Raw genomic sequence first — 57105 nt, 5'->3', positions numbered from 1 at the left:
TTCAGGATTTACATCATCTTCGATCACCACTTTGTCATCATAAAAGATCCTGTTCCGGCTGACCAGATAACTGTCGTAAATCAGCACTTCCCGCTGGATTTCTGTTACATTATCCTGCGATATCATATTCAGAAGATCCGGCAGCTGGTTTTCAATGATTTTTCTGGCTTCCGTCCTGATTTCCTTTTTATCGGCCAGTGTAAGTTCCGGCCCCTGGGCGTAAATAACCGCGTAGGAAATGGTGACGAGTAACATCGTGCAGATATAGCGCATAGTTTGCAGTATTAAAGGTGAATGCTAGAATCGCGGCAGCATGGTGATCTCCACCCTGCGGTTCATTTTCTTGTTCTCTTCCGAATCGTTTCTTTTCGCCGGAAATTTCCCACCGACACCGGTATAGGAGATGCGCTTTTCGGATACGCTCTTGGTCATCAGGTAATTTCTGATAACCCGCGCCCTGAATTCAGACAAAGCGACATTCAGTTTTGGGTTTCCCACATTATCGGTATGACCTACAATGCGTATTTTTTGTTTTTCTGCGGCTTTGAGTCTGGCTGCCAGCGCATCAAGCTTATTCTTTTCTTCGGGTATAAGAATGTAATCACTCTGTCTGAAATACACCGTAACCGTTTCGTAGGCATTGAATTGACCCGTGTCTGATTTAGTTTCCGGCTTAGCCAAATCAACCTTTGGAACGGGCTTGGTTATCGGCGGCGCTTTTCGCTCAAAATTGGCCACTTCAACAAAATTTAACCCTTTTTTTAATGAGACCTGTTCTGCGTGTATCATTAGGCCATTCGCTCTGAACAGTTGCAGGCTATAACTTTCGTCGTTGAGCAAAGCGTACCAGGCATTATCGCGGTATTTAGACAACTTCGACTCTTTACCATTCATAGGTGTAACACTGGCGACTTTTATTTCGCTTTGACCCGATAAATACAAAGCCAGCATATTGATTTGCGGCGAAAGCTGTATATCATATCTGGTGTGCTTTCCATCAATCTTTTCCAGAATCAGGTTTCCACTGTAATTTTGATAACCCGGCGCCTCGATAGTAAAGCCAACAATGTCTGCTTCTGTAAATTTTAGCTCCAATTCAGGGTTCACCGGCGTGATTTCCCTGCAATCGGTTTTGTCTTTCCTCGTATAATTAAAGCATATCGATGCACGGTCAATTTTGTTTCCGCTGATCGCATCCGAAATCCGGAATGTCTTCATAACAAACTTTGCTGCGGATGTCGAGTCTTTCAATGTGTAATGTTCTTGTTCACTTTGCATATACGGGCTATTCAAAGCCTGCTTATCCAATGGTATGAGTGGAAACCGGATAAAGAATACGGGGCTTTTGCTCGCCTGGCGAATGATATTTACCGGCGTACTGGCAGACCTGAAACCAGCTTTTTCTACGAAGAGCATCTGGCAATCTTTGGGTAAATCAAAATTAAATTGCCCTTTTTCATCACCCTGACAAAGGAATTTACGCTTGTTATCCAGCATGGTGTAAAATGATACGCCCGGGATATTGGCCCCTGTATGGATGTCTACTGCCAATCCTGAGACATGTAAAATGTTGACACCCGCCTTTACTCCCGGAACAGAGCATGCGATCCAAATTAGAAATTGAATAAGCCTGGCCATAAGATCAAAAAATTTATTCGTCAGCCACTACACCTATATTTCCCAGCAAAACATTCCAGTTGGCCTGATCCCGGCCGTCAACCTGCTTTCGATAAGAATCAAGCTTTACCTTGACACTCTTCTTGGTCACGTCACTGTAAAGCACATTTTGTCCGCTCTCGCCGTATCCTGTGAAAGTCTGGCTGCCCACGATAGTCCCGTAATAATTGCCGTCTTCCGCCTGTTTGAGCTCGCTGACATATTCGATCTGGCTCCATTTGATTTCAACATTTCCATAAGGAAGCATTTTCAGGCGTTTCAAATACATTTCAAGTGGAAGCTTGGTGACACCTTTCCGATTCTTCGATGAGACTTCTATCTGGGTGTCCGGCACGAAAAGCTGCAACGCATTCTTGATCGCCAGATCGCGTTCATTCATTGTAAATTCCTTATTTACAATTGTTTGTAAATAGTCACTGAACTGCGCGACCTGACCTAATGACTTCTCGCGATAATCTTTATATTCTTTGTCTGATAGTTCTGGCTTACCATTGGTCAGCTTCGGGGCTGCGGTCACAACCGGTTTACCGGCCGTGGTTACAACGGGTTTCAACGCTGCTTTTGCTATTTTTTGGACTTTGACAGAAGCTGCTGTCAGCAAGTTTTCCACTTCTTCAATGTCCCTGAGTAATTTGTGCTCGCCGTTGTGATAGATGATCGCAATGAGCTCTTTCATGTTTAGCGATGCCGCTTTTCCGTCAGGAGTGAGATAATTAACAGCCTCATTTTCCATTCTGATTGTTCCTTCTATGGCATCAACGGGTGTTGATTTGATCATTACATCACGGATTGGTCCCGGCGAATTGTAAAATCTTTCGAGGGATTTCCGGGAAATTTCGGGGTCCGGGCTCAGATCTTTTATGACCAGATAAAGCCCCTGTGCATTAAACGCAACGACAACATTCTCCCTGTCGATCCCCCGTGTAACAGCGCTACTGCCTTTTAACTCGATGAATTTCACCTCCTTATGATTGGCTTCCACCAGCCGGTGAGAAAACGCGCTTCCGTTTCTGAAATAAAACTTCTCTTGTGCAAGCAACTGTACGGCGCTTAGTACAAAGCAAATTACAGCTGCTATGGTAAAGGAGGGTTTACGTATAAAAGTGCTCATGCCCGGTTATTTGGAAAAATGAAACAGAACCCCGCCATTGATCATAATGGCGTGATTATGGGCGCCAGTCTCACCAATTTTGTAATCCTCATTATTGCTCAAACTATGATAGTATCTGGCATTGATGTAAAAGGAATAAAAGCTCGTTTCCAGCAATGTTGCGCCAATTCCCCCGGTAACACCATATCCGAAAGCTTTACCTGAGCAGGACGAGCAATTTCTGGTGTGGGTACTTTTCCCATCCGGGTAATCCACATTCAGGCTCCCGGCCCCTGCCTGGAATGCACCAAACCCTCCTAACATTCCACCAAGCCTAGTCTTTCCGAATTTTTTAGAAAACACCAGGTTCAAGGGAAGCAATACTTGCGATTGCATGCCCTGTATCGCATTCACGCCATCGCCAACAGCCGGGGGAATCTGCACATCGAATTTTATTTGGGTGTATAGCGCTTCAAGCTGGATACCTACTGATTTTTTATGATAGCCGAGTGTTAACCCAGCGCCGTAAGCAAGGCGCCGGTTTGTAGCAAGAGTGGGTGCTTCTACCGGATTACTGGATCCGGCAGTTGCATTTATCCCCCAGAAAGCACCGTCATTTTCCCAGAACATTGTCGTGATGGTCTTGCGCTTCACGAGCAGGTCCGTGGGCTTGAGTGGCTTGGCGGCCGGGGTTAGTACAATGGGATTTATTTCCTCTTTCTCACCATTGTTCCATTCAATTCTCCAGATGTCTTTTCTGGAAATAATGTAAATCTGGTTGTTGGTCACCTTGGGGTCCTTGTAACGGATTTCCGTTTTATTGACTTCCATCACAACTACATTGTCAATGGCAGTCTTATCCAATTTTAGGATCCTGTCTGTTCTCCCGGGTATTTTTTGCGCTTGCGCCGGAATACACAATACTGCCATTACTACAATGGCAACGAGCCTTTGGTAAAAATTTGACATGGAAGTGAGCGGTTAGTCCCAGCGTTGCCGGGCTGTTTGACGAATCAAAATTAGATCGCCGGCTAACGGTGGACAATACGTCAACTGACGTATTTTTTGCTGAAAAGGTGGTTTTACGGTGTAATAACTGGGAGAAATCACCCGCCGAAACCGTGATTTCCCCGTAGAATATGTAGTAGGGTTACTGCATTTTTGTAATGTTATCAAGAATATGAACTATGTCTACTCGATTATTCCATACACCAGCAGGTCCTTCTCTCGACCCTTTCAAGTCGGACGTCGTAGGAAGGGAAGTAACAATGCGCTTTCGTGATTTTTCCAGGTCTGATAACAGCAGGATCCGGAAACAAACGACCATGCATTTTCAGCTCAAACGTCAGCGGGAGCAAATTGCCCGCGACTTACACGACGGCATAGGTTCACAGCTGACACATATCATTTCACGCCTTGATCTGCTCGCCTATAGTCACAAGGAGGTGGCATGCCAGCTCACTGCGTTACGTGATTTCACATGCGAAACTGTGGAACAACTCAGAGAGACAATTTGGGTGCTTCATCAGGCAGAACTCACCTATGGACAGCTTACAGAACGCATGCGCGGCTTGTTAACCCGTATTTCCTGTGACATGGATTGTCCCAAAATGAAAATCACAGCTTATGGCGAGAGTACGGCGATACTTGCACCGCAGCTAGCATCTTCGCTATTCAGGATTATGCAGGAGGGGGTAAATAATGCGATCAAATACGCTGATTCGAGTAATATTTCGATATGCCTGGCCACCGATGACCGAAGCCTGACCTTACTGATCAGTGATGACGGTAAGGGATTTGATGTTGAAAAAATTGCATTGGGTTACGGTTTACTCAACATCAAAAGAAGAGCCGAGGAGCTGGACGGAAGTTTTAGCGTCAGCTCATCGGCAGACGGCACCGATATTCTAGTTGAATTTCCACTTTAAGATAAGCATTCCATTTTTTACATTTTAACAATTGCCTTATGCCACGGATCAGTGTTGGTTTAGTTGAAGATAATCCGACTATCGCAGCGGATATCTGGGAAAAATTATCCCTTAGTGAAGACATTCAAATGGTGCTCCGGGCTGTCAATGGCAAGGATCTTTTTAAACAATTGAACAGGGTCCCGACGCCGGAAGTCTTCCTGATGGACATTGAAATGGCAGAAATGGATGGCATTTCAGCTACCCGGCTCTTGAAACAAAAATATCCCGCTGCAAAAATCCTTATCCTGACCATGTTCGATGATGAGGTGAAGTTGTTTGAGGCCATAAAAGCAGGCGCTTCCGGCTATTTGCTCAAAGATGAAAAACCGTACAAGATCATCAATGCGATCACCGAAATCCTGGAAGGCGGTGCGCCCATGTCTCCATTGATGGCTTCCAAAGCCCTCGACCTGCTCAGGCACGGATCAAATGACATTCATATTAAGTCTGTCTCCAAAAGTGCGGAATTGACACTCCGTGAAAGTGAAATTCTTGAATGGATCGTGAGGGGATTGCATGTGCGGCAGATCAGCGAAAAGCTTTTCGTATCCGACAAAACAATCCGGAAGCACTTGGAACATATCTACCAAAAATTGCAGGTTAAAAGCAGTCGTGAGGCAGTGGCCAAAGTAATAGGCCGCACGGTTTGAGATAGTTATTCAAATGGTATTCCCAGCATATGCCGCACCCTAACTTTTTGCCCTGCTGTGCGGCCCGGTGTCCAGTGGGGCATTGCCTTCACAAGCCGCACGGCTTCTTCGTCACAACCCAATCCGAGTCCCTTCAAGATTTGTATATTATAAATCGTTCCATCGGAATTAACGACAAAGGATAGCCTTACGATTCCTGAGATGAACGACCGCTCGGCCGTTTCCGGCATTCTTAAAGTTGGCTGCAATCCATTGGTTCATAGCCTCCTGGCCACCTGGAAATGAAGGCGGCTGCTCCACTACATGATAGACAGCATTGGCATCAAGTGACTTTTTTGCTGTCTTAGGAATTCCTTTAAGCTTCGGCTTTTCGGTTACCGGTTTTTCAAGTATGGCAACCGGTTTTGCAGGTACCTGTTTCAAAGGTGAAATGTCCGGTTTCCGGGCAACCGTATCCTTCCCTGGTCCGGCCGGTTTGGGGTAAGTGTCCTTGGTAAAATAGATAGCAGATGCTGTGATTGTAGCGACCAGAAAGACAGAACCTGCGATAATGACGCGTTTTCGCAAATTCGGCTGCTGGACCGTTAAAGGTTCCTCAGGAAATTTTTCTTTAATAACCGGTGCAGGAGCTGGCTTTACCGGCTCAGCTTTCAAAACCTGCGTTTTTTCTTCCATAGGATTGAAAGAGGACGACTTTTTCTTCTCAGGAGCAATCAAGACGGTCTCCTCGTTGGCGACGTCATTTGCTTTTGAAGGTCTCATCCAACTATAAATCTCGTCTGTTGACCGGGCCCTGGATTGCGGGTTAACCACAATGCATTTGTCTACAATACGTCTGTAATTTTCCGGCAAGTCCTTCAGATCCGGGATAAAATCAAGTGCAATTACCCGCTTCATATATTCAATGCGTCCCGATTCCGTAGCGATACTGATATCATCCGATCTAAATGGCAGTTTCTTGCCGTTGAACCAAATATAGATCAGCAGAATGGCAAAGCTCCATAAATCAGCATTCGGGCGTAATTCCAGCGCTTCCCACTGTTCCGGAGCTGCATAAGCATAGGTGCCTGCCCCTGTCAGGTTAGTTACGTAAGATTTATCCTCCGCTTTCGCTTGTCTGCTTATGCCAAAATCAGTGATTAAGGGAATAAAAAAACCGCGTCTTTCTACCACGAGAATGTTCGAAGGTTTCAGATCACTGTGAATGATCAATGGTTTCAGCTTATGCAAATAAGCAATGCCATCAAGCAAGCCTTCAATCAGTTTGTGCTTTTGAGAAGTGGTTAAGGTGTGTTTATTCAAAAGTTGGCTTAGATTTCCGAACTCATAATGCTTCATCAGTGCAATATCGTGTGTACCCAATCCCGGTAATTTAATTCGCTGACAATCCATATAACGGGCAATGTTAGGATGTTCGAGATGCTTCACCCGCTCATATTCTCTAAGCAAACTAAATTCCTCCATACCCGGCTGAATACCAGACATTTTTAATGCAATAAATTCATTGCGAACATTGTCCCAGGCCTTAAAGATCTTTCCGAAACCGCCTTCCCCCAGCAGATCATTGTCAGGATCATAATCGAAACGCGCAGAATATTCAGATGCTGTCATTTTGTGCATTGTTTACCGATTTCACCCGAACCAGATAAGCAGAGAAATTATCGTTTGTTCTTCCCATACATTCTGCTTTTATCCTTCCCATGATGGTCGAAACAGCATCCTGATTGTCGCTGTTGACCCGCAAATGATATTCAAGCAATTCATCGTAAACTTGTTCCAAAACCCCATCTGTGCAAAGGAAAAAGTAATCGCCAGCCTGCACGTCCCCGATGAATTTAATTTCCGGCGGATCATGTCGGGCAGCGCCAATCACTTTTGTGATCATGTTTTTTTTGGGATGTTCCCTGGCTTGCTCTTCGGTAAGCACACCCGACGCAACCAATTCATTAACCCATTTGTGGTCCTTTGTACGATAAATGATCTTGCCATTTCTTACATGATAAATCCGGCTATCCCCCAAATGCGCAAGCGCTGCGCCCTTTTCGTCCAGGTAAAGCATGGTCATTGTTGAAGCCATTCCTGTGGTTTCAGGATTTTCATTTCCCAAATCTTCAAACGCCAGCCGGGTTTGCGTTAATGCATCTGCGATGTATTCCCCGTTAATAGGCTGTCCGGGACAAGAAGTGAAATATCTGCTGAGCGTGTAGCAAGCCAATGAACTTGCCAGCTCTCCTTTATTTTCGCCTCCAACGCCATCACAAACCAGGAAGAGTGAATCATCGGCCGTGGCCGTTCCCGGGAATGGGTGTATGCAGTCCTCATTGTTGGATCGTTCTCCTTTTTCTGTGAAGCCTGCGGGGATATGGATTGCTATTTTCATAAATGTTTTTACTTAATGATCACTGTGGGGGCATATTCGGTTTCCTGTACAATGCGGGAAGCATCCTGGGCACTGGTGGATGTGATAAGCGTTTTGATCACTACTTTCGTTTTGCCCATTTGAATCGTGTCCCCGTCATTGAGATAAACCATATCCTTGGGTTTAAGCGGTGTTGGGATGGCATTTACAAAAGTGCCGTTGGTGCTCATCTGCTCAGCTGTTCCGCTGGTAAGTTTTACATCCGAAATAAAAAAATCGTAGCCGCCGCTGCGGCTTGGCTTCACTTCGAGTATGCAGTGGTTTCTTCCCATAAAAGTGTCGCCAGTTTCAATCATAATGTCACAGGGACGGCTAACGCTCTTTCTCCCAATAACCTGTTTGCCTACACGCAGCGGGTAAGTCTGCTGTTCAGCGTTTTCATCGTGTACAACCAGCCATCCCAGTTCTTTACCACCGGCTGGCGCCGCGGCAGGCCGCTCGGGTGCAAAGGGTTGAAAAGCTTTCGCTTGACCAGCTTGCGATGCGGAAGGAGCCTGACCACCGCCCGGCACAACAGGATTCGGATAGCCGCAACTCGTACATTTATAGATGGGCGTAGTCGCAGCATTGGATATAGTAAGTTTGGAATGACATTTTCGGCAGGTGATTTCCATAGTGTAAGCGTTTAAAAGGGGAATGTTATGAAAGTCAGGAGTAGGCATTGTAATCATCCGCTTCCGGCTCTTCCAAATTCAGGCCGCTATATTCATCCTGCTGATCTTTCTCTGAGGAATCAGCATCATCCGGGTCAGTGCCATAAGTAAACTCCATGATAGTATCAGGAAAAAAATCAGCATTTTCCAAATCCTGCACGTTCATTTCTTCCAATGGCTCCATTTCCATGGTAGTCATCATTTTATTGTCCGAATGGTAAACAAAACCCAACTCTATTTGTCCATCATTATCTTGATCAAGACCCACCAGCGGCCCATGTTCGTCGGAAAGAAATGTAAGGGCATCTATGGTGTTATCCATGTTGCTATCCACACTCACAAGATAGCGGCCATTCTCCTCCTGGATGGAGACAGGGACAGGAGTTGCGACTTCACGGGATTCCGAGTTGTTGTAAAACCCCATATCAGGTTCGATGGCTATTTCTTCGAGATCTTCCACATCCGCAGTACTCATCGCAAACGGCTGAATTTCAGAAGCAAAGGTTTTGCCGCTACCCGCCTCGTAATCGTAACGCGTATCCAAAATGCCATCACCATCCGTATCCATCATCACCATGGGTGCCTGGCCCTGAATGCGGGCCATGAGGATTTCAGTTTGCCCGTCTCCGTTTTTATCAATCCCCATCCAGGTGATGCTCCCCCGCTCCGCCACAATGACACTTTGAAACGTGTCTGTATTTTGATTTTCATAAACCGGTATTTCTTCCGCAGGCTCGATAATGGGTTGTGCCGCGTTAAGCCAGCGCTCCTGTTTTTTGTCTGAAATGCCATCCCATTCTTTATCTGTAAATGTGCTGTAATATGTATTTTTCCAAGCAAATAATCCTGCTGGGCCAACTTCCTCCCTTGCCTTATTGAACGCCGCAATGAACGTCAGGTCGTCTGTCACAGTTGTTGCAACTTCCGGATGGTCCGGAATTTCAGCTAACGGATGCGGGTCGCTTTTTTCTGCCGGATGGAGTGCTGCGGATGCTGCCGGTTCGTGCTTTTTTGGTGCAGCATGCGCGGGAGCCGGAGAAGGCGGTGCAAGCGGCATGATGGAAGGCGGGCCTGGCTTTTCAGCTTCTTCTACGATTCCAAAATCCAGCTTAGGGGCTGTGAGGTCTTTGGCAGGAGCAGCGGCTTTTTCCGGCAAACTTTCATCTGATAGACTTACAGATAACGATTGCCCCCAGTCCTATTGCCAACGCCCCGCCCGCAGCAAGTATCATTTTTTCTTCTTGGCTTAGTTTCTTCATTTCCGGCTTTTTGGGCAATGGATTGAGCGGAATAAGCGGTTTGATTTCCGCTTGTTCCGCCCGTGGTTCCTGGGACGCATTCACTAGGTTTTTTACCCAAACCTGTGTTTTTTCAAAATCAAGATTGTTCATAATTTCTCCGATCAGTAATTAAGTTTTAGGGGATCAACGGTTTTTTGCAGGCGCGACAATTTTTTGTTTTTTCAAGAAGTTCAAATGGCTGCTGGATAAAAGTGTGGCAATGCGGGCATACATAATGTATTTTAAACCAATCTTCCAGCCCACTGAAGGCCTTTCTTTCTTTACTCAATTTTTTAGAGCTCATCAATGCCCCGATTGCGAAACCCAGAGAAATAACACCACCCGCATAACCCAGGACTTTAAAGTCACCCGGTAAAGCCTGCGCCATGGAGCCTATAAGCGCACCCATTGGAAAACCGAGGCCCTGTACCCGGGAATTGACAGATTCCTGCGCCTGGATCTCCGCAATACGCGCTTTCTTTTCGCGATATTCATCATTTACTCTTTTTAGGTTCGATGCAATTTCCCTTAACAATTCATCCATTGCTGGTTCTTCTTCTATCGGTAGGGGAGTCGGCCTGACAGGCTCAATAGCGCGAGGCGACTTTTCTCCAAGAATTATCTCCCAGGATAGTGGCGTTTGTCCGAGCTTAATTTGGCTGGACGGACTTACTTCTTTCCGGTAAATGCGCGTGCCGTCCACAAAAGTGCCATTGGCCGAACCCATATCCTGAATTTCCCAGGTGTTGGTAACAGGTGTTATCAATGTAAGTGTTGCATGTGTGCCGCTTACATCGTGGCTGTTAAGAACGATCGTGTTCCCGGGTTTGCGGCCAATCGTAATTCTCCTGGCTTGGGGATTCATAACATGCAACTGGTTAATGTTCTGTGATAGTCAAAAAAGTCTACGAAGCGCCTTTAAATGACCATTGCAAGTAGCAAAATGCCCCTATTTTAAAAAATACGTCATTTGCCGTATTTCGCAGGGCGCCGATCCTGCCTAACATTGCATCGTTGATTATTACCAAACACGACAGGAACAATGCTCACCACCAACCTCTCCGACGAACTGATCAGGGCCCTGCAAGTGGCCCAGGCCACAGCCCGCGACAACCGACATGCTACGTTCTCACCAGCACATTTGGTTGTGGGCTTGCTGCATAATGATGTGGGGCTGGGAGGCTTGCTGGCCAGTTGGGATGCCGACATTCAGTTTATCCGCGATTGGGCAGGTTACCGCATTGAGAAATATCCAAAATCGGCGCGCGTTACTGAAGAACCGGGTGGCGATGAAAAAGTGATGAAGACCATGGAGGTTGCCGATGTGGTGCGACTGAAACTCGGCGATCACGAAATTAGACCATTCGCGGTGCTAATAGCCATCAGCAGACCGGATGTGGCATTCAGCCTGAATGAGTTGAAGGCGTTCCCGTTCAATGAATTGTTTTTATTGAACAAGGCATTGGAACAGTCTAGCCAGGAAGAAACGAGTGAAAACGGTGTAAACATTGCCACGTCTCAACCGGTAACTGGCACCAATGCCGGCGCAGCTAAAGCCATTGCCCGTTTTTGTATAGATAAAATTGCATTAGCCAAGGCAGGAAAGCTGGATCCGATCGTCGGCAGGGAAAGGGAAACCCGGATGATGGTGGAGACATTAGGGCGAAGGACCAAACCCAATGTAATCATTGTGGGTGAGCCCGGCGTTGGAAAAACAGCCTTGGTTGAAGGGCTTACGCACCAGATTGTCAGTGGCAATATTCCGGGACATTTACAGAATGCAGCTCTTTTTCAGCTGGATATGGGCGCATTAATAGCCGGGGCGTCATACAAAGGCGAAGTGGAGGACCGGCTGAAAAACATTATAGCCGAGATCAAACAATTTCCCAGGGCGCTGCTTTTTATCGATGAAATCCATGTCCTGCTGGATCCGCAAGGCGGAGTGAGCGGATTAGCAAATCTATTAAAACCCGAGCTCGCCAGAGGTGAATTGACCGTAATTGGCGCCACTACGCTCGACGAATACAGAAAATACATGGAGCGCGACGAAGCATTTAGCCGGCGTTTTGAAATCGTAAAAGTGGAAGAGCCGGATGACGTCCGTGCGTGGAGAATGATTGAAAAAGTGGTCCCGCATTTCGAAAAACATCACGGATTATTTTTGGATCACGACGCTGTAAAAGAAGCGGTTACGTTGTCCAGAAGATACATTAAAGATCGTCGCCTGCCCGATGCAGCCCTTGATCTGATAGACCGCACATTGGCGGCAAGAAAACTCATGTCCGAGACAACGCAGGTTGAAATTGATTTGCTCAAAAAGGAGTTTCAGGCACTGATTACCAATGCTGACAACAATGCGATGGATGTTCAAATGGAAGATTTACGATGGTTTGAACAACAGCTCCACGACCGAATCAGTCCGGTTCTCCTGGGTCAGATTGAGGAATTGAATGATATCAAGAGTATTGATAATCCTGCATTGGCAAGCGAAATGCTTTCAGGTTTGTTGAAAAAAATTACATTCCAGGGGCAACAAAAAAAGGAGCTTGTTGACAAAACAGACATTGCGGCCGTTGTTGCCTACAAAACGGGCATTCCGTTGGGAAAGATCCAGGCCAATGAGCAAGATAAACTCTTACAGCTCGAAAACCATTTACGAAAAAGGGTGGTAGGCCAGGATACAGCCATTGAAATTATTTCAAATGCGATCCGGCAAAATCGCTCTGGTGTGGGAGAAACTGGTAAACCTGCTTCATTTTTTCTGCTTGGCCCTACCGGAACCGGCAAAACCGAATTAGCGAAAGCCGTCTCTGAGCTGCTTTTCAATGATGAAAAAGCCCTGATTCGGTTCGATATGTCCGAATATGCCGAAGAACACACCGTTTCGTTACTGAAAGGATCGCCTCCGGGATATGTTGGTTACGAAGAAGGCGGTCTGCTGGTCACAAGAATCAGGCAACAACCTTTCGCAGTCGTGCTTTTTGACGAGGTTGAAAAAGCGCATCCAAAGGTTTATGATATATTTCTCCAAATACTGGATGAGGGAAGATTGCACGACACACTGGACCGTGAAGGTGATTTTACCAATGCGATTTTGCTTTTCACTTCCAATATCGGCTCGCAGTTTATTGTGAAGGAGTTCAATGAGGGGAGGATACCAACGCAATCTGACCTGATCACCAATATGGAAGGCTATTTCCGCCCTGAGTTTTTAGGACGCCTGACCGGACTGACGCCATTTCGCCCGATTACGGAAGAAACAATTCAACGGATTTTCAATTTCCAGCTGCGGCCACTCCGCAAAAGCCTGGATAAGCTGGGCATCTGCTTATCCATTGAGGAAAGTGCTGAAAAAGCATTGGCTCTCGAAGGATACAACCCACAGTTCGGCGCACGCCCTATCCGGGCGGTTATCAGCAACCGGCTCAGACAGCCGTTGTCACAAATGATCATTTCCGGGCAGATAGGAAAAGATGGTAACGTAACGCTCCGGCTCGACGGAGATAATGCTTTCGTCTGGGATGTTGCCTGACAACAGTTGCGTATACGAATGCTCGTTACAACAATTTTTTAATAAAATTTTTGAAAACCATTTAACTAAAACATCATGGCAGGTCAGTTTGACTTTATTCGTCCGGGAGGCAATGTAGATCCGGATGCTAACAAAGGATATGAAAAAATCGAAGCGCTTCCGCCTTCCCGCACGCTCTATGTTTCAGCTTTCAACAACAGTCCGCAAAAGGAAAAGGTAACCGGTTTGGAAACCATGGAGTCTGTTTTCGAGCATTTCAAGCCCGAAGTGGACGCGGAATTTGAAGACGAAAACGGCGCGTCGGTTTCAGAAACAATCTCTTTCACGCAGATGAAAGATTTTTCTCCGGAGGGGATGTTAGAACAAAGCAACTTTCTAAAAGCAGGTTTCAGAAAAGGAATATAATTACGACCGTTTTTATAAAAATCTTAAAAACAACCGTCAGCTTCAGAAAGCATTGGCCGATCCAGAAACGCGCATCGCCTATCTCAATGCGCTGCAATCGATGATCCAAGAACTGAAAGAAAGTATTTAAACCCAAAGCAGCCCGTCAGGCTAAGGCTATCAATCATGACTAAACTACAAGAAGAAACCCAGAAAGTTGGGGAGGAAGCGGTATACCGTGATCCCACCGAAACCACGGCAGTCGCGGCTGCACCGCTAACTTTTCAGGACAGCATTGAGTTGCTGAAATCACTAGGCGGCTTCAAATTTATTGAAACCTCTGTCGAAGGTGTCCGGGACATGAACCCGCAAAAAGCAGGTGCAAAGGCCAATTATTTATCGGATGATGAAACATTGGATGAACGCCGTCAGTTGCTTAGCCGATTGGAACTTTGGGCCGATCTGATCAATGAAAGCGCTAGTGTGGATCAGATGCAGTCCAAAGCGCGAGCCGGACAGGAGCGTAACGAGAACTTGTTAAAACAAAATCAGGCAAAGATCCTCGAACAAACCAAGGAGCTCGAAGTCTCCTATCAAGGCTTGGCAACATTCATGCTGAATACCGAGCAGCGTGCCATTCCAAAACTTACCATTGTAAATGCGTCACTGGATCAAACAGCCGATATCAAAGACCGTGAAGTGCTCGATACGATCGACGAAGAGCTGCACAACAATTACCAGGTTTACGATTTGAGCGATAATTATTCGCTGATGGTAATCCCGGGATATATGGGCAAAAATACTGTGATCGACAGTTATGCCCGTGTTGCCAGCAAGCATAAAGTAATGATGATCACCGACTACGAGGATTTTACCGATGCCAAAACGGCCATTTCAGCATTTGAAAAAAACAAATTGGCAGATGCAAGTAACCACAAAGCAAACCTGCTAATGGCTTGCAACTGGCTGGTGGGACGCAAAGCGTATACAGAGCAAGGTGAGGAAGAAGCATTATACATTCCACCGTCAACCGCGCTGGCGGGCCGGATGCATTCCGTACTCATGTCGCAGCCGGTTGCCGGTGCCACTTACGGCATGTTAATGGGAGCAGACGGCACCCGTTTCAACATCGACCGCAATCAGGCGGGCGATATGAACCGCCTGGGCCTGATCCCAATGCTGTCTGCCTATGGAAAAGTGCAGGCGTTTTCAGACAGGACCATGTTTAATGGCGACAATGTAGGTCTGCAAACTTACTCCGTAGTGCGTGTTTTTGACTGGATCAACAAAGTGCTGGTCGATTTTCTGGACCGTTATGCGTTTCAGAACTGGACTTATGATACGGATGATAATTTGCAGATCCAGATCTCGAAATTTTTGAACAGCATTACAGGCTCGAAAAAGCTGATTAAAGATTATACGGTCAAAGGCATTAAACGCGATCCGAACGATATCAAGAACATCTTGCTCGATATTTCAATCACTCCGCATTTCTCTGCAAGAAGCTTTTTGGTAAGCTTGTCAGGCATGGACGGTAGCGAAGACTGGACTACCGAAATCAAATAAAGATTTAACACAATTCATTTTTCAACTTTTAACAATTAACTAGACATGGCTTTTGAAGCAACAGTATCTATCGACGGTGGCACTTCCCGTAAACTCCATCATTGTTCTTATTCGGTATCCCAGAGTGCAGATTATGTGACCGGAAAAACAACCTCAGAAGTGTTCGCAGGCAATGTTTCCCTGGTAGTGGAGGGGATTAAAGAGTCAGAATTCTGGAAATTGGCAATCCATCCTACAAAAAGAAGCAAGGGCAAAGTGATTTTCAAGGATCCTGCGGATATCAACAAAGATTTCAAAACAATCGAATTCGAGGAAGGCGCCGTAGTAGGGTACAGCGAATCCATGGACGCAGGTTCGTCGGGAACAATGACAGAGAACATCACGATTTCCTGTAAGAAGCTGACTGTGGATGGGGTGGCTTTTGAGAAGAAGTGGTAGTAGGATTTAAATATTTGACACGTGGTAGGTCTGATAATCAAATTTGCGAATCAGACCTGCGCATATAACATAGCTATTTAACTAAGACTCATGACTGCTCTGGAAATTAAGGCTAAATACGACAAGTTAATTACGCAACAACTCATCATAGCGGACGGCCTCAAATCAATGGAGGAAATAGAGAAGGAACTGAATTCAAATATTTCTGCGGCTCAATTTTGGGGAAATTTTGCTGTAACGCTTCAAGCTGTGCTTGTTCCACTAAACATAATCCTAAACGCATTTGAGGTGAAAGCAGCGCTATCATTGTATCAAATTACTGTCAAGACATTGTTTACAATTTATCAGCATTATGACATCCTCACAAGCGGCAGACCACAACAAATTCTGGAAATCCTGAAAAAATCGATCATTCGAGAAATTGAAAAAAAAGGTTTGACAGAGCTTGTTCCTGTTGCAAATATCTTTATTGGACTCGCTCAGGATACAATAACACTTCATGAAACTGCAAGCTCGGTTTTGGAGGGATCTTCCGAACAGCATAGGCTGCGAATTCAACGCAGCAAAGAGATCAATAAAGCGAAAACCGAATTGCTCAGACTACAAATTGAGTCGGACAGTATCAGGGCAAGTCTCCAAAAGGTAAAAAAGTAATTCAATTTCAGTTTCATTATCATTACCTTTTGATAAGATCATGTTGACAACAGGCCCAAACATAAGATACAACATAGCTGCACACGAACTGACATCCATTTTGGCTGTTGACTCAAAAACGGCGCTAGATGTATGTGATGGACTTAATGATGTAATGGAGCAATTCGAAATTAATCTTACTTCCACTCGAAGAAATGTATTTATATCTCAAATTGCCCTAGAGTCAGGCAACTTTAGGTTTACGCGCGAAGCAAGTGGTAGTCGGTATACCGCCAAAAGACTAAGGGAGTTATCTGCACCGGACAGCACTGGCAAACGCCAGGTTATGTGCTATGGTAAAATGAAATTCGATTTAAAGGGAGGATATGCAGGACTTATTAAGTCGGACAAAGGATTTCCATGTCTTGACGATCAACGCGAATTTGAAATATTTGACACCCTGTCACATAGGGATCAGATGAATATATTTTATGCCTACAAACCTGGACTTGGAAATACAGAAGAAGACGATGGTTGGAGATTTCTGGGTCGAGGTCTTTTACAGCTTACCGGTAGGGACAACTACACGAGATTCAACAGATTTCTGAGAAGGAAATCTGGAATGAGAGAATATAATGTGCTTTCAAATCCCGAGCTTCTGGAAGATGGAAAGCTCATGTTTTGGTCAGCCGGATGGTTTTGGAAAGATAAAAAGTTGAATAGAGTGATCGATAAGGGAGGAAAGAATTTAATTAGTACTGTATCATCATTAATCAACGGAGGTAATATCGCCCTTAGACACCGGATCAAATATTTCATCCAACTCGAGGAAGGCTTGGCAAGTGAAAACAACTCTTCCTCCGCAATAGTCACACTTTATCATGGGAGTATAAAGCACTACTCGGAAATATCAAAGACCGGTTTTCGGTTGGATAAACAAGATCCCATATGGGTGTCAAAAGAGTAGCACCTGCAGCGAAGAACGCCATTAATCCAGAGCGTATAAAGCTAGAAACCAATACCGAAGACGAACCCAATTTTGGAATTATAGAATCCAGAGTTCCTTCCGGAGAATATGAAGAGATCCTAAAATGCAATGAACGACTTTACAAAGGATTTTTTGGGGCAAATCTGCAATCTTCGGAAATAGTTCTCCGAACCATTGAGCAAAAACGTCTTTTTAATAGGTACATAAAACGTTTCTAGTAGTTGAATTGAATTTAACGTTTCAAAACACAAAAATGGCTACTAAGGAGAATAGCATTGAGACTTCAAAAGTTAAAATGACAATTGGGAATATGAGCATTGATGAATTTATTGATCTAACGCTCGATCAACCTTTCGATAATCATCACAATTTAATAATATCACTTAGATTGGATTATGTTGAACAGCTTTTTGGCAAACATACAGCAACAACTACGGTTACATTAAAAGAGGTTTGCGAAAAGTGGGTAAGCCAGAAAATTTCATTCAGAATAAGGAGAGGACCTGTTACGGCAAGAGGAGAGTTTACTCCCAAATCTGAAAAGACCTTCATCGGAATCGTCACGGCAATACAGTTGAATAAGAAGGACGCAGTAAATAATACAGTTGTACTTTCCGCAATGAGCCCGACCATTCTTCTGAATACCGGTACAAATACAAAGTCTTTTGAAAACCAAGACTTAAAGTTCAATTTTGAAGCATTTGATTCAGCCTCTTATCGCCTTTGGAGGGAATTATCAATTAAAACCAGCCCACGAAAAAAAAATATCCTACATTTCCCAATACCAAGAAGATACGTACAATTTTATTTATCGTCTCGCCGAATCCTTCGGTGAATGGTGCTACTATGATGGAGAAAAGTTTATTTTCGGGAAAAAAGGTCGAAATGCTTAAAGAAGAAGTGGTTCTTGAATATGGTAGTAATTTAAAGCAAATCGATTTCAAAGCCCAATTGGTGCCTCTAACCCATGAAGGCCGGTATTTCCATTACCTTTCAAAAGATAGAAAATCTTTCCGGGCGAAATCAGATGCTGAACAAATAGAGGGATTGGGAGAAGATGCGAAAGTTCTATACAATCTATCCAAACATACTTTTGCGAACGAAAATACAGATTTATCCTTTCATGGAAATGAAACACTGGATTCGCTAAAAATGTCGGTAAGGCTGCGGAAGAATGAGGCATCTAACCACTTGGCGACTTTGCGAGGTTTGAGCACGGAGCTTGGTATATCCTTAGGAGGTAAGACAAAGATAATAGACGATGTTGAAGAGAACGGAATTTTGAAAAGGACTGACTTTTACGGATCCTTTGTGGTTACCAATGTCAGGCACTATGTTGATTCCCGTGGCTATTACAGCAATTCATTTGAAGGAGTGCCCCAAGACGCTTCCTATCCGCCGGTCGACTACCGCTTGTTATACCCCAAGGCCGAGTCGCAGCCTGCGAAGGTTGTGGATACAGACGACCCTGAAAAGATGGGCCGCGTGAAAGTGCAGTTTTACTGGCAGAAAGAAGGCGAGACAACGCCGTGGATCCGGGTGGCTTCGCTGATGAGTGGTGATAAGAACGGGATTTATTTCACGCCGGAAAAAGATGAAGTTGTTTTTGTTGATTTTGAATTTGGAAATCCGGATCTGCCCTTTGTCCGCGGTTCCATGTATCATGGAAATGTGAAGCCCGGAGACAAGCTTTTTGAGCCCCAGAACAATTATAAGGGTATTATTACCCGGGGAGGAAATCACATTATCATTGACGACACCAGCGGAAAAGAAGAAATCAGGATTTATAATAAGGACAACAAAAATGAGCTGGTGCTTTCGATGAACGGCAACCCACATGTGTCTGTAAAAAGCAAGGGGAAGATCACGCTGGAAGCAGAGGAGATCGAAATGAAAGCCAAAACAATCCGAATGAAGGCTGACCAGAACTGGAAGTGCTGAGGGTAACCAGGTGCAAATTGAAGGCAACGAAGTAAATGTGGAAGGGAAATCGCAAACGTCGGTGAAAGGGGGTCAACTTGCCCTGCAAGGCGAAGGACAGGCATTCTGAAGGCGAAGATGGTCAATATAAACTAGCCGATGCAAACTTTTTACTCACTACCGGTTGATTTTGGCGCTTTAATGCGCAATGAACGCTCGCAGAAGAGTAATCTGCGCGAATCGATCAGGAGTTACATTTACCTTGTTCTGGTCACAAAACGTGGAGAGTGGCGTTACGATGATCAATTTCAATGCCTGCTGTGGGAAAAGGATTTTGAACAAACCGATAACCTGAACCATTGGCTCGACGATGTGAAGGAAGATATTCGGAGATCGGTCCATCAATACGAAACGAGGCTCCGGATATACAATGTGGATGTGGAGAAAGATGAAATCCAGGAGAAAAACAGGGAGGATAAGGTGACCCGGATCCGCAACCGCATTAATATCAAAATCCGGGGAACGATCATCAGCACTGATGAAAATTTTGAAGAAAAATTTCTAATGTTCTTTGGGCCGATCACAGTAGTGTGAAAGGGTTAGCCGTTAAAAATTAGAACAATATGTCACTTATCCAAACCAGACAATCTATCAAACTTCGCCTGCAGTCTGAGGCTGCGAAGCAGTGGGGAATGGATGAAGCCGACCTGAAAAACGGTGCGTTCGATCCGCTTGTGGATTTGCTTTTCGGAGCCTTCTCGGTGGAGATGGAGAAGATTTGGCAGGAAATGGAGGCTTCGCGCGGCCGGATCGTCAAGAGAATGGTCGAGACGGTTTTACCGGAAGTGGTGACTGGGATTGTGCCTGCACACACTGTGATCAAGCTCGGCGACGATGGCACTAAAAGAAGCATCGCTATGACAGACCAGTTTAGTAGTTCGGGAAGTGAGGGAACCACATTTTGTCCTGCGGAAAACTACACACTGGAAGGTGCAAATGTCAGGATAATGGCATCAGGGAGCCATATTGACCTGATCACAGGGGAATGCTCCCGACAAAGGATAGTCCAATTACAGGCCGGAAAGCAAATAACAGCAAATACGTGCTGGCTGGGCGTTGAACTTCCAAAAGACGCTGCACCCGAAACGCTGCGGTTGTTTTTTAACTGGCCATCTATGGGGGACCAAATCAAAAACATTCCTTATGTGTCATCAATAGTTTTTTTTCATCAGGATGGTCAGACAAAAACGATAGTACCGCTTGCTTTTCAAACCGGAATAGTTGCCAATCAGTCAAAATTGGGAACATATCAAAACGAAGCGCAGAATGTTCATGCCTACTACCGGCAACATTTTATCACGCTGGATCCCTTGCCATCCGGTCTCAAATCCATTGTAAGAAATTATCCCGCTGAATGGGAAGCATTGTTGGACGACCAGGCCAAAGGGTTGTTTTCGGAGCAATTGGTTTGGTTCAAATTGGTTTGTCCGGCTTCCATTTCGCAGGATGCACTCGATAACATGCTCGTACTGACAAACTGCATCCCTGTAATAAACCGAAAACGGGTGCACCAGCGCGGAAGATTGCAAGCACTGTTCAATGTGTATGCGCTGAAAGATGAAAACGGGTTCCTGGGGATCGATCAGGTACTGAACGGTGATGGCGAAGAGCTGAAATCCGCAAGTAGCAACGGCCAAGCGAACAATACATATACGCTTCGTCGCCGCAATGTGGCCCGTTTTGATAAACGGGATGCTTTTGAAACGCTGTCGGATTTATCCGCAAAAATGCGGGATGATCTTGCGGCATTTGATGCGCTTGATAATTCGATCCTCTCCGGCCATCTGGAACAGATCAACCGCAGCATTCTGAAGATGAACGAGCATTTGGCGTCCTTTGAATACGAGTTGCCTCAGATTTATCTGACAGCCAATACCAGGTCCGCTGGTAACATTCTGGATATTTATTTCTGGACCTCGCGTGGGAGTGCCGGAAATGGTTTGCCGGCGCTGACGAATTTAAACGCGGAGCCTGCCAATAGTCACAAATTTGAAAATGTTTACCTCGTGTTGCCTAGTATAGGCGGTGAAAATGCGCTGGACGAGACGGCCATGCGAAATGCGTTCCGCGAAGCTATGCTGACGCGGGGAAAAGCGGTGACGATCGAAGATTTCCGAACCATTACGCGAAACCTTCCAGGATTATTTGCAAGCGAAGTACAGGTCCGTAAAAAGCTTGACATGGGAGAGCCATTGAAAGAAGGCGTACGCAAAATCATTGAAGTAATGATCACGCCGGATGCAGGACGTAATCTGGCAGAAGATTATTGGATAAGGCAGGCCAGCCTCGTTAAGAATATTTTGACGCAACGTTCAACGGGCGTTATTCCACTCTTTGTTTCAGTAAAAGGATATAACTGGAAGGTATAATGGACAGTGTTAGTTTTTCAGAAATGCTGAGGCAAATGCCTGTCGACCTTCGGTCTGAGGTGGTTACAAGAGAACTTATCGATGCTGGCTTTTCAGATCCTGATCGGACGTTTATTGTGCCTCGTGAGGCGTTCAAGCGATCTTATTCCAGGGAAGTGAGCGTGCTGGAAGATGAATTTGAAACCGTCGAAGAAACTAAAAAAGCAATCCGGATTATCGCCGCGAAAGAGGGCATGGTGGATATGATTCCATCGGGGTTGTTTTACCAGCCAAGTGCCGGCCGCGAAAGATCCGAGCAGGTTATGCTGGAAGATGCAGAGACGCAGGCAACGGGTTTCGGTCAGGCGCAACATTTTTTGTTCCCATTTGATGTGGAGGCTGGAAGGGTTCGCGTCGAATTTGAAAGGTTTGAAAATCAATTGGCCGCAAATGCGGACTTCGCTTTTGACGATCAGATTTTCGAATTGCTCTGGCCAAATCTAGATCTCGAATTGGATGTATATCAGAAGTCAGCATTACTGGATCTGGGATTTCGGTTAGGCCATATCGCAGGCGACTTGGGTCAAGTTGCAGCTGAAATTGAAAAAATCCTGCAAGTTCCTGTGCGTATCAGGCAAGCGGAAAAGCAGGAAAAAGAAGAACCTCCCGCATTGATGCCGCTTGGAAAAAGTATCCTGGGTATGAGCTGGGCACCGTTTGAAGGTTTCGCAGACACAGAAAACATCCTTCTGGAAATCGGGCCTTTAAACTACACCGAAATGCCGCATTTCAGACATCACGAGCCGGAAGGAAAGAATTACAGGCTGCTTAAATTTCTTTGTGATATGTTGCTGCCGGTTGAGATTTCATGGCAAATCGTGCTTGTTCCGGGTAAGCCTGCATTTGTAATAGGCAAAAAAAATGAACTGTGTATATTGAGCTATTCCACCATATTAGGCTAATGAACAAACTGTTATGCATCTCACATTATCTTCCATCTTACCTGCTTTAACCGCGTTCGGCGCAGGCCTTGTTACAATATGCCTTTTGTTTTATGTTGGTAAAAAGCCAAAAGGAATTGTACGTCTCGTGATCTGGATTTTTTGGACCATGCTGCTTTTTTCAGTCGTTGCATTTGCAAGCACGCGCGTGGAAGCATTTACCGGTCGGTTTGCCATTTTATCTTGCGGTGCATTTTTGCTGGGATTACTTTATCTCATCCTGGCACCGCTGACGCTGGATTGGTGGAAGAGAACAAATCTGTATGATGTTTTTTTTCTAAACCTGACGCTATTGTGTTTTGGGATTTCCGGCAGCTTACTAATCTATCAATTGACTATTGCGGAAGAGAAAACAACATTGTTAATGCAGGCAACATTCGTTTTTGCGCTTCCGGCGCTGGCGCTTAAGGCGTACGATTATTGGATGTTGATCCCTTCTAAAAAATATAAATCCTGGATATATCCGGTGCATGAGCCGGTTCCCAGATTATTACCGGTGGACACGATCAAGGTAAGCATGAATTTCACGCCTGTGCCGGGCTCTGCGCAGGGACCTTTTGAAGGATATGAGGTGGAATATCCTTCGAATGTATCATTAGGAGACCTTTTTCACTATTTTATTTCCTTTCACAACAAGCACCGCGAATACCGCAAAAAGCCAATCCAGTTCATGACCGATGATCATCGACCTCTTGAATGGGTCATGTTTAAGTATACGCACGGCAAGAAGAAAATTTACCTTAACACCGATAAATCGCTTATTGAAAACAAGGTAGGGCCTAATGAAATGATCTATGCAGCCAGTCTAAAGAGATAAATATGAAACTTCCAGGTATAAAATATCAATTTGTAAACTGGCGCGATGGAATGAAAATCACCCAGCAGCACCTTACGGCAAGCGACTATGCCGTTAGGGATGCGATTCGTGACAGCAGCGCCCTTCATCTCAATGGGCATAACTATGGTCTGTTGGCAAGTGAAAACGGTTCGGGAGCGGGGTTGCAAATAAGCGTCATGGGCGACACCATCAGCCTCCTAGGTTGCCGCGCGATCACACCTGGCGGGATCAGGGTGGAGTGGGAAGCGAATGAAGACACAGAAGCTGCCAGCCTTTCGCTGCTAGATTATAAAAACCGTTTGGGTGGCGGCGGATTATTTTATGTTGTGTTAAGAATCTCACTTTCTGGCCAGGTGGAAAATGGCGATTACGACACCGATGAAGTGCCGCTGCGTAGACCATTTATGGCTCTAAAACCCATGTTGGAACTATTGCCGGTGTACGAGACCCTCGCCGATGCATTCAGTATTCCGGTTTTTAGGGTGCGTTTTGAAGGACAGCTTTTTGTGCCGGATTACGATTACATTCCGCCGACGACCGGTGTTTTCGGTGAAAATTTGCTCTGGTATTATGAAACCTGCGGCAAGCAGATCCATAGTTTGCAGCAGACCAGCATCCAGATCATGCGGAAGATCAATGGAATGCAATCTCAGTCGCCCGTGGCCCGCGACGTTTTTCAACTAGCTCAATGCATGGTGCAAACCGGCTTACAGGTAATTGACGAGTATAAATTAATTTCCAGAGAAATGCCGCCGGTTTACTTCATCCATGGGCTGGTTCGGTATGCGAGGGGAATCAGGACGACCCTAGACTGCCTTTCAGAAAACAGTTCTGCGAGGCTCTACCAATATCTCCGAAACAATGTCGGCGGGACGACCAAATTCAACATGCATGTTCCCGAGGTTTCGAAGTCGTTGATGGATTCTATGATCGATAGTGTTTTGACACACCAATACGATCATAATGATTGCAACCTGTTGCTGGACAGCATCAAAGGCTTCCTCGATTTTCTTGAATTTGTATTGCAAAGCCTGCTGGCATTACCCTATGTCGATGCAGCGAAATGGGATATTGCGTAACACTTGATAGTAAAAAACAATGGGACAACTTGCAGCACGAGCGGGCGATCCGCATTCCTGTCCAATGGTAACCGGGCTTGTGCCACACGTAGGCGGGCCTGTTATGCCGCCCGGGGCAGTTACAGTAAAAATTGGTGGCATGCCCGCAGCCCGGGCATCGGATTTATGCAGTTGTGCCGGCCCTCCGGACACCATTGCCAAGGGATCGATGACCGTTACGATCGAGGGGAAACCGGCAGCAAGAATGGGTGACCCGACTGCGCACGGCGGCAGCATCACAATGGGTTGCCCGACGGTTAAAATTGGTAGATAAATGAATCAAAATGAAATACTATGAGCCGGTCCAATTGGTTTTTGACGACTAACATGCCGATTTTCGGTGTGGTACTGACCCTGTTTTTTTACTACAACAAAACCGTCCTGGAGCGCCTGCGAACAGGCCCTGGGAACCTGGTTAGTCAAAAGGAATTCGTGAAAGAAAGCACGGTGCTGGATAGCCTGTTCAAGAACTACAAAATAGCGGCAGCCCGTAAAGATGAAGCTGCTCTTGTTGATTCGGAGCTGAGACTAAACGATCAGTTGAATGAGATGAAAGGTCACTGTAATCAGGGATCGCTTATGAATGACATTGCTTGCAAGCTGGTCAATAATTACAGGTTACGTATACAACTTATCGTTGCATCAGGTCAGTTAAAGGACCAGAGTTCCGATCAGACTCAAAACCTCAAAAAGCGCATTGCTGAACTCGAAAAATCAAATGAGCAGATCCGTTTACAAAATCAAATGGTCCAGCAAGCCATTCTTAACCTTCCCTAGCTATGAAACCCATCAACTATCAGGAAAGAAACCGTAAAATCATTTTATTCTGCTCGATTTATTTGACCGCCTTTATACTATTGATCTATTGGCTCATGCTGCTATTTATTTCTGCCCCAAAAGTACAGGCAGAGCGGCAACAAGCAGGAAAAGAAGAGCTCCGGACGGTCCTGGATTACACCAATGAAGCAGATTCACTCGTAGTCAAAATTCAAAGACAACGGGATCTCGAAATGAAAACACTTGCCCCTTTTTTCAAATGGACAAATGATTTGAAGGAAGCATATCCCCAGCCGCTTTATAAGTTGGTTCTTGACAGTTATTCGGATTTGATCACTGAGACGGTTCAATCTAGAAGAGGCAACAGCTCATTAGCAAATGCAAACGAAAAAATTAATGGACTGAGGAGGGAAGAATTTGCTTTGAGAAAAGAAAACGAAGATTTAAAGGAGCAATTAAGTGCTGCAAAAAGCATGAAATAATATGTGAAATTGTCTGCAAGGACAAATCAAGCACTGAAGTTTCAAAATACGGCATATGACGTATTTTTTTGAATATCAACACAATCTACATTTGGTACGATGTAAATATTCAAAGGCACCCATCTATTTCTTGTAATCATGAGAACCTATACCTTAGTGTCACTAAAAAGACTACTGTTGTCAGCAACATTATTGATTTTCGCTACCTGCCAGGAAAAAGAACCACCTCCCTTACCGATTGCCAATTTCGAATTTTTCCCGCAGGAAAACCTAGTTGCCCCTGTTGAAATTAATTTTAGGAACACCTCTCAAAATGCCAACAGCTACACCTGGGTTACAAGTGATGGCGAATCCATTGATGCCAAAGATGTGATTTTAACAGTACGTTCTGCTACAACGATAACGGTAACCCTGACTGCTGCTGGAGAAGGAGGCTCGGATAGTTTCTCGAAAACAATAACTATTGCAGAAAATCCGGCCGCAAACGAGGACCTGACCGTTGCTGATTTTTCATATAGTCCGTCAGAAATTACACTCGAGGATAATGTTTTTTTTACTAACAAATCCATTAATGCAGTGTCTTTTGCGTGGGATTTCTCAGACGGTACGACTTCTTCCGAAAGGAGTCCTATTAAGAAATTTTCCGAACCGGGAAATTATACGGTTAAATTAAAAGCCACGGGAAATAACGGTACAACAAGCGAGGTGTCCAAAAATATTGCGGTAACACAATACAGTGCAAAAGTTTCTTTCTTTACCAGAACCGATTTTGACGCGGGCAAAATTACCGTTGGAATGGTCAATGGACCAATGGCTTCTGCTCAGGTTACCAAAGTATATTCAAATGGTATATCCTGTGAACAAAACGACGTCTGGATGAAAACGGGGCCAAAATCATTTCAATGGTATGCGGAATCCGAGAAAGGTTTTAAGTGGGCTGGTACGGAACAACTGGTGGCTGGCCAATGCCATCCCATTGAGCTAACTAGGGATAATATGATTAATGGCATTGTCACCTTCTGGACAAAGTCAGATCTCAAAGTTGGTAAAATTAAAGTCGTGGTTAATGGCATTGATCAAGGTTTAATAACGCAGTATCATACGCAAGGAATAAATTGCGGATATGGCAATGTCAACGCCAAATTATCCGCTGGAATGTACAGATTTAAGGCGGTTGCAGATGACGGCACTACATGGGAAGATAACATCACAATTGACAAGGGCATGTGCAAAAGCCAGGAACTGAAGAAAGATCAACCTTCCGAACCAGAGTGTGACTGGAATACGTACTCAAACGCTGATTTTTTGTCTGTGGAACAAAAATGGGGCTTTTGTGGCGCAGATGGAGTTTCGGTTAGAATTACAAACAAAGCAAATATACGGCTGGAAATATTCGGTGCCATCGAGAAGATAGGTGGAAAATGGGATGTCTTTGCATTTGCTGTTGATCCCGGTAAAAACAACACCTATTGGAGTTGCAAGAATACCGGAAAAGTTAAAGTCTGGGCAATGTCAAAAGTGTTATTCCAAAAAAATAACTGTTCCTATCCAAAACCATAATTCAGCTATCCGAAAGTATCCTCTTTGATGAAGTGTGCATCATATCCCAGTATTTATGTGTCGAAATAGGTTATCAAAGTCGAAAAAAAAATCAGTAAACTAGCCGATACTATTAAAAACATTACACTCGTCCTTCTGCTACTTTCATTACTTTGTTTGACTTATTGCTCTCAAAAAAGATGAAAAAGGTTTTAGCGCCGACGAGAAAAGAATCATCAATAGGCAGCACTTATGATAAATGGTTAGCAGCGGAATATTATGGATATTGAGAAATACGAGAATTTATCTATACCATTCCAGTTACGGTGCCACTTTCAAATAGACAACACATCATGCTCTGCGTTGCTCGCATCGATAATTTTTGCAGGATGTTAAAGGCTACGATGTAAATAAGCTATTGTGTTTGGGAACAATTGCAACACCCTTTTTCAAAGGGTTTCGAACTCCCGGAGAAAAGGGATTCGAACCATGAAAATCAATTAAAATTAACCATTTTTTGCCATTAAAAACTAATGTTGTAATTTTAGAGTGAAATTGAATTGCTATCAATTGAATATCAGCAAGTTATGTCAATATGCGGGTTAGCTTTTGAGTGTATGTCTTAAATCATGGAACAGGGAAATGGAGACTGATAACTTATTGCAAATCAGTTGTTTATGTCGCAAGTTCGAATCCCTCTCTTACCTAATACTCGAAAGAAACCCTCCACTCTTCCTGTCTATTGCAAGTCCACAACCTACTTTTATAACCGTAACGTAAATAACCAAATAAACACTCGTCCAACCAGCAATCTTTTCTCACTTCACACCGATAAAACAGCTTTCCAAACAACCACAAAAACTCAAATCTCTCAAACTAAAAGATCTCCCATCTCCAACACCGCAATCGCCAAATCCAAACAGCATCCCCCTAAATCCCCACGCACCCAAAAAGCACCTCCCCAAACAAAATCAACAACAAACATCATCGCCAAGAACGTCCGACATTAACAATTAATGTCCGTTTCCGCACACTACACAAACAGCAAATCACCCTTAAAAGCCCCTTAACAAGCATTCTCCATCTTGGCAAAGTATTTGTTCTGCATAATTTGAACTAATGGATTGGGTTGATGAAAAGAACATTCTTGGGGGAGTTTGAGGAGATTGTTTTATTGGTGGTTGCGGCATGCGCGGATCCTGCCTATGGTGTTAATGTGTGGGAAAGTATACAGCAGGCTACCGGGCGCTCGATCACTTTGAGCGCGGTGCATGCGACCTTGTACAGATTGGAGGAAAAGGGATTTTTGACTTCCGAAATGGGTGGTGCAACTGCGGAAAGGGGAGGGCGCAGAAAGCGGTTTTTCACCATCACAAACCTGGGAAGCCGCGCATTACAGGAAATCCAGCTCATACGCCAACAACTTTGGCAGTCCATTCCGCAAGAGAAGCTGCAAACGAAACTAAGCTTTTCCTAGCCATGAAAAATAGCCGGAACGAGCCGCCAAAATGGATTGACAATGTCCTCAGATTTATTATCGCGCCCCATTTTCGTGAAGATGTCTTGGGTGACCTGCACGAAGTATTCACCATCAACACAAAAAATAAAGGTTTGAAGAGAGCCAGACTGTCTTATTTGCTTGCAGCTCTCCGCTACATCACGCCGTATTTTATCAGAAGAAAACCAAGCCCGTATTCGTCCACTTATCTATTTAGCCCTGAAATGATCGAAAACTATTTTAAAATCGCATTCCGGACCCTGGCCAAAAACAAGGCTTACGGTTTCATCAACATTACCGGTTTGGCATTGGGAATGGCCGTGGCAATCCTCATCGGCCTGTGGGTCCACGACGAACTTTCTTATGATCGTAATTTCAAAAACTATGATCAGATTGTCCAGGTTATGCAGCATCAGACCCGGAACGGTGAAATTGGGACGCAGTTTTCTTTGCCGTATCCACTTGCTGGTGAGCTGCGTAGCAATTACGGAAGCGATTTTAAACATATCATAATGTCGTCGTTCATAACTCCGCATGTGCTTGCGTCGGGCGATAAAAAAATCAGTAAATCGGGCGGCTATATTGAATCGGCTGCTCCGGAAATGCTTGCACTGGAAATGCTGAAAGGAACAAGAGCCGGTTTGCAGGATCCATATTCGATTATGTTGTCCGAATCCGCTGCGAAAACTTTTTTCGGTGATGCTGATCCAATTGAAAAAGTGATCAAGATGGACAACAAGCTCAACCTGAAAGTAACCGGGGTTTATGCAGACCTTCCTCACAATTCATCGTTCAGACAGCTCGAATTTCTCGCCCCCTGGTCACTATACGAGGTTGAGAATTCATATCTAAAAACAATTGAAGATCCATGGCGTCCGAATAACTTTCTGATTTTCGCCCAACTCAATTCGAATGCTGACCTGGATAAGGTTTCTGCCAAAATCAAGGATGTCAAAAAAAGGCACATCAGGAAGGAGCAGCAAAAGTTCAAACCGGACTTGTTTCTCAACCCGATGAGCAAATGGTATTTGTATTCCGAGTTCAAAAACGGTCAGCGTGTGGGTGGAAGGATCAGCAATGTCTGGTTTTTAGGCATTATCGGGTCATTTGTATTGCTTTTGGCCTGCATTAACTTCATGAATCTCAGCACTGCAAGGTCGGAGAAGAGGGCGAAAGAAGTAGGGATAAGGAAAGCAGTCGGGTCTGTGCGTAATCAATTAATTATCCAGTTTTTTAGTGAATCTTTTTTGGTGGTAGCTTTCGCTCTTTTAGTTTCCATTGTATTGGTTTTTCTGATCCTTCCATTTTTCAATGAGGTCGCCGATAAAAAGCTCGAAATATTGTGGACGCAGCCACTTTTCTGGTTAATAGGAATTTGTTTTAGTTTGTTCACTGCATTGATAGCAGGAAGTTATCCCGCACTTTACCTGTCTTCTTTTCAACCTGTCAAAGTTTTGAAAGGAACATTTAAAGCTGGTCGTTTGACAGCCACTCCCAGGAAAATGCTTGTCGTTGTCCAGTTTACAGTGTCCATTGCCCTGATCATCGGCACTATTGTCGTTTATCGTCAAATTCAGTTTGCAAAGGACCGGCCGGTTGGGTATGATCAGAATGGTTTGGTGACCATTTACTTAACAACACCTGACATTCACACGCACTTTGATGTGGTGCGGAATGACCTTAAAAAGGCAGGGGCGATTGAGGAAATGGCTGAATCCAGCAGTCCAACAACAAACTTGTGGGCTTCCACCAGCGGAATTGCATGGAAGGGAAAAGATCCAACGATGTCCGTAGACTTCGACTATAATGAAGTTTCATACGATTATGGCAAAACCGTTGGCTGGAAATTTATCGATGGCCGCGATTTCAGTCGTGACTTTGCAAGTGATTCAGTCGGTCTGGTCATTAATAAAACTGCAATGAAATTCATGAATCTGAAAAATCCGGTCGGAGAAGATCTGCGATGGTTTGATACGCCCGTAAAGATCATTGGTGTGATTGACGATATGCTCGTCAGTTCGCCTTATGAGCCGATTAAGCCATTGATTTACAGCCTTTCCAAAACACAGGGCGGCGTCGTTACATTAAAAATAAAACCCGGCGCCAGCACGTCCACTGCACTTGCCAACATTGAATCCGTCTTCAAAAAGTATGATCCGGGCGTTCCTTTTCAGTATAGTTTTGTAGACCAGGATTATGCTGCTAAGTTTTATGAAGAGGTCCGTATCGCCAAGCTGACAACATTTTTTGCCATTCTCGCCTTAATGATCAGTTGCCTTGGACTCTTTGGTGTGGCATCTTTCATTGCAGAGCAAAGGACGAAAGAGATAGGCGTGAGAAAAGTATTAGGTGCAACGATCATGAATGTTTGGGCAATGCTTTCAAAAGAATTTGTCATCCTCATCTGCATTGCGTTTCTGATCGCTGCGCCACTTTCTTATTATTTCTTAAATGGCTGGCTGGAAAAATACACTTACCGTACAGAAATATCCTGGTGGATTTTCATAGCGACTGGTTTTGGTAGTCTGCTCATTACATTGCTTACCGTCAGTTTTCAGGCGATTAAGGCTGGTCTTATGAACCCGATCAAAAGTTTACGGACGGAGTAGGGCAGGGGAGTGACTATTTACCGTTAACAATCTCCAAAGCTCTCTCCAAAAGTTCATCCCTTCCTGCCGCAACGCCTTTGATCGTAGGTTTCACTTCAATGTCCGGAACGATGCCGATTTGTTGCGTTTCTTTTCCGTCAGGATAGTAGATGCCGATTCCGCTGATGCCGGTGCGGATGTTGCCGGGCAGTACAATTGGTGAAAGATTACCGTCAGCGGCGGCTGTTGTGCTGCCGATGATGGTGATGTTTGGTGCCGTTGAAAAGGCCATTGAAGTGTATTCTGCCTGACTTTGCGTAATTTCATTTACGATTAACACGACTTTGCCTTTGTAATAATCTGCGTTCGTTTTGCCAATTTTAAGCTCGGGTGTGAATGTGAACTGACCTGGCATTTTTGAGCTTCCTACTGTGAATTTTACAAATGCACGCGCTTCTGGCAACAAGTAAGGTGCAAATGTAAACACCATGAAATCAGAAGGATAACATCTCATGTCAATGATCAAACCTTTCGTCTTTGCTATTTCAGGCTGGATAACCGGTAAATAATCATTTTTAAACTTGCCTGGAAACAGATAGGCGACATCCGGCTGGATCAGTTTGAAACAGGTGTCTTTCTTGTTATAGTTAGCGTAAATGTTGATTTGCTCTTTGTCATGCGCAGGAACTTTCAAATCCATCATTTTGGATCCGCGCTTAACGCGAACGGATATTATTGCATCGTTGCTGCGCAGCAAATTCGGTGCTACGTTTCTCAGCCTTGTCGGCATGTTAGACGCAGCGGTGTAAGGCAGCTTTTCTTTAATGATCTCACTTACGTTTTTCCCATTGATCTGTTCAATCACATCACCGACTTTTAACCCGGATTTTTCTCCAAGAGCGGCATTATAATAATCCGTAACGACAGGCTTCCCTTCCACAAACGACAGCTGTGCAGCAGCATAACGGTTGCCAAAATACGTGTCCAGCGAAGGGCTTTGATTGTAGACATTGGCGTGCGTGTCTTTTACTCTTGTAATCAGTTCAAGCGCCGCTAATTTATAAGCGGTTTCATCGCCGGCATTCACAAACTTTGGTATAAATTCAAGCAGCAACGCGTGCCAATCTTCCTTGATCAAATGCTTATAAGGGAAAAAGTATTCGATCATATTCCAATAACGGAACAAACACACCACCCTGAAAGCCGCGTCGGGATAGGGCATATCAGCGTAAGGGTTTTCATTTCTGAAATCCGGGTTGCCTACGGGTGCTAAACCCATGTAATAGCCGTCATCCGTGCGGGCGGCGTTCTTGATCGTATCCAGCAATGCTTCGACCTCTTTGCCAAAACCCGCATTTTTCATCCATTCCAACGATGGCTTCAACACTGCGTCATCTGCAACTGCATACTTCTCATCGCCTTTAACAGGCCCTAATTTCGAGATCCATTTAAAAAGTGCATTTTGTTTTTCAGCCGCTGAAACATTGGCGGCAACCATCGCCAGGATTCGGATCAATTCATAATCCCAGTTAACATCGCCATTGGCAATGGCTGGATGATGATATTTCAGAAAACCCCAAAGCTTTCCAATGTTAGCCAGTTCACTCACTTGCGCAGGTGAAAGCTTACCAATCTTAAAACCTGATCCGTTATCAAACTCTTTGTCAAAAGTCGCCGCCGCCGGCTTCTTTAATTGAGCTTGTTCTATTGGCTTTCCATCAAGCAAAATCTCAAACTGGTCTATCCACAGTGAACCCTTTCCTACAAGCAATGCCCCGACGTGTATTTTGGCGGCGTTCGATGGATAAGGCAACTTAATGCTGTATTGTTTCCACTCCTGCGTCCCTTTGATGCCTCTGCTTTGCATGTTATCAAATCTCAGGACGCCGGAATTGCCATCAATGCGTAACATTAATCCTGCCGCGCCCACAACATCTTGCAACTTGATAAATCCTTTCAGCTCAATTTCTTTGGCGTCATAAATCGCGGGCAAAGTGGCTGCTACACTACCAAAAGTGCCGTTCTTTATTTCCTCGGGAGCTTGAAGAAGGATGGATCGCTCACCTTGGTTTTTTTCAACCGTATCGCTAGTAACCAGATAGCCCGTTCCCCATTGCAGCCATCCCGCAGGCAGTTTTTGCCCAGCAGCAATTTTTTCAAAACCAAGATTAAAGTCAGTGTTCTCCTGTGCCAGGACGAATTGTGAGACAAAAAGAAGGATGATCAGATAAAGTTGCTTGTGCATGATCAATGACGATTGGTTACAGCTGACAAAACCGCTCTCGCCGTTTTTTTACTGTAACCGAAGGTAATTAATGCGCAAGAAGCTTACGGATAGAGATTTCCGTGGACCTTGAATTTGTGATTCTCAGATGCATTCTGAATGGCCAGGACACCATTGTAATCCATAACGCCATTAGCACCTTTGGTCTCCTGACGGATCGTCAGCTGGGCATTGTGCTGTTCTCCCGAAAAGTAAATGGTAAATCCTTTCCGTTCCTTCACAGTGATTGTATGCTCAACAACGATCTTTTTGCCATTGATAAAGAAATAACCCTTTTTCAATGGTGTGGCTATAAAAACATACTCGTTTTGCGTGAGCGGTGTAGAAGCTAAACTGAAATAATAGCCGGAAGATCCTTTAACCGGACTTACATCAAATACAGATAGCGACAGCGAATCGCGTGAAGCAGCGGCGAAATTGGGCGTCGTTAAATTGAGGCTGAGGCTGACAAAGAGTAGAGAAAGGAGCATAGTGAGTAAATATTTGGGTCAAAATGAATGTGATAAGTCAGTCTGCCCGGCTTTCGCTTAGCAACATATTCGAACTATTCGGCTCTTGACCAGGATTGGTATGTTCGGTCCTTGCCTTCTTCAACCAAAGGCAGAGCAACAACAAAACAGAGGCTATTAGTAAAGTACTTTTATTTCTAGTAATCATGTGGATAGTGCGAACCTTGTTATATGCACTATTACTACAAATTTCATGCCGTAATTTTTGAGATTTGGAGAGCCGCTGAGTTACAAAACCCCATATCGGTTACAATAAGAAAGATTATTGTTGTTTTGAAGTTTAAACGATGATTTGTAAAGAGCGTAAAATTTGATGAAAATAAGCTAAGTGTGATAACTTAGAATATTTATAAATTACTCAGATCATTTAAGACTCTATTATGCTAACGTAAGCGCTGCAATGCTGATCAATTTCCCCAGCACATTCGGCAGTTTCTCAGGCAAATCCCAAGTGCCATAGTCCATTAACGATAGCTTTTCAATGCTTCAATAAGCAATAAACGGCTGTAAAAAATCAACAATATTGTTGACGTATATACAGCTTAGTAAGTGGTTATCTTTGGATTATAATTGGTGGTTGGGCTTAATAACCTGCCCAACTAACTTCAATTTTCCTAAACATTACACTCAACACCTTAAACATGGAACACTTCATCACGCATGCCTGCCTCGTTCACCCGCATCCATTGGAATGCGAAGCAGTTGCGGAATGGTTAAGAAAAAGAGCCTACATTGAGCTTGTCGGTAAATGCAATAATCTTGACCAGATCATGCAGCTGCATTATTTGAAAGAAATTGACATTGTCATCGCATTTGCACATCAGATAGACAAAACAGCCGAACAGCTTTTGAAGATTCGAAAGTTGTATCCACATCTTAAATTTCTATTGCTCGCGCCAAGCGCTTCGCTGAATTCGGTCCGGGAAGTTGTCAGGTCCGGGGTGAGCGGATATATTGTTTTTGAAGCCGAACTCGATGAATGGGAGCGGGCGATCAAAGCGGTTTCGGAGGGTAAGTTGTATTACGGACAAGAGATTATGCTGAAACTCGCCGAGTCCTCCGCAGACACTAATGCGCAAGAACCTGCGCCTACACGAAAGGATTTTTTAAGTAAAAGAGAATTGGAAATCCTGCGGCTGGTGGCCAATGAATATTCAACGAACCGCATTGCCGACGAACTCTGCATTAGTGACAAAACCGTCGAAACGCACCGCAGAAACCTGTTTCAGAAGCTTGGCGTCAAGAATTCCGTTGGTCTTACAAAGGTCGCCGTAAGAATGGGCGTTGTGTGATTTCCTGCAAAATATAATGGGAAACCCCTAGAATTAATGGTCGGACGCCAGAAAAAAATCAGGGTATTTTTCTGTAAAAATCAGGGTTTCTGCCGATTGAATGAGCGCTCGCAACTGGGCAACTTTGTCTAAGTATTTCAATTATGGAACTGACGCAGCGCGAGAAAGAAATCCTGGACCTGATCATGGATGAATTAAGCTCCAAGGAAATTGCAGAGACGTTAATGATAAGCATTTCAACCGTGGAAGCTTATCGCCGGAGTCTGTTCAGGAAATTCGGGGTTCGTACCGTAATTGGTTTGGTAAAAGCTGCAATGAAAATGGAGCAGCATTCACGAAAATTGGACTAGAACATGGCAGATGTGCGCCATTTGGCAGTAAACTGGGTTGACGGAATGAAAATTTCCAGGCAGCATTTTGTTGAAAGCGATCATTATCACACAGAGCAGGCACGCAACGCCCAGGCAGTGTTTCAGAATCCGCATAATTATGGGTTACTTCTCACAAAAAATGCGCAGGAGCCACTGGAAATGCAGATTCTGGGAGACGCAAGTCAGCAGATAAGGATTGATGTTCAACATTGTTACGCCGCCGCTCCCGACGGAAGTATTTTGGAAGTTTTACATTCAGATAAGTTGAAGCTGGACACGTCGCTGAGTGAAGTTTTGGAGCAATATCGCTTTTCACCAAGCCAGAATTTTCACTTGTACATTACCATAAGTGTCAATTTATTTGAAAGAAAGCAGGTTGGTGATCCCTTGGAAAACGAGATCCCCGTCAGGCACCCGCACACCATGCCGACATTCCGTATCAATGTTGTCCCCGCCGAACTTATCAACACCGAACAATGGGGCGGATCCGGTTTGATTATCGGAAAGATTGAATACAATAACGCCGACCTGCGGGTTTTGCACGATTTCATCCCCGCTTGCCGGATAGTGAAAGCGCATAAAAATCTGCGAGACTGGTATAACCGTTTTGGAGGCTATTTGAATGATATGGAAACCTACGCCTTTCGCATCATGCAAAAGATCAAAACCAAAAGTCAAAAAAGTGCACTTTCAGACAGTGTGCAGTCGCTCGTGGAAACGCTCGTCACTGTATTTGCGGTTGTCAATGTATCTTTTCAAAGGCTCATCCCTTACGAGGCACCAATAAATATGGTCGTGTGCATGATCCAAGGTCTCCAAAGCATCCGCACCTCGCTGGAATGTCTGACCGAAAAAGAGAAAGAGGAGTTGCTCGCCTATTTCGGAGAATGGGCCGATGAATCACCAGGAAGTTTAGAAAAACAGATCACAGCGGTCATTCAGGTTGGTTACAATCACAATGATATGCTTCCGAGTCTGAAAATCATCGACACATTTTACGCATTATGGACAGCATTATTTGCAAAGTTGAGCCAGCTGGAATTCATTGGAAAAAGAAAAGGACAACAAGTTTTCATCATCGAAAGCCCCGTCCACGAACCGCCAGTGCAACCAGAAAAAACAAAATCAAGATGGAGCCCATTGTGATGGAGCATTGCAATGATCCAACACAATTCCTAATTCAATATCCCGATCACAATGCACATCCTGATCCATGTAACAATGCTGATACGATGGCAATGCCGATGATTATGCCGATTCCGAATGTGATAGCGACCTATTTTCCGGTGCGGATCGTGGCGTGATAATGACCCTTTCCCGTGTGGATCGTAAATAGGATAATGGCCCCTTTTCTGGTGCGGATCGTAGATGTGATAGCGACCTCTTTCCGGTGTGGATCGTGGATGTGATAATGACCCCTTTTCCGTGCGGATCGTGGATGCGATAATGATCACTTTCCCGGTGCGGATCGTGGATAGGATAATGACTCCTTTCCCGTGTGGATCGTGGATGCGATAGTAATCCCGTTCCCGGTGCGGATCGTGAATGTGATAGCACCCGTTTCCCATGCGGATGGTGGATTTGATAGCTACCCCTTTCCTATGCGGATCGTGGACGTGATAATGACCCCTTCCGGTGCGGATCGTAGATGTGTTAATGATCCCTTTCCCGTGTGGGTCGTGGATGCGATAGAACCCCCGTTCGTGCGGATCGTGGATAGGACAATGACCCCTTTCCCGTCGGCTGAAAGCCAACGGAAATTGAAACACCGCCGTCGACCGTCCGGCTTTAGCCGACGGCGAAGAAAAGACCGAACAACGACCCTTTCCCGTCCGGCTTCAGCCGACGGCGAAGAAAAGAGCGAACAACACCCCTAACCGTCCACCCCGAACCAACGGCGAAGTCAGACAAAAAAACAAATGGACCCAGTAAACAAAGCGCAGCGAAAAACAGCAATCGGAAAGTTTATCGGCATGTACATGCTTTCCTTGACCTTTCCGGTGCTGGCCGTTTACCTGCTGATCCGCGTGCCGGGTTCGGTGGCAGAGTCGGAAACGACGAAGTATAAGGAGATCGTCGATGAGCAGCTTCCTATGCTGACGGATACGGATACATTGAGCAGCATATCCAGAAAAGTCATTCAGCTGGACGGCACATATAGTAGCGCGACCGACGAAATGTCGAAAGCCACCGCCAGAACCCAGCTTGTAGATATCGAAAGCCGTATTAACGGCATTATGAGTCATTTTAATGCATTATCCCAATCTGCCAGCCATGAACAAAACAAGCGTCTTTCGACCGGGATCGCCAAGCTTACCGAAGCATTGGTGACCTATCGTCAGACGATTGCAGAGCTGCGGCGCACACTCGATAGCAAAGGAATTGACGTGCAGATGGTGAATGATCTGCGGAATCAGATTAATATGAAAGATCTGGAAATCAAAAGCATGGAGCGGCAGCTTTTGGCAGGAGCAGCCGGCGGCGGCGGGGAAGGAGGAGGAGCAGATCCAAAAGAGCTTCAAACCAAACTTGCATTAGCCCAGCGCGACCTTGACAATTGCCGCTCAGCAAAAGGCGGTGGCGGAAGCGACATTTCAGCAATCCAGAAGCAGTTAGATGAATGTTTGGCAGGAAAAAATGGAACAGCCGTCACCTATCGCGAATGGCTGCGCTACTCCGAGGCAGAGGGTTACTATCAGTTATTGACACAAGGTAATCTCAGGAAAAACGACAGACGCGCCTATTATGACCAGGCCAAGCAAATATTTGATGCGCTGCAAGTGTCCACGGCCAACAAAGACATGAAAGCAAAAGCAACAGAACGGTTGATCGGCTTACAAAAGAGCCAGCCTTAACTCTTAATTTTCGGTTCATCATGCAAACGGAAGCACTTAGATACGCGATTACCGTCGCACAGTCCCTGGCAAGGGAATATCGCCAGGAGCGTTTTGGCCCGGCACACTTGCTGATGGGGCTGCTGCACAATGAGGTAGGACTTGCATCGGAGCTAGCAATGGCTGGAAAGGATGTGTCTTATCTCCGGGACTGGACAGAAGTAAGGCTCGAAGAAAGCCCAAAATCTGTGAGGGTTCCCGAAAACCCGCAGGCGGATAATCTGGCAAGCGCTTGTCTCGAACTCGCCGACCTGATCGCCATGCAGCTCAATTCCGACACGGATGCATTGTGCGCATTCGCGGCCTTATTGAAGCCCGGCGCTGGATTTTCCGCGGATCAGTTAAGGTCGCTGCCTGTGACCCAAAAGGAAATTCTGGCACTAAGGAATCAAAATGGTGCGGAAAAAAGTAATGTTGCGCACGCCGACGATAACCACGTCCCGGCTCCCAAAACGAATCCGGGAACAGGTTATCTCGAAAAATATACTTCTGACAAAACGCAAAAAGCAGCCGAAGGAAAAATAGGTTCAGTGATTGGCCGTGACCGGGAAATAAGGCAAATGGCTGAAATTTTAGGCAGGCGCAGCAAACCGAATGTGATCTTAATAGGAGAGCCGGGCGTCGGGAAATCGGCATTAGTAGAAGGTTTTGCAAAATTGATTTCCGAAAAAAAAGTGCCCCAGCTGCTGCAAAATGCTAGACTCGTCGAACTTGACACAGGCGCGTTGGTTGCAGGCGCTTCCTATAAGGGAGAAATCGAAGAACGGCTGAAAGGGATTTTAAATGAAATAAAGGCTTTTGACAAAGTGGTCTTGTTTATCGATGAGATCCACACATTACTTGATCCGAAAGGCTCTGTTGGCGCAGGAGTAGCCCAGTTGCTTAAACCAGAACTCGCACGCGGAGAATTGACGCTGATCGGGGCGACTACGCCGGAGGAATATCGCAAGTATATCGAAAAAGACGAGGCATTTTCGCGCAGGTTTGAAATCCTGCATGTCGACGAGCCCGACGAACCCACTGCCACCCGCATGATCGAGCATATTTTGCCTGCCTATGAAGCGCACCACGGCCTGAAAGTGGCCGCCGGGACAGCAGCGGAAGCAGTCAAATTATCAAAAAGATATGTCAAAGAACGCCGGCTGCCCGATGTTGCGCTGGATCTGCTGGACAGGACAATGGCCTCCATGCGGCTAATGGATGAAGTTTCAGAAAAAGAGCTCGCCACATTGAAGTCTGACCTCGATGCTTTAATGGCGATCGACGAGGCTGAAAGGATGCATGAATTAAAATGGTTTGCGCGCCAGCTGCCAAACCGGTTAAGTCCGCTGCTCGTCGGCAAGCTGGAATCAGACGGTGAATCAGAGCTGGAAACGGCAGAAGGGATTTACAATCATTTAAATCAAAAACTGGACGCATTGCTCCAATTTGCGGCACAACGTTCTGATATAGTTGGAAAAAATGACATTGCCGCAGTAATTTCCCATAAAACCGGCATTCCCCTGGGCAGGCTGCAAAGTTCAGAGCGGGACAAATTACTGGGCATTGACGAAGTCCTGAAAAAGCGCGTCGTTGGTCAGGACCAGGCGGTTAAGGCACTCAGCGAGGCCATTCTCGAATCCCGATCCGGGTTGATCAAAGCGGGGCAGCCTATCGGATCTTTTTTCTTGCTTGGCCCCACGGGAACGGGGAAAACCGAAATTGCAAAAGCGCTCGCCGACTTCCTTTTCAATGACGAATCTTTTCTCATCCGATTTGATATGTCGGAATTTAAGGAGGAACATTCAGCTGCACTTTTATATGGAGCGCCTCCGGGTTATGTTGGATATGAAGAAGGAGGCTTGTTGGTTAATAAAAATCCGTCAGAAACCATATTCCGTAGTTCTTTTCGATGAAATTGAAAAGGCGCACCCGTCCGTTTTCGATCTCTTTTTACAAATTCTGGATGAAGGCAAATTGCACGACAGGCTGGGTAAGGAAGGCGATTTTTCCAATGCGGTTATCTTGTTCACTTCCAACATTGGGCAAGAGCACATTGTAACTGAATTTAACAAAGGCATTGTACCAAAATCTGCTGATCTAATGGAGATTATGGCCAAATATCTCCGCCCGGAATTTCTGGCCAGGCTTACGGAAATCGTGCCTTTCGCCCCCATATCAGAGGAAAATGTGGTCAGGATATTTGATATTCATTTACGCTCGCTTACAGATTTGCTCGAAAAAACAAGGCATCACTTTGCAGATGACTGCGGACGCAAAAAAATACATTGCTATGCAGGGCTTTACGCCAAAATACGGCGTCAGACCGCTGAAAGGCGTGATTCGGAATTTGCTGCGCAGGCCTGTAAGCCGGATGATCATCACGGGTGAAGTCGAAAAGGGATCGGTCATACATCTGGATCTAGGGAAAGGCGACGAAGTGTTATGGACTGTTCGAAAAAGCGGACATGGAAGCAATTGCTAGCATCATCAACTAAATCGTTAACCATGCAAATTCATTTTTTCAGAAGAGGCCGCCGCTGGGATTCGGCGCTTCTTCCGCTGGACGACAACACCTTCGGGCTAATCCTGCAATTCAGAGTGCGACTGGTCCGCATTGAGCCGACGACCCGATTTTTTATGGGCGATACTTATGCCTTGGGCGACGGAATATTGCACGACTTTTACGGCCGGTTTCACTTAAATGCATGGACTGATCCGGAATGGCAAAAGTATAAAACCGATTTTGTAGAGCGTGGTCCAGCATCATTGGAGTGATAAATTTGTCCTGGATCCCGACCGCGCCTGGTATCGTCCCAGGCTGGGTGCTAACCTGACATCGGCCATTATCCAATGCGGCTTATCGATCCAGCTGGTTGAAAGTTCAGCCGAAGCGCATCAGACCTATCGCATCATTCATCCGCAGGAAACCAATTTCCGGTCCTTTGCAATTCCTACAACGCGAACAGGGCTTTTTACGCACCGCGATGTTGAGTCGGATTGGGGAAACAAGTTGACGCGCGTTGGAAATGCGCAGCATAGCATTGATTTTTTGCAAACGGCAGTAAATCATGAATTCGGACACACGCTAGGCCTTGCACACGTGCGCGGATCGGGCAATTCGGACAATAATTACGGCATCACCCTCGAAGAAAGAGAAAATCAGATGGGACTGGGCGGCAGGCTTATCGCTGCACATGGCCGACCGTGGCTCCGAACACTCTGGGATCAGCATCATCTGTTTCCGCAAAGAAATCACCCCGAAGACCGTGTGAAGTTTACAGCCCGCGTGGCGAGCCCGCAGCTGATTGAATATTGGGACAATGACTGGCAGCCCGCAGCCACCACTTAGCACATTCAGAAAATGAAACGATACATTAGTTATTTTGCCTTAATAACCTTGCTGCTGAACGCCTGCAACATGTTTGAGCCGGTCGATCCGCTTCCGCCCTCGGTGTCGGAGGTGACCATTTCCGCAGTGTCATATAACAAGGTGTCGGTCAGCGCGACCGTGTCAAACCCGGATGCCAAGAATGACCGCCAGGAGAAAAAGAGCGGCAAAATTCAGGATTTCGGTTTTGTATACGGCATTCTGGATCCACCCACCATCGAAAGTTACGTGGAGCAGGGAGGCCAGTCCATCAGCGGCGCCACTTACAGCTGGGAGGACGTAATTACACGGCTTTCGTCGCAGGAAAAGTATTATATCCGGGCTTATGCCATCAATGAAGGAGGAGGCATTACTTATGGCCCAACCACCACATTTACAACGGGTAATTTTATTTTACCAACCCTCACGGCAACCCGCGTCACAGGCGTAACGACCAATTCTGCGGATGTAAATTATGCCATAACAATGGGAAACAGCAATGCGACTATTTCAAATTACGGGGTCTGTTACTCGGCCACAAATCAGACACCCAACATTAATGATTCAAAAGTGCAAACCGCAGGCAGCGTCCCAACAGGCTCATACACTTCAAAGCTGACTGATCTCACATCCGGAACTACTTACTATGCAAGGCCTTATGCAACCACAAATGGCGGCATCGCCTATGGAACTGTCGTTTCGTTCACAGCCGGGCAGCCGCCGATCTTAAAGGACACGACATTTGTAATGAATTTTTCCAACACCTATGACCTCGAAACGGGTGATTTGCAGTCGCGGAATGGAATGGAAGATCTTTATTGGTATCCATTTGGCAAGCCGGCTGGCATTTATCCTCAAAACGGCGCTAAGTTTTTTGTGATGGCTGAGGGAACGGATTACAAAAACGTAAAATATTCAGATCTGCTCAGGCTTGCTTACTCGACCGACGTTATTGATGGAAGCTACACCACCAGAAACAACAAGCTTTTCAACGGCACTGTCGTCGCATACATGACTAATGTCGGGCATTATGGCAAGATGCGCATCAATGCAAAGGGCACCGACCGCACCGAAACGAATCTCTACTCAGGCAACATGGAAGTGTCCATCACGACCTACAACAACGATTAAACCAGGCGACGTATATAGGCTTTCGTAAGTTAAATACTTAGTGGGAAACCCTGATGAAAATTATCGATCTATGAAGTATTTCGCGACATTAATGCTGGCTGTTTCAATGCTGACTTTGCAGGCGCAGGACCGTATCTGGCTGGACAACGGAAATCCCGTTCAGGCCAGGCTGAGCCGCGCGCTGGACAATAAGCTGGAATGGCTGGCAGCCGATGGAATCCCAAGGATTTATCACAAAAAACGTTTCTTGATTGTCTTTGCGTCCAGCGGTCAATTTCTGGTGATCTCAGAATTAAACGAGAGCGCTAACAAGGCGCAGACGCAGATTGAAGCATTTTACAAAGCGCCCCCGCGGAATGTAAGTCAGGACATTATTGTGAAAAGTGTCCCGCTGACCGTCATAGCAGGGTCCGTTTCCTACGAAAGCGATGAGGTTATCAACTATCTGACCAGCGAAGGCAATCCGGCCTCGATTAATAAAGAAGAAGTTGCGGCCGTGATTTACAAAGATGGCCGTCACGAAATCCTGCGGGATGTGGTCGATGTTGCGCCCTTGCTCGCATTGGCCCATAAAGAAATTGAAAAGAAGGAGCTGGAAATAATCAAAAAGGATCAGGAAAAACCAAAAAATCCTGCGCCTGTTACCAAAAAAGAACAGCCGGCTGCGCCAAAGGAACCAGCTAAGCCATTCCTTTCCGACACCGAATACAAGGAATACAGCGCAAAAGGCATCAGACGAGTGGATGAATTTACTTCATACTTACGGATTATAGGAAATAAAGACTTGAAGTCAGAGGAGAAGAACAAAGCTGTGCAGCAAGCACTTAGCCTGTTTGAGCCGCAGGCAACTGTGGCAGTAAGTTCGGCGCGCGGAGTGAAGAAATATCCCGTTAAGGAATATTTGAACAGATTAAAATTGCTGCCTTACAGCAAGATCAATATCACTTGGAATGAGGTAAAATATGTAAGCGAGCTCAAACAGGAAGCGGACGGAAATTACTACGGAATTATCGCAGCCCAACAGGTTTTTGAAGGATTTGCTGCGAATGGGAAAGTGGCTTACGGAGACATTACAAAGAAAAATATCCGCGTAAAACTGGAATCGTATCAAAAAACGGTTGACGGAAAAGATACGGTTAACTGGGAAGTGTTACTGGGAAATATTGGCGTCGAAACCACCGAAGGACAATGAAACAAAACTCGTTTTTCCTGGCAATATCGCTCGCATTTGCCTGGACTTTCGCTACAAGCGCAATGTGGGTTCCTGGCTGGAAAAGTGACGGAAATAACAGACTCGGTGCCGCTGATTGCAAGCATTTCTGCTAAAACAGATCAGGGAAAAGTGAAGCTGGGCAGAACGGATTCGTCGGGTGTGTTCAATGTCGAAATGCCGTGTAATGTGTCCGTGCTCACGATTGAGTCGGCAAAACATCAGTCGCTGCACATTCCTGTAAATGCCGATTCCAAGCTGGAAGGCACATATTTCGTCACATTTGCATTGATGCCGCTGGGAAAACAAACAAGCGATGAGCCCTATGCCCAATCCGAGCAAACGCACTTTGAGCTGAAAGACACAACCAATGCACAAACGTCCATTATCAGGCGGTTTGAGGTAAAAGACGCAATGTCAAACCAGTCGTTACCAGCTGAAATTTGTCTTTATTACACCCAAAAACAGAAAAAAGACTGCCTTAACCTACTCGTTTCAAAGCCTTCGGCCGAAGTGGTTTTTACCGAAAAGGACATTGTCGCCATGGAAGTCAAAGCCGTTGGTTACCAAGCATATAATGGAAATCTGATTCTCGACAAAACCGATCAGGAACCGCGCACATACATTATCAAACTGAACCGGCAGCATTCAATTTTATCTGTCAATATTATTAATGCAGCAGCTGGAAGTCAGTTTCAAATCCTGGATGAAAGTCACGCCGCTATGCCCCTTAACCGCGTTAATGACGGCCATTACTTTGCGGAAATCGCGCCGGGCAAGTCTTATAACCTGGGCGTAAGTGGCAACGATAATCAGGAGTTCAATGCCGCCGTGGCCACATTAAAAGAGGGACTTACATTAAAATCGTTAAGAATGCCGGAAAAAGCAAGCATTGTTCCGGTTACAGAAAAGGTGAGTTTCAAAGCATTAACAGCCACGGACAAGACACTTTATTTTCCAAGAAGCGATTACAAGCTGCCCGCACAATCACGCGCATATCTGGACTCGGTTGCTATGTATATCCTTGAAAATAAGGGCAAAGCGCTTCGGGTGACGGGGCATACGGACAATGTTGGAAATCCAAACCTGAACCTGACATTATCGGAATATCGCGTGCGGGTCATAACGAGATATCTCGTGAATAAGGGTGTGCCCGAGCAAGCGATTGCGGCTGCGGGAATGGGCAGCAAACATCCCGTCGTGCCCAACGATTCGGAAGAAAACCGCAGGAAGAACAGGCGCGTAGAAGTTCAGATCATTGATTTACAGGATTTAAATAATTGATGCAATGAGGAGTTTTATTAAATCAAAAAGGAGCTGCTTGCTGGCGATTTGCGCAATATGCTTATTGGCAAGCCAGGGAAACACGCAGACGCTCAGCCGGAAAGATGCAGATGAAATCCGCGTGTTGGCCAGGGAAAGGGTCAAAGGTCTGAATGATCTGCTTAATGCCATCGCCAATGAAGACCTCAGCAATTACGAGCGCAGATATCTGATGATGAATAGTTATATGCCCAGTAATGATCAGATTTTTGTCAACGACGGGGTCATCATTGAAGACGACACCGATCCCGAGCACAAATCCAGCGTGCCCGGACTTGACACACCAGTCGAGAAATATTTAAGCAACTTCGACCTGTTTTACACCAAAAGCGAAACCAACACGATTGAGTTTACAAACCTGGTCGTAGGCGATGTCAAAATGGATAAATATCCGTTTGTTAAGGTGTCTTTTACCCAGCATTTTAAGGGAAAAAGCAATAAAAATACAAGCCCTTACCAGCCGGTAACCCGCGTGGCAGAACTCCGCGCCGACAAATCCGGAAATGACTGGATCGTGTATCTGACCCGCGTTGCATTTAATTCATCTCAAAATGCGAATGCTGTCCCTGCAACGCCCAAGCCTTCTGCAACTTACGACTCATTGCAGCGCCAGAAAGAACCTGCCATCGCAACGCAACCTGGTGACAAAAAGCCCGTCACAACAGCAGCCGATGCCAAGCAAGCCGAGCGCATTTCGCAGCAGGTCAGTGAGGTAAACAAGGCTGAAATTCGGCAAGCCAGGAAATGGGGCGCCATCAAATTGGGTGCAGGCGTGGCTGCTCTGGCATTTGGCGCCGTCACTTACAGCATGCTCAACAAAGATTATAAAGATTACAAAAGCCGGATCGAAAATTCGGAAGGATTTACCAGCTACGCAAAACCAGGCGTGTATGTCTCCATCGGCGCAATGGCGGTAGGCGTGGGCGTGTCCCTGAGTTCTATTTTCGATTTCAAGACTGCAAAAGGAAAGTAACTAAAAGCCATAAAAATGCCACAGCCAGCCGCAAGGATCGGAGATATGCATGTTTGTCCAATGCTAACACCCGGAGTTCCGCCCATTCCACATGTTGGTGGCCCCGTGTTACCACCCGGAACGCCCACCGTGCTCATTGCAGGACAGCCGGCCGCATGTGCAGGTGACATGTGTGTATGCGTGGGTCCGCCGGATGTGATTGCCATGGGCTCCACCACAGTGCTGATCGGGGGAAGGCCAGCCGCGAGAATGGGCGATGTAACTGCCCACGGCGGGACGATCGTCGCCGGTTGTCCTACGGTCCTGATCGGGTGATATTGATTTTCAGAATTTACTCTTAATCCTATACAACTATGTTCAATTACGGAATAGGCGGGAATGAACGCAACATCGACCAGTCGAATGAGGGAATTGCGGACATTCCCCAAAACAGAACGCTTTTCGCGACACAGCTCACCGGCGACCCTTCGCCGAGGCCGGAAATGGTGTATGATTTGAAAACAACCGAAGAGGTTTTTGCTCATTACCAGCCCGAGGCAGAGGTTGAATTCATCACCTCCGACGGCAGCTTTATCAACGAAAATTTCCGCTTTAAAAACCTGGGTGATTTTGGTAAAAAAGGCCTGATCGCACAAAGCGCGTTCTTGCGGGACCTGGATGCCCGAAATGAAGCCTACCAGCAGGTTGTGAGGCACTTGAAGGTCAATAAGATCCTTAAAGCAGCGCTCGAAGAAGCCCGAAGCCAAAGCTGCTTTGCTGGGCGTATTTCAAACATTGATCGATGAACTCGAAGCAGCCGGATAACCGGTGCCGCACATTCAGTCATTTATTTTTAACATTCAAATTGTATGCTCATGGCAAACGGAGATAAAAACATAGAAGAGGCAGCAGCTGCACCGGCCCAAGGTGCACTGAAAGAACGCACCGCAGTTCCTCTGGAATCGGGGCTGCCGCTTTTGGCAAAATATGGCAGTTATGACCTGGTGGAAACCATCATTGAAGGAGCCGCAAACATTAACCCGGAAAAGAAGGCGCGCAAAAAGATTTTCCTGACGGAAGCGGACAAAAGGAAAGAGCGTCAGCAACTGAAAAAGCGGCTCGAACTCTGGTCGGAACTGCTCAGCAGCGCGGACAATGTGCCCGAAATGATCGAGGCTGGTCAGAAGCAATCGGATTCTGCATCGGAGCTTTTAAGAGAAAACCTTGGCAAAGCAGTTGAGCAGTTGAGGCCATTGGAGCAGTCTTACCGGTCTGTGGCCATGTTTTTCAAAAATACGGATCAGGAAAAAGTAAAAAACATAACATTCCTGAATGCAGCGCCCGATCAGTTGCAGGATCTCGACGTAACCACTTTCATTGATGCAGTGGGAGAAGAGCTTTCGGCGAAATTTGACCGGCTGGATCTCCGTGAAAACTACTCAATCCTGAATGTGCCCGGTTATCTTGGCTCAGGAAAAGTGGTCGATAAATGGGCCAAAATGGCGCATAAGAACAAAACAATGCTGATCACCGACTTCATGCACCTGGATGCGCCGGAAGATGTGATGGAGCTTTTTGAATCTGCAAACCTGACAGGCGGAGCCGCTCATTTGTCAAATGTGATGATGGCATGTAACTGGCTGGTAGGCAGGTCTAAACATGAAGATCTGGGCGAAGAAGACGACTTGCACATTCCTCCTTCTACCGCATTAGCGGGAAATGTTTACAAAACCCTGATGTCGCAGGTGGCAGCAGGCAAGAAGCACGGAACGCTCAGCGAAGTGGATGGCGTGCGGTTTCCATTGAAAAAGTCGGAAATCGCAGACCTTGAAAAAATGGGGCTTATCCCGATGGTCAATGAATATAACAAAGTGATGGCTTTCTCTGCTAAAACGCTTTTCAACGGCGATAATGTGGGTTTGCAAACCTATTCCGTCGTGCGGGTTTTTGATTATATCACCAAAGTGCTGATTGATTTTCTGAATCGCAGGGCGTTTGAAAACTTTGATTATAATACCAAAAATGACCTGAAAAAGCAGATTGTCAAGTTCCTCGACAGTGTTACCGGCCCAGGAAAGCTCATTGAGAAATTCAGTATCATGCGTTTTGAGCAAGACAAAAATCAGAAGGACCGGGTTTTCCTCGACATTCACATGATTCCTTATTTCCCAGCCAAAAATTTCATGATCGCCCTTACCGGACAAAAAGGGGACAATCTGGATGCAACTGCATGGGCAGCCGAATACGCGCAACAGTAAACAAATCCGTATGGCCTTTTCCTGTGTTTTGAAAATTGACGGGGAGCATGAATATAATGTCATGTTCATGCGGTTTGAACTGCACCAAACGGTGGACGACGCAATGTCCATCACCTCTCCGATGCAATGGGCCCATTTGTATGCCGAGCTTGAAATGGTCATGGACGATTTTCTTGTAGAGTGGGCCAATAAACCTTCTCAGAAATACGACCTGACAATAGAGCAATTCGGGGAGAACGGGTCGTTCAAAACATTGAATTTCAAGGAAACGGTGTGTACGGAGTTTGTTGAAGAGTTTGAAGACGGCACCGACGTCCTGGACAATCCGCTGGCAAAAAGACGGCAAAACTTCATCAGCTGCGTGACAATGACAGCGGGCAGTGTGGAGATCAGTGAGGCTAAACTGGAAAACTTTTGAGACATGGCTGAACAGGATGCCAGCATTGGCGTGGAAGCACACTTTACGCTGGATGGGAAGATTTTTCAGGTCAGGAAAGTTTCTTACGGCTGCAATCGCAATGCAGACGAACGGGGGCAGCCCGACGGATGCGCCCAAAGCAAGACTGATCCGGATGAGCATCAGCCCGACACAAAATGACGACTTCGCATTGCTGTACGACTGGGCTTTCAAAAATGATCGCCAGCTGAGCGGAATGATCGAGTTTAAGTACGACGGCGACTCGCAGCTTCTCAGGAAAATGGAATTTGAAGATGCGTATTGCGTCGGTTTTCGCGAATCATTTCTTGCAAATGACTCGGCGGTGAGCCGGCAAAAGCAGGCACACGTGCCGGATGCGAAAGCCTATTTACCACAGCACCGGGGCAAGGATTATTTTCTGAGTGAAGAAACGGCGACACTGGTTTACGAACTGGTGCTGCTGCCGCAAAAAGTAAAGATCGGACAGGTTGAAATCAGCAATTAATGGCGCGACAGGTAAATACATCCATTGAAATCGAAGGCGGCACGCAGATCAAAAGGCATCTGGGTCTGGTAATCGAGCAGGACTTGTTCGCGCACCATTGGTTTGAGCTGCTCGTTCCTTTTGACCAACTTGAAGATGAAGGAGAGCATTTTTTCAATAAATCGCACCGGGCGGTGATGGGAAAGAAAATCACATTCTCGTTCAGTCCGCGACTTGGCCAGGATTCGTTCGACTTCACTTTTCAAGGAATCGTCACCGAGATCCGGTTGCAGAGCCTGAGCGACATGAGCAGCGCATTTGTGTTAAAAGGATACAGTCCGACCATTGTTTTGGAAGATGCTGTTCAAAGAAGGTCGTTTCTGAGAGGCACGGTTCAGGACATTTTCAACACGGTTTTGCAACCTTATCCTCAAAACTTGTTGCGCAAGCAGCTTAACCCGGAAAACGGCGGTCGCGCTGTGCCATTTACCCAATATAATGAAAGCAATTACAAGTTTCTCTCCCGCGTCGCCGATCGTTGCTGCGAATGGTTTTATTACAATGGTAAAGAGCTTGTGCTGGGTCAAGGCAATGGTAACCAGGAAGTTGATTTTCTGGTGGACGGTTTGCAAAATTTTGATGTTGCCTTGAAGCTGCAACCTTCCCAGTTTCATTTTGAAGGCTATAATTATGTTGTGCCGCAGGCATTTGTAGGGCAATCAGACACGCAGCAAGTCGACGGGCTTACTTCATTGAGCGAGTTTGCGCTCGAACAATCGGACACGCTTTTTGCGCAAACCTCCCTGCTGCCTTCTCCCGAAATCGTCAGCGGGCAGAGTGAAGTCGATGAGCTTACCAAAATGGAACGCTCGGCGCGCGTCACTTCAATGGTGGATTTTCGGGGAAGCGGTGAAACGCCAACCATGAGTGTAGGCACTGTGCTCGTCGTAAAAGGTCAGCGGCTGAATGAGAAGGGCGAGAAATATGAAGAAAACTTTGGCAAATACAGGGTTGTACACATCCGACACGAAGTAAATACTGCCGGAAGTTACCGCAACACATTCAATGCAGTGCCCGAATCGGCCCAGCATCCGCCCAATAACCCGCATGTGAGCAATCCGCTGGGTGAAACGGAACAGGCCGAAGTTATTGCAAACGACGATAGCGACAGTCTGGGAAGGATCAGGGTCAAATTTTTCTGGAATCAGGGACGCCAGCAGGACCAGGAATCGATATGGATGCGGGTAGGAACGTTCCACAATGCAGGAGGCAGAGGTGCCAACTTTGTTCCGGAAGTCGGTGCGATGGTAATGGTTGGTTACGAAGGAAATCTTGCCGAAAACCCTTTTGTATTGACAACCCTTTATCCCAAACCGCAGGAGGACATTAGTTACACGCCCGACAATAACGACCTCAAAGTAATCGCAACCCGCTCGGGCAATATGGTCGTGTTTGTGGACAGCGACGGTGACGCCCAGATCCAGATCAGTAACCGGAATAAAACGGATACCAACCTCAAATTCAGCTTCAAAGACGACGGAATGATTGAAATGGAAGTTGAAAACGGATTGGTCCATATCAAATCCAAAGACGTGAAAATAGAAGCTTCCAATGAGATCAGTATGCATGCGAAAAGCAGTTTCAGTCTCGAAGCCGGTAAGATTTCAATGAAAGCAGACCAGGAAATTCAAATCGAAAGCGGCACGGCAACGGAAGTTAAAGCAGGAACCGAACTCAATGCGGAAGGTGCAGTAAGCGCAAAATTGAAAGGAGCGCAGGTAACCGTAGAAGCCGACGCCATGGCCGAGCTAAAAAGCAGCGGCCCCACAACCATCAAGGGTGCAATGATCATGTTAAACTAATATATCCATCATCTATTTTTCACTTTTAACCATTTACAACTATGCCAGCTTCAAGTTTTGACGCGTATTTCACTTGGGACGGTGGTCCCTCAGGCGATGGGATCGCCGTTATTTCGTGCAACTATTCTTTGTCCCAATCCATAGACGATAAAGGCCGCGTATCTTCCAAAGTGTATGGCGGGACCATATTCATTCAGGTCGATTCATCAAGTGTCGCCGACAGCAAAGGTCTTTGGGAATGGATGGTCGACCCAGACGGTAAAAAGCCCTCAGCTAAAATCACATTCAAGAACGTCGACGAAGAGCAGACGCAGAAAGAGCTGGAATTAACAGACGTGTATTGCGTGCAATACAGCGAAAGCTTTATCGAAACCGGCTCCATGCCCATGACAACAAGCCTCACATTATCAGCCAGAGAAGTAAAACTCTTCGGCACTCCGCACACCAACCGCTGGTAAGCGGCACTCGGCCGTCAGCGATCGGCTGGCGGCTGATTTGTTTTAAGATAGACATGGGATCAACAGCACATTTATTTGACTTTTTATGGCAAATGCAGTGGTGCACGTGGGGCCAGGGATGCATCTGGCGGCGGAATATTATCAGCGTTGCAGCTTTGATGTAGCAGGTCCGGGCCGGATTACAACCGGGCAGATTATCAGTTTCAATACATTGGAAGACCTGCTCGACCATATCATCAGCAGGACAGAAGTGATGCATCTCATTGTTTCGCACGGATCGAATGTAAACGGGCTTTTAATGCCGTTTGCGCAGGGCTTCTAATTTCACTGCAACCGGCGGTGTTATTAGTGATCTTGGCCGGCTTGCACAAGAGGCACTGCCGCATCTGGCCCGAAACGGCCATTTACCAAATACAGTGTTCCGGGTTGTTGATCTCGCTTCGAAAATGGGCGTCCAGCCGCAGGTGGCTGTGCGGCTCGCAGAAAAGTTTGTTGCGGTACAGCAAAAAAAGCCGGTCATTTTTATCCGGGGATGTAACATTGGTGCAAACCCACCCTTGCTGCTCGAATACAAGGTGGCCTTGGGCGCGCAGATGATCACCGCTCCAAAATGCAGAATGTTCTTTCTTCGGTTGCGTCCGCATTTGCCGGGGCGAGGTCATACGATCAATGCCATCTCTGTCGGTCAGCCGACGACTGCCAATACGAGGCGAAGGTCTTTCAAGCCGTTGGGTGGCAATGTGCCCGTTCCAATGGTGATCGATGTAAGAGATATCGACGGGCATACCCGCGTCGATAGTGAGTCTTTCCAATCTGCACCGGACCCTGCAAATGGCTGGGCCAGGTTTTTCAATTTTGACTGGAATGGTGGATTGCCTAACACATTCATTATGCCGGTGATGTGGGATAACGATGAAAGCACCTATCACTGCCCAAATGAAGAAGGTTATCGTCAGAAACTTGTATTTGTTTAATCCCTGATTGTATGGCAGCTTTTCAGCATGCAAAGAACATTATTATTGGCACCGGAACTGGTCCGGTCGGGTGGAGTGGATTTGACCTCCACGCTTATGAAAAGGGAACATTGGCTGCGCTGGACGAGATTTTTAAAAACAGCTGGGTAGGTCGCGGCCTTATTACAGTAATTCGCGAGCTACCCGCGCAGATGGTCGTTATCACCCCGAATTTCAGCAGGGTATGCAATGCAACTGCCGCGATACCAACGTGGAAGGGTCAGAATCAGGTCGAGATCATTTATACGCCAGACGTTTTTGGGAAAGTGTCGTGTAATGGCCCCGGATTTCAAGCCGACGAATTTTTGCTGCATGAGCTTGTCCATGCTTACCGGCGATTGAAAAATAAAGGAGTTAATATGGTCAAGCTTGACGTTGATGGTTTCCGATACGACAATGTCGAAGAATTCGCCTCAATCCTATATACGAACATTTATATATCTGCCAAAAATCGGGGTGCATTACGCAAAGACCATCTTGACAGCACGCCATTACCATCGCAATTTTCAAGCAGCCGTGGCTTCTTTAATGTGAAAAAACACGCAATGCTGGTTCACAATCTGATTTGTGAAGACTACCATTTCTGTCAGAACTATGCAAGGATGGATGGAGGCGCATTCAACCCGATTAATTACTTCCTTACCAATTCAAGCGAGGTGACAAAGCTGATCGAATGGCCGCAGCCGATGGTGCCTGCCCCGCCTAGCCCCTAACCGCCACAATCGTCTCATTATCAACAATGCCGTTTGCCTGGAAAGTTAGATCGGGGTCCATGTATTGGCGGCGCTTATACCAGGGGGATTTTTTGTAGAAGAGCCAGCCGTATGGTGCGCCGTCGGGAGCCAGATATTCGATGGGGCTGCCGGGATTGCGATCGTTGTAGTCGTTGAGGAAAATGAAGAAGAGCTCGCCGAAAAGCATGGCGTTCGGTGCTTTTGCACGGAAATTGGTGAATGCCGTTTCGTTGTATTTTTTGGTAAACTCAAACTGAATGACGAGCACCCGCGAAAGATCCAGCAAATCCATATCGGGAAGCGACTGACCAACGGGGTAATGCCATTTTTTGTATTCTTTAAGTGGAATTTCGAGATAGTTCTGATACACTCTTGCCACAAATATCGGGAAAAGAAAACCGATCAGCGCGGTGGCCATTCCTACGCCTTTTACAAGATCAAGGGCGAGCTTATGGTAAATATAAATGATGATCAGCGCCCCCAGAAGGGTTAGTAACATTGTAAACCCGATGGCCTTTGCAGAACGGTTTTCAAATAGCGTCAGAAACCATTGCGACAACAGGTAAACATGTAAAACACCGAGCACCAGGAAAGCGCCCATGGCCATCGGGTAGGCGTGACGATAGTCAATTACCCAAAAACCCAATGAGCCGACCCCGGTGATCACTGCTATCGTAATGATGCCATACAGAAATTGGAGGCGCTGACTGATGGTTTTCAGGAAAGAGAAGTTCATTAGTTAAGGGACTTTTGTTGCAGACAAAAATAAGATACACTTTCATTAATGCAATCAGAAATTAGTTTGTGACGCATGGAAGAGCAAAACTACACATTGCCATTGGCCCTGGACAAGCTTGTAACAGGTCATTTGCACACGAAATGTCCTGACCGTGAGGCCATACACCAGCACATTTACTTATTAATGGTAACCCATTTTGACGAAACCCGCTTTGATAGAAATTATGGCTGCGCGCTTTGGGAAAATGACTTTGCGGTGCTGTCTCAGATCAAATGGAAAGACCTGATCAGAGAATCGCTGGAAGATGCCATTAACCGTTACGAACCGCGGTTGGCAAACACAAAGATCCGGGTCGAGGTGGAGGAATTTGAAGTGCTTACCAAAACCAATAATTACGTTCGAAAGCGGGTGGGCGTGGAGGTGAAAGCAACGATCCGCAGGACAAATGAACCGTTCGTTTTCTTCGAGCGCATATTTATTTCGCCCCTTTCCATTGACTAATGTGGGGCTCAGAACATTCATCAGACATTAAAACCAAATTCAATGTACACAGCCGCCAATTACGCCAAGGAAAATGTGTCCAGGCGCTTGCTAAGGCGCTCAGCCGAACTTTGGGGCTACGACGAATCGCAGCTCGATCATTTTGATCCGCTTGTAAAGCTGCTGATCGATGCCTGTTCAGTTGAGTTTGAAAAGATTGGACAGGACATTCAGGACACCGAATTGCGCCTGATGACCCGGCTGGCGGAAACATTATCGCCTCAGACGCACAACAGTCCGCAGCCCGCCAGCGCCATTGCACAGGCACGGCCGCTGGATGCCGTCTGTGGATCGGGCCCGAAACGCAGTTGGTTTGTAAGCGCAGCAATGTCAAAAAAGGCGAGGCGGGCGAAATCTTCTTTTCTCCTGCGGGCAAATTTCCTTTGGTTAATGCTTCAATTGCTGCTTTTGCTACGCCATTGGCTATTTATGCTGTGGAAAATGGCGTACGGACATTCATTGCGGGAGCCAGGCAGCAACCCGGCGAGGCGCAAAACACTTGGATCGGAATCGAAATGGATGCCGGCATTACTTCCTGGGAGGGTTTTAGATTTTTTTTCGACTGGGTTAATGATCGCGGACAATATACATTTCAGGCGTTTCTGCCCCTGACGAACTGGGAGGGAAACCAAGCGGAACTGCAACATTCCGTGGGTTTGGAGGACGAAGACGCAGCGGATGCACTGCTTCCTTATTACAGCAGCTTTGTCAATATCAGCAGCAATGATCGGTGGGAAAAAGGCAAGGTTAAGACGCAGGTTTATCCCGCAGCATTTGAGCAAATGTTCGATAACCGGACATTAATGACGCTGAAAAAGCAGCTGGTCTGGATCAGGGTGCAATGGCCGGACACTTTCCCGCGCGAAGGGTTTGAGAATATGGCCGTTGCTTTGAACGCATTCCCGGTGCTGAACAAGCAATTGCACAAGCTTACTTACCGGCTCCAATCAGGACTGAACGGCATTGCACTTCCTTCCACAGATGCTTTTGTAGGTGTCAACACGGTTATTAATCAAAAAAACCAGGTTTACAACGAATCCGGCAGCGACCTTTATCATGACGATGAAACCGCAGGAAGAGCATATACACTTCGCCAGCAAGGAATTGGCCGGTTCGATCAGCGGAATGCCAAGGCGGTGATATATCAACTGATGGATTTATTAAGGGACGAGGTGACCGCATTTAATGCAATAGGAGAAGATTTTCTGGCATCGCTGCTGAGAGAGATTTCACAAGATATGGCCAGGATTCAGCAGAAGCTGGGGCCCAAGAAAGCCAGCGAGACAACCGCACAGCCGTTTTTGGTGATTAAAGGTGAAAAAAATCCTGATGTGCTGTTCGTGTCCTATTGGACAACCTTGTCCGAGCTGGCCAACAACATTCCGTCGGGGACAAAGCTGCAATCTTACGCCTCGGCGGGCCTCAGCAACTCGGAAATGTATTTATTGACCAAAACCAGCGGTGGAAAACCAAAACCGGACGAAGCCAATTATGTCCGCGAGCTCAGGAAAAACATTGTTACCAGAAACCGCCTGGTCACGCTCGAAGACATCCGGGCATTCTGCCGCGCCGAGCTGGGCGACCGGCTGAAAGATGTGCAGGTAAAACCCACATTTATTTCGAGTGACATCCCCGGACAAGGATTTGTACGCTGTCTGCAAATTTCGTTGTTCCCGGCAACATTTATTCCTGAATGGGACAGCGCTTGTCAGGGCATTCAGGTGAAGGTTCAAAAATTGTCGACCGGCATGTATCCGGTGCGAGTGGTGAGCGGCTTAAATAATTGAGAAAATGTCAGAAGAAAGCAAAACCGACCTCAGGGCAGAATTCGTAGC

Annotated in this window: 61 protein-coding genes and 1 pseudogene (2 of these 62 running past the window's edge); 47 read left to right on the top strand and 15 right to left on the bottom strand. The window is 46.0% G+C overall.

What is annotated here, in order from left to right:
• The 4 genes in view from AC0IYG_RS25340 to AC0IYG_RS25325 are tightly spaced (at most 24 nt apart) and all read right to left on the bottom strand, a layout consistent with a single transcriptional unit that may run on beyond the window.
• Positions 1-273 carry the 5' portion of a hypothetical protein gene (locus tag AC0IYG_RS25340; protein WP_471713870.1) on the bottom strand. Its footprint begins 1113 nt before the window's first position, so the window shows 273 of its 1386 coding nt (coding positions 1-273); it begins with the start codon at positions 271-273; its stop codon lies beyond the left edge, outside the window.
• Positions 274-297: 24 nt separating this feature from the next.
• Positions 298-1638, bottom strand: a complete 1341-nt coding sequence (locus tag AC0IYG_RS25335) for an OmpA family protein (RefSeq protein WP_471713869.1) — start codon at positions 1636-1638, stop codon at positions 298-300.
• A gap of 13 nt (positions 1639-1651) precedes the next feature.
• Positions 1652-2788, bottom strand: a complete 1137-nt coding sequence (locus AC0IYG_RS25330; RefSeq protein ID WP_471713868.1) for a hypothetical protein — start codon at positions 2786-2788, stop codon at positions 1652-1654.
• A 6-nt stretch (positions 2789-2794) separates the two neighbouring features.
• Positions 2795-3736, bottom strand: a complete 942-nt coding sequence (locus AC0IYG_RS25325) for a porin family protein (protein WP_471713867.1) — start codon at positions 3734-3736, stop codon at positions 2795-2797.
• 218 nt (positions 3737-3954) lie between these two features.
• Between AC0IYG_RS25325 and AC0IYG_RS25320 the strand changes: the two genes are divergently transcribed.
• Together AC0IYG_RS25320 and AC0IYG_RS25315 are read left to right on the top strand one after the other, a co-directional pair.
• Entirely contained in the window at positions 3955-4695 is a 741-nt protein-coding gene (locus tag AC0IYG_RS25320; RefSeq protein WP_471713866.1) for a sensor histidine kinase, read from the top strand.
• 38 nt (positions 4696-4733) lie between these two features.
• A complete protein-coding gene (locus AC0IYG_RS25315) occupies positions 4734-5387 on the top strand; it encodes a response regulator transcription factor (RefSeq protein ID WP_471713865.1) in 654 nt (217 codons plus the stop codon).
• Between the two features lie 5 nt (positions 5388-5392).
• Here the strand turns inward: AC0IYG_RS25315 and AC0IYG_RS25310 are convergent, their stop codons facing one another.
• The 7 genes from AC0IYG_RS25310 to AC0IYG_RS25280 are packed head-to-tail and all read right to left on the bottom strand — an operon-like array spanning position 5393 to position 10604.
• Entirely contained in the window at positions 5393-5617 is a 225-nt protein-coding gene (locus AC0IYG_RS25310) for an energy transducer TonB (RefSeq protein ID WP_471713864.1), read from the bottom strand.
• Complete coding sequence (locus AC0IYG_RS25305; RefSeq protein ID WP_471713863.1) at positions 5556-6998, bottom strand: serine/threonine-protein kinase; 1443 nt, start codon at positions 6996-6998, stop codon at positions 5556-5558. The genes AC0IYG_RS25310 and AC0IYG_RS25305 overlap by 62 nt, the downstream gene beginning before the upstream one ends.
• A complete protein-coding gene (locus AC0IYG_RS25300; RefSeq protein ID WP_471713862.1) occupies positions 6985-7767 on the bottom strand; it encodes a PP2C family protein-serine/threonine phosphatase in 783 nt (260 codons plus the stop codon). Before AC0IYG_RS25300 ends, AC0IYG_RS25305 begins: the two co-directional genes overlap by 14 nt.
• 8 nt (positions 7768-7775) lie before the next feature.
• Entirely contained in the window at positions 7776-8420 is a 645-nt protein-coding gene (locus AC0IYG_RS25295; protein ID WP_471713861.1) for an FHA domain-containing protein, read from the bottom strand.
• Positions 8421-8454: 34 nt separating this feature from the next.
• Complete coding sequence (locus tag AC0IYG_RS25290; RefSeq protein WP_471713860.1) at positions 8455-9615, bottom strand: hypothetical protein; 1161 nt, start codon at positions 9613-9615, stop codon at positions 8455-8457.
• Positions 9616-9619: 4 nt separating this feature from the next.
• On the bottom strand, positions 9620-9850 hold the full coding sequence (locus AC0IYG_RS25285) for a hypothetical protein (RefSeq protein ID WP_471713859.1): 231 nt from the start codon (positions 9848-9850) through the stop codon (positions 9620-9622).
• Between the two features lie 25 nt (positions 9851-9875).
• Positions 9876-10604 carry an FHA domain-containing protein gene (locus tag AC0IYG_RS25280; protein WP_471713858.1) on the bottom strand — a complete coding sequence of 243 codons (729 nt, stop codon included), beginning with the start codon at positions 10602-10604 and terminating at the stop codon, positions 9876-9878.
• Between the two features lie 177 nt (positions 10605-10781).
• On the opposite strand from AC0IYG_RS25280, the gene AC0IYG_RS25275 reads away from it, so the two are divergent.
• From AC0IYG_RS25275 to AC0IYG_RS25185, 19 genes are all read left to right on the top strand, one after another.
• Entirely contained in the window at positions 10782-13271 is a 2490-nt protein-coding gene (locus AC0IYG_RS25275; RefSeq protein WP_471713857.1) for an ATP-dependent Clp protease ATP-binding subunit, read from the top strand.
• A gap of 75 nt (positions 13272-13346) precedes the next feature.
• Positions 13347-13676, top strand: a complete 330-nt coding sequence (locus AC0IYG_RS25270) for a hypothetical protein (RefSeq protein WP_471713856.1) — start codon at positions 13347-13349, stop codon at positions 13674-13676.
• A gap of 165 nt (positions 13677-13841) precedes the next feature.
• Complete coding sequence (locus tag AC0IYG_RS25265; RefSeq protein WP_471713855.1) at positions 13842-15221, top strand: type VI secretion system contractile sheath protein TssC; 1380 nt, start codon at positions 13842-13844, stop codon at positions 15219-15221.
• A gap of 45 nt (positions 15222-15266) precedes the next feature.
• The gene (gene tssD, locus AC0IYG_RS25260; protein ID WP_471713854.1) at positions 15267-15659 is read left to right on the top strand and encodes a type VI secretion system tube protein TssD; all 393 of its coding nucleotides are present in this window, start codon (positions 15267-15269) and stop codon (positions 15657-15659) included.
• Positions 15660-15749: 90 nt separating this feature from the next.
• On the top strand, positions 15750-16313 hold the full coding sequence (locus AC0IYG_RS25255) for a hypothetical protein (protein WP_471713853.1): 564 nt from the start codon (positions 15750-15752) through the stop codon (positions 16311-16313).
• A 40-nt stretch (positions 16314-16353) separates the two neighbouring features.
• Positions 16354-17259 carry a glycoside hydrolase family 19 protein gene (locus AC0IYG_RS25250; protein WP_471713852.1) on the top strand — a complete coding sequence of 302 codons (906 nt, stop codon included), beginning with the start codon at positions 16354-16356 and terminating at the stop codon, positions 17257-17259.
• Positions 17260-17533: 274 nt separating this feature from the next.
• Positions 17534-18115, top strand: a complete 582-nt coding sequence (locus AC0IYG_RS25245; protein WP_471713851.1) for a hypothetical protein — start codon at positions 17534-17536, stop codon at positions 18113-18115.
• A gap of 11 nt (positions 18116-18126) precedes the next feature.
• Positions 18127-19221, top strand: coding sequence for a phage baseplate assembly protein V (locus AC0IYG_RS25240; RefSeq protein WP_471713849.1), 1095 nt, complete (start codon positions 18127-18129; stop codon positions 19219-19221).
• Between the two features lie 138 nt (positions 19222-19359).
• Positions 19360-19794 (top strand): GPW/gp25 family protein, encoded by a 435-nt coding sequence (locus AC0IYG_RS25235; RefSeq protein WP_471713848.1) that lies wholly within the window; start codon positions 19360-19362, stop codon positions 19792-19794.
• Between the two features lie 29 nt (positions 19795-19823).
• Complete coding sequence (locus tag AC0IYG_RS25230) at positions 19824-21629, top strand: hypothetical protein (RefSeq protein WP_471713847.1); 1806 nt, start codon at positions 19824-19826, stop codon at positions 21627-21629.
• The gene (locus AC0IYG_RS25225) at positions 21629-22570 is read left to right on the top strand and encodes a hypothetical protein (RefSeq protein WP_471713846.1); all 942 of its coding nucleotides are present in this window, start codon (positions 21629-21631) and stop codon (positions 22568-22570) included. The genes AC0IYG_RS25230 and AC0IYG_RS25225 overlap by 1 nt, the downstream gene beginning before the upstream one ends.
• Before the next feature lie 13 nt (positions 22571-22583).
• Positions 22584-23426: a TssN family type VI secretion system protein gene (locus AC0IYG_RS25220; protein ID WP_471713845.1), complete on the top strand. Its 843-nt coding sequence runs from the start codon at positions 22584-22586 to the stop codon at positions 23424-23426.
• A 2-nt stretch (positions 23427-23428) separates the two neighbouring features.
• Entirely contained in the window at positions 23429-24526 is a 1098-nt protein-coding gene (locus AC0IYG_RS25215) for a hypothetical protein (protein ID WP_471713844.1), read from the top strand.
• A 19-nt stretch (positions 24527-24545) separates the two neighbouring features.
• Positions 24546-24839: a PAAR domain-containing protein gene (locus AC0IYG_RS25210; RefSeq protein ID WP_471713843.1), complete on the top strand. Its 294-nt coding sequence runs from the start codon at positions 24546-24548 to the stop codon at positions 24837-24839.
• 20 nt (positions 24840-24859) lie between these two features.
• Entirely contained in the window at positions 24860-25342 is a 483-nt protein-coding gene (locus tag AC0IYG_RS25205; protein WP_471713842.1) for a hypothetical protein, read from the top strand.
• Between the two features lie 2 nt (positions 25343-25344).
• Entirely contained in the window at positions 25345-25824 is a 480-nt protein-coding gene (locus tag AC0IYG_RS25200) for a hypothetical protein (protein ID WP_471713841.1), read from the top strand.
• 177 nt (positions 25825-26001) lie between these two features.
• Positions 26002-27384: a PKD domain-containing protein gene (locus AC0IYG_RS25195; RefSeq protein WP_471713840.1), complete on the top strand. Its 1383-nt coding sequence runs from the start codon at positions 26002-26004 to the stop codon at positions 27382-27384.
• 1111 nt (positions 27385-28495) lie between these two features.
• Positions 28496-28840: a PadR family transcriptional regulator gene (locus tag AC0IYG_RS25190; protein ID WP_471713839.1), complete on the top strand. Its 345-nt coding sequence runs from the start codon at positions 28496-28498 to the stop codon at positions 28838-28840.
• A gap of 2 nt (positions 28841-28842) precedes the next feature.
• Positions 28843-31470, top strand: coding sequence for an ABC transporter permease (locus AC0IYG_RS25185; RefSeq protein ID WP_471713838.1), 2628 nt, complete (start codon positions 28843-28845; stop codon positions 31468-31470).
• A 13-nt stretch (positions 31471-31483) separates the two neighbouring features.
• Here AC0IYG_RS25185 and AC0IYG_RS25180 read toward each other — a convergent pair whose 3' ends face one another.
• Both AC0IYG_RS25180 and AC0IYG_RS25175 read right to left on the bottom strand, forming a co-directional pair.
• On the bottom strand, positions 31484-33694 hold the full coding sequence (locus AC0IYG_RS25180; protein WP_471713837.1) for a S41 family peptidase: 2211 nt from the start codon (positions 33692-33694) through the stop codon (positions 31484-31486).
• A gap of 83 nt (positions 33695-33777) precedes the next feature.
• Positions 33778-34203, bottom strand: coding sequence for a hypothetical protein (locus tag AC0IYG_RS25175; protein ID WP_471713836.1), 426 nt, complete (start codon positions 34201-34203; stop codon positions 33778-33780).
• Positions 34204-34883: 680 nt separating this feature from the next.
• On the opposite strand from AC0IYG_RS25175, the gene AC0IYG_RS25170 reads away from it, so the two are divergent.
• The 3 genes from AC0IYG_RS25170 to AC0IYG_RS25160 all read left to right on the top strand — a co-directional run bounded on the left by AC0IYG_RS25170 (position 34884) and on the right by AC0IYG_RS25160 (position 37051).
• The gene (locus AC0IYG_RS25170) at positions 34884-35534 is read left to right on the top strand and encodes a response regulator transcription factor (RefSeq protein ID WP_471713835.1); all 651 of its coding nucleotides are present in this window, start codon (positions 34884-34886) and stop codon (positions 35532-35534) included.
• A gap of 143 nt (positions 35535-35677) precedes the next feature.
• A complete protein-coding gene (locus AC0IYG_RS25165; RefSeq protein ID WP_471713834.1) occupies positions 35678-35884 on the top strand; it encodes a response regulator transcription factor in 207 nt (68 codons plus the stop codon).
• A 3-nt stretch (positions 35885-35887) separates the two neighbouring features.
• Positions 35888-37051 (top strand): hypothetical protein, encoded by a 1164-nt coding sequence (locus AC0IYG_RS25160; RefSeq protein WP_471713832.1) that lies wholly within the window; start codon positions 35888-35890, stop codon positions 37049-37051.
• A gap of 29 nt (positions 37052-37080) precedes the next feature.
• Here the strand turns inward: AC0IYG_RS25160 and AC0IYG_RS25155 are convergent, their stop codons facing one another.
• Positions 37081-37473, bottom strand: coding sequence for a hypothetical protein (locus tag AC0IYG_RS25155; protein WP_471713830.1), 393 nt, complete (start codon positions 37471-37473; stop codon positions 37081-37083).
• Between the two features lie 351 nt (positions 37474-37824).
• Here AC0IYG_RS25155 and AC0IYG_RS25150 point away from each other — a divergent pair, with 351 nt between their 5' ends.
• The 19 genes and pseudogenes from AC0IYG_RS25150 (at position 37825) to AC0IYG_RS25060 (ending at position 53970) form a co-directional block, all read left to right on the top strand.
• Positions 37825-38760, top strand: a complete 936-nt coding sequence (locus tag AC0IYG_RS25150; RefSeq protein ID WP_471713829.1) for a hypothetical protein — start codon at positions 37825-37827, stop codon at positions 38758-38760.
• A gap of 20 nt (positions 38761-38780) precedes the next feature.
• Positions 38781-41263, top strand: a pseudogene (locus AC0IYG_RS25145) (ATP-dependent Clp protease ATP-binding subunit).
• A 23-nt stretch (positions 41264-41286) separates the two neighbouring features.
• Positions 41287-41556: a hypothetical protein gene (locus tag AC0IYG_RS25140; protein ID WP_471713828.1), complete on the top strand. Its 270-nt coding sequence runs from the start codon at positions 41287-41289 to the stop codon at positions 41554-41556.
• Positions 41534-42130, top strand: coding sequence for a hypothetical protein (locus AC0IYG_RS25135; RefSeq protein ID WP_471713827.1), 597 nt, complete (start codon positions 41534-41536; stop codon positions 42128-42130). Before AC0IYG_RS25140 ends, AC0IYG_RS25135 begins: the two co-directional genes overlap by 23 nt.
• A 12-nt stretch (positions 42131-42142) precedes the next feature.
• A complete protein-coding gene (locus tag AC0IYG_RS25130) occupies positions 42143-43279 on the top strand; it encodes a hypothetical protein (RefSeq protein WP_471713826.1) in 1137 nt (378 codons plus the stop codon).
• A 70-nt stretch (positions 43280-43349) separates the two neighbouring features.
• The gene (locus AC0IYG_RS25125) at positions 43350-44471 is read left to right on the top strand and encodes a hypothetical protein (protein ID WP_471713825.1); all 1122 of its coding nucleotides are present in this window, start codon (positions 43350-43352) and stop codon (positions 44469-44471) included.
• Between the two features lie 84 nt (positions 44472-44555).
• On the top strand, positions 44556-45773 hold the full coding sequence (locus AC0IYG_RS25120) for an OmpA family protein (RefSeq protein WP_471713824.1): 1218 nt from the start codon (positions 44556-44558) through the stop codon (positions 45771-45773).
• A 4-nt stretch (positions 45774-45777) separates the two neighbouring features.
• Positions 45778-46785 carry a hypothetical protein gene (locus tag AC0IYG_RS25115; protein WP_471713823.1) on the top strand — a complete coding sequence of 336 codons (1008 nt, stop codon included), beginning with the start codon at positions 45778-45780 and terminating at the stop codon, positions 46783-46785.
• Between the two features lie 15 nt (positions 46786-46800).
• A complete protein-coding gene (locus AC0IYG_RS25110) occupies positions 46801-47100 on the top strand; it encodes a PAAR domain-containing protein (protein WP_471713822.1) in 300 nt (99 codons plus the stop codon).
• A 38-nt stretch (positions 47101-47138) separates the two neighbouring features.
• The gene (locus AC0IYG_RS25105; protein ID WP_471713821.1) at positions 47139-47570 is read left to right on the top strand and encodes a hypothetical protein; all 432 of its coding nucleotides are present in this window, start codon (positions 47139-47141) and stop codon (positions 47568-47570) included.
• Positions 47571-47639: 69 nt separating this feature from the next.
• Positions 47640-49022: a DUF5458 family protein gene (locus AC0IYG_RS25100; protein WP_471713820.1), complete on the top strand. Its 1383-nt coding sequence runs from the start codon at positions 47640-47642 to the stop codon at positions 49020-49022.
• Positions 49023-49032: 10 nt separating this feature from the next.
• Positions 49033-49440 carry a type VI secretion system tube protein TssD gene (tssD, locus tag AC0IYG_RS25095; RefSeq protein ID WP_471713819.1) on the top strand — a complete coding sequence of 136 codons (408 nt, stop codon included), beginning with the start codon at positions 49033-49035 and terminating at the stop codon, positions 49438-49440.
• A 3-nt stretch (positions 49441-49443) separates the two neighbouring features.
• Positions 49444-49620, top strand: coding sequence for a hypothetical protein (locus tag AC0IYG_RS25090; protein ID WP_471713818.1), 177 nt, complete (start codon positions 49444-49446; stop codon positions 49618-49620).
• Positions 49595-49945, top strand: a complete 351-nt coding sequence (tssD, locus tag AC0IYG_RS25085; RefSeq protein ID WP_471713817.1) for a type VI secretion system tube protein TssD — start codon at positions 49595-49597, stop codon at positions 49943-49945. The genes AC0IYG_RS25090 and tssD (AC0IYG_RS25085) overlap by 26 nt, the downstream gene beginning before the upstream one ends.
• Positions 49945-51786 carry a type VI secretion system Vgr family protein gene (locus AC0IYG_RS25080; protein ID WP_471713816.1) on the top strand — a complete coding sequence of 614 codons (1842 nt, stop codon included), beginning with the start codon at positions 49945-49947 and terminating at the stop codon, positions 51784-51786. Before tssD (AC0IYG_RS25085) ends, AC0IYG_RS25080 begins: the two co-directional genes overlap by 1 nt.
• Before the next feature lie 41 nt (positions 51787-51827).
• Positions 51828-52244 (top strand): type VI secretion system tube protein TssD, encoded by a 417-nt coding sequence (gene tssD, locus AC0IYG_RS25075; RefSeq protein ID WP_471713815.1) that lies wholly within the window; start codon positions 51828-51830, stop codon positions 52242-52244.
• 85 nt (positions 52245-52329) lie between these two features.
• Positions 52330-52566, top strand: coding sequence for a hypothetical protein (locus tag AC0IYG_RS25070; RefSeq protein WP_471713814.1), 237 nt, complete (start codon positions 52330-52332; stop codon positions 52564-52566).
• The gene (locus tag AC0IYG_RS25065; RefSeq protein WP_471713813.1) at positions 52550-53218 is read left to right on the top strand and encodes a hypothetical protein; all 669 of its coding nucleotides are present in this window, start codon (positions 52550-52552) and stop codon (positions 53216-53218) included. The genes AC0IYG_RS25070 and AC0IYG_RS25065 overlap by 17 nt, the downstream gene beginning before the upstream one ends.
• An 11-nt stretch (positions 53219-53229) precedes the next feature.
• The gene (locus tag AC0IYG_RS25060; RefSeq protein WP_471713812.1) at positions 53230-53970 is read left to right on the top strand and encodes a hypothetical protein; all 741 of its coding nucleotides are present in this window, start codon (positions 53230-53232) and stop codon (positions 53968-53970) included.
• Here the strand turns inward: AC0IYG_RS25060 and AC0IYG_RS25055 are convergent.
• Complete coding sequence (locus AC0IYG_RS25055; protein WP_471713811.1) at positions 53960-54727, bottom strand: TssN family type VI secretion system protein; 768 nt, start codon at positions 54725-54727, stop codon at positions 53960-53962. The two genes, AC0IYG_RS25060 and AC0IYG_RS25055, sit on opposite strands and share 11 nt — an antisense overlap.
• A gap of 75 nt (positions 54728-54802) precedes the next feature.
• On the opposite strand from AC0IYG_RS25055, the gene AC0IYG_RS25050 reads away from it, so the two are divergent.
• The 4 genes in view from AC0IYG_RS25050 to AC0IYG_RS25035 are tightly spaced (at most 42 nt apart) and all read left to right on the top strand, a layout consistent with a single transcriptional unit that may run on beyond the window.
• Positions 54803-55231, top strand: a complete 429-nt coding sequence (locus AC0IYG_RS25050; protein WP_471713810.1) for a GPW/gp25 family protein — start codon at positions 54803-54805, stop codon at positions 55229-55231.
• Positions 55232-55273: 42 nt separating this feature from the next.
• Positions 55274-55882 (top strand): hypothetical protein, encoded by a 609-nt coding sequence (locus tag AC0IYG_RS25045; RefSeq protein ID WP_471713809.1) that lies wholly within the window; start codon positions 55274-55276, stop codon positions 55880-55882.
• Positions 55786-57057 carry a type VI secretion system baseplate subunit TssF gene (locus AC0IYG_RS25040; protein ID WP_471713808.1) on the top strand — a complete coding sequence of 424 codons (1272 nt, stop codon included), beginning with the start codon at positions 55786-55788 and terminating at the stop codon, positions 57055-57057. Before AC0IYG_RS25045 ends, AC0IYG_RS25040 begins: the two co-directional genes overlap by 97 nt.
• 4 nt (positions 57058-57061) lie before the next feature.
• Positions 57062-57105 carry the start of a type VI secretion system baseplate subunit TssG gene (locus AC0IYG_RS25035; RefSeq protein ID WP_471713807.1) on the top strand. Its footprint extends 856 nt past the window's final position, so 44 of the gene's 900 nt are visible here — the first part of the coding sequence; it begins with the start codon at positions 57062-57064; the stop codon falls past the right edge of the window.

It is taken from the genome of Dyadobacter sp. AC419, from assembly GCF_979253085.1.
This window is presented reverse-complemented; position numbering and strand designations above follow the sequence as displayed.

What these genes read in the sequence shown, in the direction of transcription:
- AC0IYG_RS25335 (WP_471713869.1), bottom strand. Translation starts at nt 1,638, where the DNA reads ATGGCCAGGCTTATTCAATTTCTAATTTGGATCGCATGCTCTGTTCCG.
- AC0IYG_RS25330 (WP_471713868.1), bottom strand. Translation starts at nt 2,788, where the DNA reads ATGAGCACTTTTATACGTAAACCCTCCTTTACCATAGCAGCTGTAATT.
- AC0IYG_RS25325 (WP_471713867.1), bottom strand. Translation starts at nt 3,736, where the DNA reads ATGTCAAATTTTTACCAAAGGCTCGTTGCCATTGTAGTAATGGCAGTA.
- AC0IYG_RS25320 (WP_471713866.1), top strand. Translation starts at nt 3,955, where the DNA reads ATGTCTACTCGATTATTCCATACACCAGCAGGTCCTTCTCTCGACCCT.
- AC0IYG_RS25315 (WP_471713865.1), top strand. Translation starts at nt 4,734, where the DNA reads ATGCCACGGATCAGTGTTGGTTTAGTTGAAGATAATCCGACTATCGCA.
- AC0IYG_RS25310 (WP_471713864.1), bottom strand. Translation starts at nt 5,617, where the DNA reads ATGCCGGAAACGGCCGAGCGGTCGTTCATCTCAGGAATCGTAAGGCTA.
- AC0IYG_RS25305 (WP_471713863.1), bottom strand. Translation starts at nt 6,998, where the DNA reads ATGACAGCATCTGAATATTCTGCGCGTTTCGATTATGATCCTGACAAT.
- AC0IYG_RS25300 (WP_471713862.1), bottom strand. Translation starts at nt 7,767, where the DNA reads ATGAAAATAGCAATCCATATCCCCGCAGGCTTCACAGAAAAAGGAGAA.
- AC0IYG_RS25295 (WP_471713861.1), bottom strand. Translation starts at nt 8,420, where the DNA reads ATGGAAATCACCTGCCGAAAATGTCATTCCAAACTTACTATATCCAAT.
- AC0IYG_RS25285 (WP_471713859.1), bottom strand. Translation starts at nt 9,850, where the DNA reads ATGAACAATCTTGATTTTGAAAAAACACAGGTTTGGGTAAAAAACCTA.
- AC0IYG_RS25280 (WP_471713858.1), bottom strand. Translation starts at nt 10,604, where the DNA reads ATGAATCCCCAAGCCAGGAGAATTACGATTGGCCGCAAACCCGGGAAC.
- AC0IYG_RS25275 (WP_471713857.1), top strand. Translation starts at nt 10,782, where the DNA reads ATGCTCACCACCAACCTCTCCGACGAACTGATCAGGGCCCTGCAAGTG.
- AC0IYG_RS25270 (WP_471713856.1), top strand. Translation starts at nt 13,347, where the DNA reads ATGGCAGGTCAGTTTGACTTTATTCGTCCGGGAGGCAATGTAGATCCG.
- AC0IYG_RS25265 (WP_471713855.1), top strand. Translation starts at nt 13,842, where the DNA reads ATGACTAAACTACAAGAAGAAACCCAGAAAGTTGGGGAGGAAGCGGTA.
- tssD (WP_471713854.1), top strand. Translation starts at nt 15,267, where the DNA reads ATGGCTTTTGAAGCAACAGTATCTATCGACGGTGGCACTTCCCGTAAA.
- AC0IYG_RS25255 (WP_471713853.1), top strand. Translation starts at nt 15,750, where the DNA reads ATGACTGCTCTGGAAATTAAGGCTAAATACGACAAGTTAATTACGCAA.
- AC0IYG_RS25250 (WP_471713852.1), top strand. Translation starts at nt 16,354, where the DNA reads ATGTTGACAACAGGCCCAAACATAAGATACAACATAGCTGCACACGAA.
- AC0IYG_RS25245 (WP_471713851.1), top strand. Translation starts at nt 17,534, where the DNA reads ATGGCTACTAAGGAGAATAGCATTGAGACTTCAAAAGTTAAAATGACA.
- AC0IYG_RS25240 (WP_471713849.1), top strand. Translation starts at nt 18,127, where the DNA reads ATGATGGAGAAAAGTTTATTTTCGGGAAAAAAGGTCGAAATGCTTAAA.
- AC0IYG_RS25235 (WP_471713848.1), top strand. Translation starts at nt 19,360, where the DNA reads ATGCAAACTTTTTACTCACTACCGGTTGATTTTGGCGCTTTAATGCGC.
- AC0IYG_RS25230 (WP_471713847.1), top strand. Translation starts at nt 19,824, where the DNA reads ATGTCACTTATCCAAACCAGACAATCTATCAAACTTCGCCTGCAGTCT.
- AC0IYG_RS25225 (WP_471713846.1), top strand. Translation starts at nt 21,629, where the DNA reads ATGGACAGTGTTAGTTTTTCAGAAATGCTGAGGCAAATGCCTGTCGAC.
- AC0IYG_RS25220 (WP_471713845.1), top strand. Translation starts at nt 22,584, where the DNA reads ATGCATCTCACATTATCTTCCATCTTACCTGCTTTAACCGCGTTCGGC.
- AC0IYG_RS25215 (WP_471713844.1), top strand. Translation starts at nt 23,429, where the DNA reads ATGAAACTTCCAGGTATAAAATATCAATTTGTAAACTGGCGCGATGGA.
- AC0IYG_RS25210 (WP_471713843.1), top strand. Translation starts at nt 24,546, where the DNA reads ATGGGACAACTTGCAGCACGAGCGGGCGATCCGCATTCCTGTCCAATG.
- AC0IYG_RS25205 (WP_471713842.1), top strand. Translation starts at nt 24,860, where the DNA reads ATGAGCCGGTCCAATTGGTTTTTGACGACTAACATGCCGATTTTCGGT.
- AC0IYG_RS25200 (WP_471713841.1), top strand. Translation starts at nt 25,345, where the DNA reads ATGAAACCCATCAACTATCAGGAAAGAAACCGTAAAATCATTTTATTC.
- AC0IYG_RS25190 (WP_471713839.1), top strand. Translation starts at nt 28,496, where the DNA reads ATGAAAAGAACATTCTTGGGGGAGTTTGAGGAGATTGTTTTATTGGTG.
- AC0IYG_RS25185 (WP_471713838.1), top strand. Translation starts at nt 28,843, where the DNA reads ATGAAAAATAGCCGGAACGAGCCGCCAAAATGGATTGACAATGTCCTC.
- AC0IYG_RS25180 (WP_471713837.1), bottom strand. Translation starts at nt 33,694, where the DNA reads ATGCACAAGCAACTTTATCTGATCATCCTTCTTTTTGTCTCACAATTC.
- AC0IYG_RS25175 (WP_471713836.1), bottom strand. Translation starts at nt 34,203, where the DNA reads ATGCTCCTTTCTCTACTCTTTGTCAGCCTCAGCCTCAATTTAACGACG.
- AC0IYG_RS25170 (WP_471713835.1), top strand. Translation starts at nt 34,884, where the DNA reads ATGGAACACTTCATCACGCATGCCTGCCTCGTTCACCCGCATCCATTG.
- AC0IYG_RS25165 (WP_471713834.1), top strand. Translation starts at nt 35,678, where the DNA reads ATGGAACTGACGCAGCGCGAGAAAGAAATCCTGGACCTGATCATGGAT.
- AC0IYG_RS25160 (WP_471713832.1), top strand. Translation starts at nt 35,888, where the DNA reads ATGGCAGATGTGCGCCATTTGGCAGTAAACTGGGTTGACGGAATGAAA.
- AC0IYG_RS25155 (WP_471713830.1), bottom strand. Translation starts at nt 37,473, where the DNA reads ATGGGAAACGGGTGCTATCACATTCACGATCCGCACCGGGAACGGGAT.
- AC0IYG_RS25150 (WP_471713829.1), top strand. Translation starts at nt 37,825, where the DNA reads ATGGACCCAGTAAACAAAGCGCAGCGAAAAACAGCAATCGGAAAGTTT.
- AC0IYG_RS25140 (WP_471713828.1), top strand. Translation starts at nt 41,287, where the DNA reads ATGCAAATTCATTTTTTCAGAAGAGGCCGCCGCTGGGATTCGGCGCTT.
- AC0IYG_RS25130 (WP_471713826.1), top strand. Translation starts at nt 42,143, where the DNA reads ATGAAACGATACATTAGTTATTTTGCCTTAATAACCTTGCTGCTGAAC.
- AC0IYG_RS25125 (WP_471713825.1), top strand. Translation starts at nt 43,350, where the DNA reads ATGAAGTATTTCGCGACATTAATGCTGGCTGTTTCAATGCTGACTTTG.
- AC0IYG_RS25115 (WP_471713823.1), top strand. Translation starts at nt 45,778, where the DNA reads ATGAGGAGTTTTATTAAATCAAAAAGGAGCTGCTTGCTGGCGATTTGC.
- AC0IYG_RS25110 (WP_471713822.1), top strand. Translation starts at nt 46,801, where the DNA reads ATGCCACAGCCAGCCGCAAGGATCGGAGATATGCATGTTTGTCCAATG.
- AC0IYG_RS25105 (WP_471713821.1), top strand. Translation starts at nt 47,139, where the DNA reads ATGTTCAATTACGGAATAGGCGGGAATGAACGCAACATCGACCAGTCG.
- AC0IYG_RS25100 (WP_471713820.1), top strand. Translation starts at nt 47,640, where the DNA reads ATGGCAAACGGAGATAAAAACATAGAAGAGGCAGCAGCTGCACCGGCC.
- tssD (WP_471713819.1), top strand. Translation starts at nt 49,033, where the DNA reads ATGGCCTTTTCCTGTGTTTTGAAAATTGACGGGGAGCATGAATATAAT.
- AC0IYG_RS25090 (WP_471713818.1), top strand. Translation starts at nt 49,444, where the DNA reads ATGGCTGAACAGGATGCCAGCATTGGCGTGGAAGCACACTTTACGCTG.
- tssD (WP_471713817.1), top strand. Translation starts at nt 49,595, where the DNA reads ATGAGCATCAGCCCGACACAAAATGACGACTTCGCATTGCTGTACGAC.
- AC0IYG_RS25080 (WP_471713816.1), top strand. Translation starts at nt 49,945, where the DNA reads ATGGCGCGACAGGTAAATACATCCATTGAAATCGAAGGCGGCACGCAG.
- tssD (WP_471713815.1), top strand. Translation starts at nt 51,828, where the DNA reads ATGCCAGCTTCAAGTTTTGACGCGTATTTCACTTGGGACGGTGGTCCC.
- AC0IYG_RS25070 (WP_471713814.1), top strand. Translation starts at nt 52,330, where the DNA reads ATGGCAAATGCAGTGGTGCACGTGGGGCCAGGGATGCATCTGGCGGCG.
- AC0IYG_RS25060 (WP_471713812.1), top strand. Translation starts at nt 53,230, where the DNA reads ATGGCAGCTTTTCAGCATGCAAAGAACATTATTATTGGCACCGGAACT.
- AC0IYG_RS25055 (WP_471713811.1), bottom strand. Translation starts at nt 54,727, where the DNA reads ATGAACTTCTCTTTCCTGAAAACCATCAGTCAGCGCCTCCAATTTCTG.
- AC0IYG_RS25050 (WP_471713810.1), top strand. Translation starts at nt 54,803, where the DNA reads ATGGAAGAGCAAAACTACACATTGCCATTGGCCCTGGACAAGCTTGTA.
- AC0IYG_RS25045 (WP_471713809.1), top strand. Translation starts at nt 55,274, where the DNA reads ATGTACACAGCCGCCAATTACGCCAAGGAAAATGTGTCCAGGCGCTTG.
- AC0IYG_RS25040 (WP_471713808.1), top strand. Translation starts at nt 55,786, where the DNA reads ATGGATGCCGGCATTACTTCCTGGGAGGGTTTTAGATTTTTTTTCGAC.